Here is a 56,881-nt window from a genome sequence, read left to right as displayed (position 1 = left end):
CGCTGCAAATGTACAAACTGCCGTTTTGGATCGGTATTTTTCTTCTTTGCATTGTGACCGTCGGTTTATTCTTTTGGGATATAAAAGGAATATTATCTCTGAATAGTATTTTGATACCGATTCTTGTAGCGGGGCTGTTATATGCATTGGTCTTTTTTCAGACAACCCATCATTACACGTGGACGATAGATTTGACCCGCCAGTATAATTGGCCGGCAAGCATTACCTTCACGTCCTTAAACATCCTTTCTGTTGTCGCTGTTCTTTCTTCAATCGGAAAAGATATGAAGGGACTGGGAGAAGCGAAAATCGCAAGCGTTGCAAGCGGGCTGATTTTCGGTATGATTTCATTTGTTTACAATGAAACGCTTGTACAGCTTTCAGGCAGTCTTACACAATATGAGATTCCTCTTTTCGCCGTCCTTGAAGGCGCTCCTTATCCGTTATTTCTTTGTATGGCCGCCGTGCTTTTTTTAGCCATCTATACGACAACCGTGACCGGTCTGTTCGGGCTGTCCAGCCGCATGCTTGCATTTGTGAAATTGCCGAGATGGACGCTCGTATCTCTTCTTTTAGCTGTGATGGTGCCTTTTACGACAATCGGTTTTTCAGATTTGATCGCCATTTTATATCCCATTTACGGGCTTTTAAGTCTTTATTTGCTGGTATGTCTTCTTCTTTACCCTATTTTAGGGAGATGGAAAAAAGTATAATGCTCATTTTGAGTGCGGCCGTTGCTCTTATCCTGTTTTTTTTTGTACAATAAATAAAGCAGTCTATGGAGAGAGGTGAAGGGTCTTGGCGGATAAAGACTTTGGCCTGAATGATATTGTTGAAATGAAGAAACCGCATCCTTGCGGTGAAAACAGGTGGAAAATCATTCGGATGGGAATGGATATTCGGATTAAATGCACGGGTTGTTCCCACAGTGTCATGATTCCGAGAAGAGATTTTGAGAGAAAGCTGAAAAAAGTACTCGTCAAGCATGAGGAGCCTGCATCATAAGGGCTGGCGCTCATGCTTTTTCATATAGAGGAGAGGAAGAGGCCCGATGAGCAAAGTGCATCAGTCAGCGTGCCCGCTGAATTGCTGGGACAGCTGCGGCTTTTTGGTGACAGTTGAGGATGGAAAGGTGACGAAAGTAGACGGAGACCCGAATCATCCCATTACGGAAGGGAAAATTTGCGGCCGTGGCAGAATGCTGGAGGCGAAAACGAATGCGCCGGAACGGCTTCGTTTTCCTTTAAAAAAGATAGACGGCGAATTTGTCCGCATTTCCTGGGAGCAGGCGTTAGATGAAATTGCTGAAAAAATGGCGGTGATTAAGGAGACGTTGGGCACTGCCGCAGTGCTGCACAGTCATGATTACGCCAATAACGGTCTTTTGAAGGCGCTCGACCAGCGTTTTTTCAATGGATACGGCGGTGTGACGGAGATTGCGGGCAGCATTTGCTGGGGTTCCGGCATTGAAGCGCAGCGCTGGGATTTCGGGCGTTCTTACGGGCATGGACCGCTTGATATTTATCACAGCAAGCATGTGATCGTATGGGGCAGAAACGTGTCCCGGACGAATATGCACCTCTATCATCATCTGCAGCAGGTGAAGAAAAAAGGAGCGACACTGACGGTCATTGATCCTATTTTCAACCCGACTGCCAAGCTTGCCGATCGGTATATATCCGTTAAACCCGGCATGGATGGCTGGCTTGCGGCGGGTGTTTTAAAAATATTATGCCAAACCGGCAGAACCGATTCCGATTTCATTCAAAGGCATTCGGTCGGTTTTGAAGAAATAGAAAAGCTTCTGCAGACGATTTCTATTGAGGAGATCATTGAGAAAACAGAAACGTCTTTAGAAGTGATTGAATATCTTGCTGATTTATATGCTGACGGTCCCGCCTCCACTTTTATGGGTCTTGGGATGCAGAGATATAAAAACGGGGGCGGGACGATACGGTGGATTGACGCTTTAGCTGCGGCGAGCGGAAATGTCGGTATCAAAGGCGGCGGCGCAAACTTCGGAAATGTGCAAGTCGGTGAAAGCTTTGCAAAGGCCGAGCTCACCCGTCCTGATCTGAAGAAAAGTTCGAGAACGTTTTCGATGATGACTCAAGCCGAAGAGGCGCTGAATGCAGCCGATCCGCCGATTGAAATGATCATCGTGACGTGCGGCAATCCGCTGACACAGGTGCCGAATACAAAAAAAGTGAAGGAAGCATTTGAAAAAACACCGGTCACAGTGGCCATTGATTCGGTCATGACCGATACGGCGAAGCTCTGTGACTATGTGCTGCCGACAGCCGTTGTTTTCGAAGAGGAAGATATTTATTATTCCAGCATGTATCATCACTATGTTCAATATGGCAAGAAGCTTGCGGAACCGCAGGGAGAGGCAAAATCAGACCGCTGGATCTGGACGGAACTCGCAAAGCGTCTCGGATACGGGGAGCTCTTTGATTACAGTACGGAAGATTTCTTAAAAATGGGGCTCTCTTCTTTGGAGAAAGAAGGAATCACCCTTGAGCAATTAAAGGAAAAAGGACATATGCCGCTTCCGGTCAAACAGGTTCCGTGGAGTGATTTTCAATTTTTAACCCCGAGCGGAAAATTTGAATTCGTCTCGTCACTGGCAGAAGAGAAAGGATACAGCGGCCTCCCTCAATTGGAAGTGCCGGAGGAGTCTGTTTATCATGACGCCGGACTGGCCGGGAAATATCCGTATACGCTGCTGTCCATTCACCCGCAGCGCTCCAATCATTCACAGCACGTGCCGTTTATTGAAAAGCTTCAGCAGATTCAGGTGGACCTGTCGCCGGATATCGCCGAGGAGCTTTCACTTCAAGACGGAGATACGGCAGAGGTATACAATGACCGCGGCCGTCTGCGCGGCAGGGTGAAAATCATGAAGCAGGCTCACCCGAAGACGGTGAATATAGATGAAGGCATGTGGGCGGCATTCGGAGGCTCCGTCAACATGCTCACAAAGGATTCAAATTCCGATAATGGAATGGGAAGTACGCTTTTTGACTGTCTGGTAGCGGTTAAAAAAGGATAATCTAAGGAGAGAGAGGGCGGGAAATGCTTTTTTCTCAGCTTGTCTTTTCCTATGAACCTCCTTATAATTGCTCTAGGTTTACAATACGTTTATACGATGATGGTTTGATATAGAGGAGATGAAAGAATGGCTTTAACTGCTGGAATTGTCGGTTTGCCGAATGTCGGAAAATCGACGTTATTTAATGCAATTACCCAGGCTGGTGCCGAATCAGCCAACTACCCGTTCTGTACAATTGATCCGAACGTGGGAATCGTGGAAGTGCCGGATGAACGTCTGCAAAAGCTGACTGAATTGGTGAACCCGAAAAAAACGGTGCCGACTGCGTTTGAATTCACTGATATCGCGGGGATCGTAAAAGGCGCATCAAAAGGTGAAGGACTCGGAAATAAGTTTCTTTCTCATATCCGTCAGGTAGATGCGATCTGCCACGTTGTACGCGCATTCGCTGATGACAATATTACGCACGTGTCAGGGAAAGTCGATCCGATTGACGATATTGAAACGATCAATCTTGAATTGATTCTTGCCGACATGGAGACAGTCGAAAAACGCATCACGCGTGTAAGCAAGCTTGCTAAGCAAAAAGACAAAGAAGCGGTTTTTGAATTTGACATTCTGTCTAAATTAAAAGAAGCTTTCGAACAAGAAAAGCCTGCCCGTTCCGTTGAATTTACGGAAGAACAGCAAAAGCTTGTGAAGCAGCTTCATTTGCTTACGTCAAAACCCGTGCTTTATGTAGCAAATGTAAGCGAGGATGAAGTGGCTGATCCTTCAGATAATGAATATGTTGCGAAAATCCGGGAGTACGCCGCGGGTGAAAACGCCGAAGTTATCGTCGTCTGCGCGAAAATTGAGTCTGAAATTGCTGAATTGGAAGGCGAAGAAAAACAAATGTTCCTTGAGGAGCTCGGCATCGAAGAATCAGGTCTTGATCAGCTGATTAAAGCGTCATACTCTCTTCTCGGCCTTGCGACATACTTTACGGCGGGCGAACAGGAAGTGCGCGCATGGACATTCAGAAAAGGCATGAAAGCTCCTGAGTGTGCGGGTATCATCCACACTGACTTTGAACGCGGCTTTATCCGCGCTGAAACGGTTGCTTATGAAGACCTTTTGGCAGGCGACGGAATGTCCGGAGCGAAAGAAGCCGGAAAAGTGCGTCTGGAAGGTAAGGAATATGTAGTCCAAGACGGAGATGTCATTCATTTCCGATTTAATGTATAGGACACAGTTGTAAAGGGACAAGAGCTTTGGTATAATATAAACTTGTGAGTAATAGAATTATTGCTCCTTGCCCATTATAGGGCCGCTTAGACCAAAAGGAGGTGCAAACAGATGAAAAAGTACGAAGTTATGTACATTATCCGTCCGAACATTGACGAAGAGTCAAAGAAGGCAGTTATCGAGCGTTTCAACAACGTATTGACTTCTAACGGAGCGGAGATCACTGGAACAAAAGATTGGGGTAAACGTCGTCTTGCTTACGAAATCAACGATTTCCGTGACGGTTTCTACCAAATCTTAAACGTTCAGTCTGAAGCTGCAGCGGTTGCTGAATTCGACCGTTTAGCTAAGATCAGTGACGATATCATTCGCCACATCGTTGTTAAAGAAGAAGAATAAGCAATTTGAAATATATAATGTTAAAAGGTGGTCTTTCATATGCTTAACCGAGTTGTATTAGTCGGAAGACTGACAAAAGACCCAGAGCTTCGTTATACGCCAAGCGGTGCGGCTGTCGCCACGTTTACTCTTGCTGTGAATCGTACATTCACGAACCAGTCCGGAGAACGTGAAGCCGATTTCATTAATTGTGTCACTTGGAGAAGACAAGCCGAAAACGTTGCAAACTTTCTTAAAAAAGGAAGCCTTGCCGGCGTAGACGGCCGACTCCAGACAAGAAATTATGAAAACCAGCAGGGACAGCGTGTCTTCGTGACAGAAGTCCAAGCTGAAAGTGTTCAATTTCTTGAGCCTAAAAACAGCGGCGGTTCTGGATCAGGCGGATACAACGAAGGAAACAGCGGCGGAGGCCAATACTTTGGCGGAGGCCAAAATGATAATCCGTTCGGCGGAAATCAGAACAACCAGAGACGAAATCAAGGGAACAGCTTTAATGATGATCCATTTGCCAACGACGGCAAGCCGATTGACATCTCGGATGATGATCTTCCGTTCTAATAGATTATCGCTATATTCATAACGAGAAAGGTGGGAAATGACAATGGCAGGAGGACGCAGAGGCGGTCGTGCGAAACGCCGTAAGGTTTGTTACTTCACTTCTAACGGCATTACGCACATCGATTACAAAGATGTAGATCTTCTTAGAAAGTTTGTTTCTGAGCGTGGTAAAATCTTACCTCGCCGTGTAACTGGAACAAACGCGAAATACCAACGTAAATTGACTATCGCGATCAAACGCGCACGTCAAATGGCTTTACTTCCATACGTAACTGGCGAGTAAGCCGAAAGAAAAGAGCAAGAGCCTGCGGGCTCCTGCTCTTTTTTTATATCAGTCCCTCTCCATCTTGCCGAAATGTTTCACATGAAACATGGAAGTGCTCCTGACACCTATCTTTGTTATCTTGCTCCTCTATTCAAAAACGCGTACTTATCCAATGAATTTGTTTATACTGAAAAACAGGGGGTGGCTGAGATGGAGACAGACAGAAATATCCTGACTGATGAAAAGTGGAGCGCAATCATACACAATGATGCTTCTTATGACGGGGCATTTTATTATGCAGTAAAAACGACAGGGATTTTCTGCCGGCCTTCTTGTAAATCGAGAGTTCCGAATAAAGAAAACGTGCTGGTGTTTGACACGGCTGATGCAGCGCTCGAGAAACAATTTCGTCCCTGTAAAAGGTGCCGGCCGAACGGTCTTCGTCTTCCTGATGAAGAATGGATTGCTCAAATCATTGAATACATTGAACGCCATTATCACGAATCCCTGACTCTGAGTGTACTGGCCGAAATGTGTCACGGCAGCCCCTATCATTTACAGCGGACATTTAAAAAAATCAGGGGAATATCCCCGATTGCGTATATACAGAAAATAAGATTGTCGAAGGCGGAACACCTTTTAAAGCATACTGATATGACAGTCATGGAGATCGCTCTGACTGTCGGAATTCCAAACACAGCGCATTTCGCGACCCTTTTTAAAAAGGGAACCGGGAGTTCGCCCACAGAATACAGAAAAACGGCCAAAATGGGACAGGGAGGTTCAATATGAGTAAAGAGCCTATGATCTATTGGACACTCTTCACACGGAATGATTGGAGCCTGTATACAGCCGCCACATCTAAGGGGCTTTGCTTTATAGGCTCAAATTATGGAAGCTTTGAAGAGCTTGAGCAGTGGGCAAAAAAATCACTGCCGCAATACCGATTGGCACGTGATGATGAAAAGCTGGCTCCTTACACGGCAGAGCTGTCCGAGTACATTGAAAATGGCAGATCAGCTTTTTCCGTGCCGTTGGATCTTTACGGGACAGAATTTCAGCTTGCTGTATGGAAAGCGCTTATGGACATACCGTACGGCGAGATATACTCCTATTCGGATATAGCAAAAATGATTCAGAAACCGGCAGCCGTAAGAGCCGTGGGCGCCGCGATTGGAAAAAATCCGGTACTGATTACGGTTCCGTGCCATCGCGTCATCGGAAAAAACGGGAAACTGACCGGATTCAGAGGCGGTTTAGAAATGAAAAAGCAGCTGCTGGCATTAGAGGGCGGAAACATTGAAACACTGGAATACCGGATGAGCCGGACAGGAGGGATCACATGAAACTGATGTCTTGGAATGTAAACGGCTTGCGTGCCGTGATGAAAAAGATAGATATCAATACTTACGTTCAAGAAACGGAAGCCGATATTCTATGTCTGCAAGAAACAAAAGTACAGGACGGACAAGTATCATTACAACCTGAAGGATATCACGCCTATTGGAACTATGCGGTGAAAAAAGGCTACTCAGGCACGGCTGTTTTTTCGAAAGAAAAGCCGCTGCACGTGTTCTATGGACTGGGGATTGACGAACATGATCAAGAAGGACGGGTGATCACGCTTGAATTTGAGAACGTGTTTGTCGTCAACTGTTATACGCCGAATGCCAAACGCGGATTAGAGCGAATTGATTACCGTCTTCAATGGGAAGCCGATTTTAAGGATTATCTGCAGAAGCTTGACCGGAAGAAGCCTGTGATCTTATGCGGCGATCTGAATGTCGCACACAGGGAGATAGACTTAAAAAATCCGAAAGCCAACCGGAAGAACGCCGGTTTCTCGGAGCAGGAGCGGGAAGCGTTCAGCGTCCTGCTGAGCGCCGGATTTACCGACTCATTCCGCTATTTATATCCTGACCAGGAAGGCGCCTATTCCTGGTGGTCTTACAGGACGAACACACGTGAGAAAAACATCGGCTGGCGGCTTGATTACGTCATTGTTTCAGACAGACTGAAGCAGCGGATCAGCCAAGCGGCCATTTGTGCCGATATCATGGGTTCTGACCATTGCCCTGTTGAAATGACAGTGGATTTATGATGAGATAGCAGTAAGAGAAATCCACTCTTGCTGCTTTTTTATCACCGAAAATGGAGGAGCACATGGCAAATATAAAAGAGATTGCGAAACTGGCGAATGTGTCGGTGGCCACCGTATCACGCGTATTAAACCGACATCCGTACGTATCTGAGGAGAAAAGGCGTCTTGTGAATCAAGTGATGAAGGAGCTGGATTATACCCCTAATCGAACCGCCATTGATCTGATTCGCGGAAAGACTAATACAATCGGTGTGATTTTGCCGTACAGCGACCATCCCTGCTTTGACAAAATTGTAAACGGTATCACGAAGGAAGCGTTTGCCCATGATTACGTGACAACCCTTCTCCCCACCAATTATGACCCCGCTATAGAGATGACCTATTTCGAACTGCTGAAAATGAAAAAGATTGACGGACTGATTGTCACGTCCCGCGCGAATGAATGGGAGACCGCCGTGCCTTACCTGGAATACGGTCCCATTGTCGCTTGTGAATATACACAGCATCAAGAGATTCCCTGCGCTTATAATGACAGGCAGGCAGCATACAGAGAAAGCTTTTTGTATTTGAAAAACCGCGGACATCAAGACGTTGCTTTTACATGTGTGCGGGAAGCGGAAAAAAGCCCGAGTACGGCCGACAAGGTAACCGCATATAAGGCGGTCTTCGGCTCTCTTGATGAAACCCGCATTCTGGTCGGATGCCATGATATGGACGACGGAAAGCGTGCGGGTGAGCACTTCTGGGGTTTCGACAAGGCGCCGACGGCCATCTATGCGCACAGTGATGACATGGCTGCCGGCTTGTACCAGTTTGCGAAAGAACAGAAATGGGACGCGGAGATCATCGGCGAGGGAAATCTGAGCGTCAGCCGGGCATTGAATATTCCATCCCTGGAACTTCATTTGGAACGGGTCGGAAAGGAAGCATTTTTATTGTTTTTTCACGAAGAAACAGCTAAAAAACAAATTATGCATCAATTTCAGCGGAAAAAGTCTTGAGCTGAAATGGGTTTCATGCTTTATAAATAGATTGAGAAAAAAAGGGAGGCGGACATATGCGAATTGAACATGCAGCGATATGGGTGAAAGATTTGGAACGGATGAAAGAGTTTTATGAGACATACTTCGGCGCCAAGGCCAATGACCTTTATCATAATGAGAAAAAAGATTTCAAATCGTATTTTCTTTCATTTGACTCTGGATGCAGGCTGGAACTTATGAAAAAAGGCGGCATTGATGAAGTTCCGTCACAGAATATGACCGGATGGGCGCATCTCGCATTTTCTACAGGCAGCAAGGAGCGGGTGAATGAATTGACGGAAACGTTTAAAAATGATGGATTTCAGGTTGTAAGCGGCCCGCGCGTGACGGGTGACGGATATTATGAGAGCGTGATAGAGGATGGGGAAGGCAATTTGATAGAAATCACAGTGTAACAGTGCGGAGTGATTCCGCACTGTTTTTTTGATTAAATTTGCTGTGCATTTGTTTTCGGGCCGAAGAGGATTAACAAAACGGAACACAGAAGCCAGCAGCCGCCGATGAACAAAAAGACGCTGATGTAGCCGAGCTTAACGGCAATAAATCCGACGAGCAGGGAGCCGAATATATTGGAAAAACGGCCGAGCCCGTACGCCAGCCCGCTCCCGGCCGAGCGATATTCCGTAGGATACGGCTCCGATGTGTAGGCGTATAGATTTGAGGTGAAGATCCGTTCCGTGACGTTAACGACAAATCCAAACACAATAATCATGACGGGAATAAACGTCATGCCGTATAACAGTCCGGCAATGGCAGTCAGAAAGGCGCTTGCGGCCAGAATCCATTTCCTTTGGAACGTCTCGGATATCATGGAACCGAGCAATGCGCCAAGCGGCGCGCCGACAGAGTGAAGCACATTGTACCACAGCGTTTTTTCCATGGTGATGCCGTTGCTTTTCAGCAGGCTGGGCACCCATGAAGCAAAGCCGTAAAAGCCAAAGGTTTCAAGAATCCATACCGCTGACAGGATGATGGTGATCTTTAAATTCCTGCCCTGAAACAGCCCTAAGTAGCCTGCGTGCTTCACTGTATGTACTTCTGCCGCCTCTTTTGGCACGGGAAGCGGGCCTTTTTCTTTCTCTATACGTGCTTCAAGACGGTTCATAATGGCGTTTGCCTGATCATATGCGCCCCGATTTTCGTGCCAGCGCGGCGATTCCTCAAGCCGGCGGATAAAAAAGAAATAAATGAGACCGGCCGCCCCCCATATGAATACGAGCCGCCACCCCCATGAGCCTAAAGGAATGACAAAAGCGGAAACAACGTTTGTGACGGGAACGCCGATTAGTCCGATCATGGCGCAAAGGGAGATGTATTTTCCCCGTACGGAGGATGGAAAAAATTCCGCCAAATAGCTGTTCGTCACAATCATGGCGGCCGCGACGCCGAGACCGGTCAAGAAGCGGAAAATCATTAAGGACGGAATGTCCCATGCCAGCGCATTCAGAAAAGATGAGATCGAAAAGACAAGGACAAAACAATTCAGCGCTTTTTTCCTGCCGATCCGATCGGACAGCCTTCCGCCGATGGACGCGCCTAAAAACATGCCCAGGAATGATGCGGCGGTGATGTCGGCAATGGTGGACAGCTTCACGCCCCAATGCTCAATCAGCGCCGGAGCCACGTTGCTGAGCGTAAACAGATCAGCGAGATCAAAAAAATAGATGATTCCGAGAGCGGTTAATACTTGATAGTGCACACGTGAAATGGGGAGACGGTCTAATCGGTTCGCTACATTTGAGAATGTCTGATGTTTCATAAAAAACCCCCTGACTTTGCAATTGTAATCAGAAAATACTGTGAATTTATCTGACGACTACATTATAAAGGTCTTTTTTTGGCAAAAACAGAGTGTAAATAACCAGAGCCAAAGGAAACGGCATAGCGCTTTCTTCTTAAAACATATAACATTTCCTATATCTGTTTCTGTTTATATTGTAAAATGTTGAAGGAAAGGAAGTTGATGCATAAATATGAATACGTTTGTACGGCCCACAGAGGGAAAAAATAGTGTATCGAGATATATTCTTTCTCTGTTGGTCATTGTGGGTTTGTTCTTTTTCGGAAGCATACTGACCGTGTTTTATATGTTTCTCACGTCCGCTTTCAATCCTTCACTGACGATAAATTGGGATGAGGGGGCATTAAGTGACCCGCTGGCGGATATTTATTTACAGCATATCGTCTATTTCATAGCGATTCCGGGCATTTGGATAGCAGTTCGTTTCATTATGAAACGGCGGTTTTTATCCATCATCACACCGAATCAGTCGCTGAACTGGAAGAGGATTTTCTTTGGATTCGGCACATATGTTGTGCTGATGTTTGTCGCGGGGCTGATTGATTTTACAATTCATCCGGATCGTTTCATGCTTCAGGAATTCCATGCTTCACGTTTTCTGCTGCTGTTAGCGGCGGCCGTCTTGTTGGTGCCGATTCAAACCTCTGCGGAGGAATTTCTCTTTCGCGGTTTTCTGCTTCAGTTCGCCGGAAAATTGACGGCAAACGCGGTGGTTCTGACAGTCATTATCGGCGGATTATTCGGCGCACTTCATTTCGGAAATCCGGAAATGGAAAATGGAGCTCTCTGGGCGGGAATCGGATATGTCACCATTGGCATGATCTGGACCTTTATCACGATTAAAACGGGCAGTCTGGAGATGTCTCTTGGCGGTCACGCTGCCAATAATATGTTTTTATTTATCTTTCTCACAGAGGATCATTCGGTGTACGGCGGCATTCCGTCGATATTTACAACAGCAGCCGGCGGCTATGAAATATATGATTGCATATCGACTCTGGTGATCAATATCATCTTCGCATGGCTCGCATTCCGTTTTGTGAAAAAAGAAAAGCAGCAGGCCGCCTAGGCTCTGCTGCTGATTTGTAAGGTGTTCATCGCTTCATCAATATCCGTCGTCGGCCTCCGGCAGGCGAAATTCTCGCAAATGTAGACCGTTGTCTTCCCGTCGATCATTTGATAACCCGCGGCAAAGTCAGAAATGCCGGCAAGCTCATCCGGATGTTCTGCGGCGAGAATCGTATAGGCGGGAGTGAAATGCTCCTGAAGCGCCTCAATGAAACGTTTTCTGTCCGGGTCATCTTTCCTTCCGAAAACAACGATTTCCTTTTGGGGCATTGTATGTGCCAGTACGCTTTGCATGAAGAAAGCGTTGCTGCTCGGATAGGCCTCTATTTCCCGTTTGAATACGGAAAACATCGCTTCGGCTTTTTCAATCAGTGATATATCACCCGTCAGGCGGCCGAGACGAAGCAGCTGTACGGCAGCCGCGCTGTTTCCTGAAGGCACGGCCCCGTCATAAACCTCTTTTTCCCTGACAAGAAGGGTCTCAGCATCATTCCCCGTAAAGAAGAAACCTCCGTGCCGTTCATCCCAGAACAGCTCCAGCATGCTTGTACATAACGTTTTCGCTTTCTGCAGATAAGACGGATTAAAACCCGCTTCATACAGTTCAAGGTAAGCCCAGATGAGAAAAGCGTAATCATCGATAAACCCTTTATTTTTCACTTCGCCCTCGCGATAGCGGACCATGACGCGCCCGTCCGGCATGAGGTGTCGTTCGAGAAAGCGGATCGCTGTTTCCGCCATGCTGAGAAAGTCAGGCTCGTGAAATACCTTTGCGGCTTTTGCCAGCCCGGCAATCATGAGCGCGTTCCATGAGGTCAGCACTTTGTCATCTGTATGCGGATAGCTTCTGTTTTCACGGGCCTCCAGCAATTTTGTTCTTGCCTCTTCAAGGCGTTCGGCCAGCTCCTGTCCGGTAAGGCCGGTCTCTTCGAGGATGGCCTCACGCCGCGTGAAAATGAGGTGCGGGATGTTTTCGCCTTCAAAATTGCCTTGATCTGTGATGTTATACACCTTGCAGTAAAGCGGGCCGAGTTCATCACCGAGAAGGTTCATGATTTCTTTTTTGGACCATATGTAATATTTCCCCTCACGGCCTTCGGTATCAGCGTCTAAAGCTGAGAAAAAGCTGCCGTTTTCATGCATCATTTCCCGCTGAATAAACGTTACGATCTGCATCGCAATCTGTTTGTAGCGCTCATTACCCGTGACTTGGCAGGCTTCTGTATATGCGGTCAGGAGAAGGGCGTTGTCATACAGCATTTTCTCAAAATGCGGCACGAGCCATTCATTATCAGTCGAGTAGCGGGCAAAACCGAACCCGATGTGGTCAAAAATTCCGCCGTTCGCCATGCCGTCGAGTGTCTTGGTTACGCCGGCCAAAGCCTGTTCCTTGCCCGTATAGCTGTAGTAGCGAAGCAGAAACATGAGCATATGCGGCATCGGAAATTTCGGAGCCTGGCCGAACCCGCCGTACACTGTGTCAAACCCGCCGGCCAGCTGGCGATACGTGTCATGAACCGCCTGTTCGCCAAGCATGCCCTCGGCCGGGTGAACCTTGACTTCAAGATGAGCGGCGGCGTTTTCGGCGATATCCTCGACATGCTGCCGGTCATTCGCAAACGTTTCGGACAGATGTTCAAGCACATCGATAAAGCCCGGGCGGTTAAATTTGCTCGTCTTCGGAAAATACGTCCCCGCATAAAACGGCTTCTGATCTGGTGTGACGAATACGTTCAGCGGCCACCCGCCCTGCCCCGTCATCAGCTGGCAGATTCTCATATACACGGAATCCACATCAGGCCGCTCCTCACGATCAACCTTGATGGCTATGAATTTATCGTTTAACATACCGGCGATCTCTTCGTCCTCAAAGGATTCGTGGGCCATTACGTGACACCAGTGACACGTCGAATAGCCGATGCTGACAAGAACCGGCTTGTTTTCGCGTTTCGCTTTTTCGAAGGCTTCTTCTCCCCAAGGGAACCAATTCACAGGGTTATGAGCATGTTGAAGTAAATATGGAGACTTCTCAGCGATTAATCTATTGGGTTTGCTATTGTTTGGCATGGGCTCACCTCTTTCTATTAATATTTGTATGTTTAACATACCACAATCCTCTAAAAAAATTCATACACTCAACTTTGTGAACCAAACCCAAGTCATTAAAAAGGAGAACTGCTTATGACTCGATTTTCAGGGTTAAACTTCATCCACCTTATTGCTTTTTAGATAAGAAGTAAGGATTTAAAATCTTTATCGTTTTATTTACTGTTAGATAGGTGAAACACACCCCGGCGACTGTAACCATCCCGCCTGTCAGTGCAATAAACGCAGGTACCTCACCTAACCACACCCAAGAAATGGCCAAGGCTACGGCTGGTGTTAAATAAAGTGAAATGGCTGCTTCTGAAGCACCGACGAGTGAAGTTACATACGCAAGTGCAAAGTAAGGCACAACCGTTGGTAATAAACCTAAGTAAACGATAGACAATGTTGAGTTCATTGAAGCGTTCAAAAACTCTTCCCCTAAGCCAGGCAGAAATACAAGCATAGGTATTGTCCCGCCCCAAATAGTGAATGTAACGAATGGAATAAATCCATATTTTTTTATATAGCGAGCTTGAAAAACGAAATAAATACTCTCAGAAAAAGCTGCCAGCAGGATTAACAAAATGCCGTTCACTGAATTTGTATAGTTTCCTGCCCCAAATGAAATGATCGACACACCCAATAGACTTATGATAGAGCCAATCCATTTATAAAGCCCAAAATGTTCACCAAAAAACAGACGAGATAACATTGCAGAAAAAATAGGTGTCATGGTCACGAGTAAGCTTGCTGTCCCTGCGCTAACTGTTTTTTCTCCGATATTCAGCAAAATGTGATATAGTGCAAAACCTAAAAATCCTAACGATAAAATAGCAGGGATATCCTTCATGTCAGGCAAACGCATATGAGTCAAAACAGCAAAAACCACCAATGCCATTGACCCAATCAACAAGCGAAACAAAGCGAGGTGTTCCGGCGTGTAACTCTCCAAACCCGCTCGAATTCCCGGGAAAGCTGATGCCCACAACCCAATCATCAGACTGTAAGATATACCGATTCGAACTGTTTTCTTTCTCATCTTTCTCACTCCTCTTTACAAAAACCAACCAGTTATTTAATGTGTTTCTATATTAATAAAGATTTGATGATATGACTTCAACCAGTTAAATAGATTTTGACCCAACCACTCTAAGGAGGATCCTTTTTATGAGCGCTCCAGAAGAAAAAAAGATGAAAAAGCTTCCTAAGTACATACAAATCATTCAATTTATAAAAGAGAAAATAGGAAATGGAGAATGGCCGATTGGAAGTAAGATTCCAAGCCAGCGCACGCTTGCTAAACACTTTGAGGTGAACAGGAGCACAGTCATTACAGCTTTAGAGGAATTGACGGCGGATGGATTAATCGAAGGCAGAATGGGCAAAGGGACAGTTGTTACGAACAATACATGGACACTTTTGGCTAAGAATTCCGCCCCCGATTGGGATCAGTATGTAATCTCCGGAATCCAGCAGCCAAGCCAAAAAATCGTTCAAGAGATCAATAAATCAGAATCAAATTCTGATCTTATACAGCTCAGTAAAGGAGAACTTTCACATGAGATTTTTCCTTTAGCTGTTATGAAAGAGATCATGGGAAAGGTATCTCAAAACATAGAGGCATTCGGATATGAGGAACCAAAAGGATATTTACCTTTGAGAGAGGCATTAAGCGGCTATTTAAGAACAATCGGCATTCAAGCGTCTCCTTCTTCCATTCTTATTGTTTCGGGCGCACTGCAAGCCTTGCAGCTTATATCAATGGGGCTTTTACAAAGGGGATCGACCGTATTTCTCGATCAGCCTTCCTATCTTTATTCATTACACGTATTTCAATCAGCCGGTATGAAGCTGACTGGAGTTCCTATGGATAATAATGGACTTTTGCCGGAACACATCCACATGGCAAGGGGGGAACGGGGGAGGTCTATCTTATATACAAATCCTTGTTTTCATAATCCGACAGGTATTTTAATGTCAAAAAAGAGACGGGAAGAAATCCTTGCGGCAAGTGAGAATGTACAGCTTCCCATTATTGAAGATGACATTTATCGGGAGTTATGGATAGATGAGATTCCTCCAGATCCTATTAAAACAATAGATAAAAATGGGCATGTGCTTTACATAGGCAGTTTATCGAAAACGTTAAGTCCGGGCTTGAGGATTGGATGGATCGTCGGTCCGGAACCAGTGATTGAACGTTTATCCGACATAAAAATGCAAACAGATTACGGCTCCAGTTCGTTATCCCAGAGAGTAGCGGCAGAGTGGTTTACATCCGGTGAATACCAGCAGCATCTAGAACAGGTGAGAAGTCAATTAAAGGTGAGAAGGCAATTGGTCATGAGTCTCTTAGAAACCAATTTGAAGAATGTCGCTGCATGGAATATGCCGAAGGGAGGATTCTTTGTCTGGGTAAAAATATTGCCTTCACTATCTATGAAATTACTTTATACAAAAGCTTTGACAAAAGGGATACTTCTCAATCTCGGCAGTATCTATGCTCAAGAAAAAGGGAATTATATTCGCTTATCATATGCTTATGCATCTCTTGAAGACCTTCAAAAGGGAATTTATCAATTGGGTTTGATGATTAAGGAATTGGCAAGCAGATAAATATATAAGAGACATGCTATCAATGACAAGAATCGGCTTGTTTTCGCGTTTCGCTTTTTCAAATGCTTCTTTCCCCCCTCATGAAAACCAGTAAAAAAGCCGCCAACAAAGCGGCTTTTCTTAAGTTAATATACCAAATATATATCAAACTTCAATCTGTATAGCTATGTCTTTCCTAAAAAACCATCGGCTTGGTTCTTGAAGAGTAAATCATTTAATCCAAAGCGCTATGACTCCTGCAGATGAAATTCAGATTATTGGGCCGTATAACCGCCGTCCATTACGACTGCCTGTCCTGTAACTCCTTTCGCTTTGTCACTGGCGAGGAATACTGCGTAATCAGCGATTTCTTGCACGGCTAACAAACGTTTTTGAGGAACCAAGGGGTAAATGACTTCTTCAAACACCTTTTCTTTAGAAATGCCTCTAGTCTCTGCAATATCGTTTAACTGGTTTTGCACCAATGGAGTGTCGATATATCCCGGACACAAGGCGTTGACGGTAATTCCGTATTCCGCCCCTTCCAATGCTGATACTTTAGTTAAACCGATCAAACCGTGTTTAGCGCTGCAATAAGCTGCTTTCCCTGCAAAACCGATTAAACCATTTATGGAAGCCATATTGATGATGCGGCCAAATTTTTGTTTTTTCATCAAAGGGAATACTCTTTTTGTCGCACTAAAAGGAGCAGTAAGCATTAATTTCAGCATAAATTCAAACTTATCAGTCGGGAAGTTTTCTATATCCGACACATGCTGAATCCCCGCATTGTTTACCAGAATATCCAATCGTCCAAAGGTTTCAAGTGTCTTAGAGACACTTTTTTCTACTTGTTCTTCGTTTGTTACATCACAAACCGCAGAGAGGACTTCGTATCCTTGTTCCGTAAGTTCCTCAGCTGCATGTTGCACGGCTTTTTCGTTCAAATCGGAAATCACAACTTTTGCGCCTTCTTTAGCGAATTCACGTGCAATTTCTAAACCAATTCCACTCGCCGCGCCTGTAACAAGAGCAACTTTACTTTCCAATAATTTACTCATAGTAACCCCTCCAGGATTCATTTTGGTCTCCTAAAAGTTTACACCCAGCAGTTGTATAAGTAAAATGAATAAAAAGAATGTAATGTATTCGTTAAACTTATGGAATGGAGGTCATACGATGGATATACGCCAAATCACTTACTTTCTTGAAGTTGCTAAATCCAACAGTTTTACTAAGGCATCAGAAAATCTGCATTTGTCACAGCCTGCCTTAAGTAAGATGGTGAAAAGTTTGGAAGAGGAATTAAAGGTTGAGCTCATTGATCGATCCGCTAGACAGATCGCATTGACAGATGCGGGCGAAATTGTATTTGAACAAGGTCAAATGATTATGAAGTCAATAGATGACTTGTCGACGAACTTATACGATCTTTTACATTTAAAAAAAGGAAAAGTGAAAATTGGAATACCGCCGCTTATCGGTGTCTTGTTTTTTCCTAAAATCATTAGAGGATTTAAACAATTGTATCCTGATGTGAACATCAAGCTGATAGAACATGGGGGAAACAAGGTGAAACAGGAGGTTGAAGATGGGGTACTGGATCTTGGAGTGGTTATTGAACCAGTGGACGAAGAGCAGTTTGATATCATTCCATTGCTTAATGAAGAACTGATGCTCTTCGTTCATTCCGCTCACCCGCTTGTTCATAAAGAGATTGTGGAAATGCAAGACTTGAAAAATGAACCTTTCATCCTGTTTAGTGAAGACTTTTCTCTTCACGATCGGATTATTCAAGAGTGTATTAGAGCCGGTTTTCGTCCAAATATCGTTTATGAAAGTTCTCAATGGGATTTTATCAGCGAAATGATTGGAGAAGAACTAGGTATTTCCATTTTCCCTCAGTCTATAGTGAAAAAGACTGATCAAAGTTTAGTTAAGGCAATTTCCATTGTCAATCCATCCATTCCTTGGAAAGTGGCGATTATTTTAAAAAAAGGTAAATATGTTTCACACGCAGTACGCGAATTTATCCGGTATATTTCATTTTTTTGTAAGAGTAATTACGCAGATCAAGATAACTCATGAAAAAAATGAATGGATTTTATAGTTTTTATGTATTTTACGGTTAGAGAGGGCTGCGATATATTATCTTATGTCAGAAAATAAGTACTTTTCAGGAGGAAATTCAAATGGATCAAAGCCGTTACCAACAAGGTTTAGACAAATTAATGGAGTACACTTTAACAAGCGATGATAAAATCTCTACGCATTTAAAGATTTCTGAAGACTTGAAAGATATCGCCCCAGATGTAAGTAGGTACATGATAGAATTTGCTTATGGAGATATATATTCGCGACCGGGATTAACCAATCAACAACGTGCGCTTGTTACCATTTCATCCCTTGTAACGCAAGGAACCGAGCCGCAGCTTGAACTTCATATCAATACAGGGCTTACATCCGGATTAACACCGACTGAGATTGTAGAGAGTATCACCCAATTGGTTCCTTATACAGGATTCCCGCGTGTACTTAATGCTCTTTCAGTGGCTAAGAAGGTGTTTGCACAACGACATGTAGAAAACCATTGAGAAATAAAGAGCTTGGGGAATGCGGGATGAATTAGTATAAACTCATCAATAGAATATACACAAAACGACAGCCTATAAGGCTGTTTTTTAATAGTCTCGCTTATCATAAAAAAAGTCTGTGCCAGGCCTATATATGGTCTCTTTTTTGTTTTCGGTTGATCATATGTAAAAGCGATTATTTTAATCGCTTTTTGATACTTCAAAACATGCTAAGCTTTGACCTCTTTATCAGTAAGCACTTTTAAAGCATCTCTCACTTTTAAGGCGAAGTTGACAGGTTTATCAATCGATTCGAAATGAATATACATCAGTCTCGGTTTATCAAACAGCCAGTGATTGTGAAGTGACGTTACAGTCAGATCATGTTTCCGAAGGACGCTGATAAATGGATTGATTTCTTTTTGCAGAATGACAGTTTCTCCGCTGCAAAGAGCACGGCCGTCTTTTGTCATTGATTCAAATGAAAACATTTGCGGAATGAGCAAGAATGATCTTCCGGGCCGTCCAAGCACTACAGGTTTTATATTCGTTCGTGATCTCATTACTGTACAAATTCCATTTTCAAACGTATGCATGGTTCCGCCTAGAATATCGTTGAACTCGTCACAAAGACCATGCCGTTCAATCATTTCCCCGTCAGTTTTTGGTACCGCACGCACAGTTTTAGTAGTTAGAACCCTCAGGGCCTCTCTCACTTTTCTTGCAAAATTGAGAGGTTTATCAATTGATTCAAAATGCATAAACATCAGGCGCGGTTTATCAAACAGCCAATGGTTATGAACGGCAGTTACGATGATACCGAATTTGCGCAGCTCACTCATTAACGGGTTCACTTCTTCTTGCAGTAAAACAGTCTCACCTAAACATAAAGCTCTGCCTTCCCGATCCATGCTTTCAAATGAAAAGGCCTGAGGAATAAAAGGAAATGCCTCGGCTCTTCTTCCGAGTACCACCGGATGAATGTTGCTTCGAAATCTTGTCGCCGTACATACGCCATTTACGACACTGGGCGTTGAATTGAGAATTCTAGCAAATTCTTTGCAGAGCCGTGATGGCTCCATACTCGTTTCTTCCACTTCATATCTCCTCCTGGAATCTATTTATAACGTACGTAGTATTAAAGATATGTGAAGATAGAAAAAATGTAACGCGTCAGCAGTCCATATTAGAGAGAATCAGCCTTCCTAGTATAATTTGAGATTTTCTTCCCTTTTTATAATCTCTTTAACTGTTAATTTTTAATAGATTAAAAGCTTAAATTGGTAGTTTTATTCCAGCTTTGATTTTTTTGTGGCGGTCATTTGTGACAAGCACCGGCTGAGCACACATACCTTTTAGTTGTGAGTTTCAGAATATGAAAAAAAGCCTTTATACAAGGCTTTCGGTAAATAATTCATACAGCCGTTTGGCTGCTCATTAGTGACAGCTCACAGCTCTTTTGTCATCAAGACGTGCGGGATGCCGTCTTCCATAAATTCCGGTGAATCTGTCTGATAGCCCAGTTTGTGATAAAAGCCTTCCGCATGTGTTTGTCCATGCAGTTTACATTGGGTGATGCCTTTTTCTTTTACCATGTTTTCTAATTCGCTTATGATTACTTTGCCCAACCCGTATTTACGGTAAGGCTTCAGGATGCAGATTCGTTCGAGTTTGCCTGTATGGTTTACAATGCGGACGCGTCCTGTGCCGGCAGGCTGATTTTCATGATAAACCAAGACATGCCCGCACTGATCCTCAAGCGTATCGAACTGATCAAATTCATCGGATTCAGGTACTTGCTGTTCCTCAATGAATACTGCTTTTCTAATCTCAAGCGCTGCTTGCAAATCAATTTCCGTTGTTATTCTTTTTATCATCATAATCAACCAATCCTTTTCACATGTTAGTCTGGACTGCACGGCTTGCTTGTGGTCTTATAGAAGTAACGATAAAATAATTATATTGCAAATGCAATAAAAAATGAAGGGTTTGAAAAGATATGACTGATATTTTGCGGGAAATCGGCATGATCGCACGGGCACTGGATTCCATCAGCAATATTGAATTTAAGGAATTAGACTTAACAAAAGGGCAGTATCTCTATCTTGTGCGTATATGTGAAAACCCGGGAGTGATACAGGAAAAAGTGGCGGAAATGATTAAAGTTGACCGCACAACAGCGGCGAGAGCAATCAAAAAATTGGAAATACAGGGGTTTATTGAAAAGCGTCCTGATGATCAAAATAAAAAAATAAAAAAACTGTTTCCGACTGAAAAAGGGAGAAAGGTTTATCCGTTATTGCAAAGAGAAGGAGAGCATTCTGCGGAGGTAGCCCTGTCCGGATTTACATCTGAGGAAAAAGAAACCATTTTCAGTCTTCTTCAGCGGGTGAGAAAAAATATAGAATATGATTGGGAATTTGTGAAGAAGGGAAACAAAAGAGATTATTAATGGTCATTAATTCCTTTTAGTGAATGATTACATTGTGAATGATTAAAGTCATAAATGGATACGTTATCTGTGACATCTCCTTCCTCGGTTCCTGCTTCAACATAGCCGATAGGCTTATTTTTAACGAAAAGTATCAATTATGGTATATTTAAATAAGAAAAAATAATTGAAGCGGGGAATGATATGAGTACAATCGAAAAACAAAGACGTAAGAAAATCAGAGCGAAATCAATCGTACGGGCCATCATGGTCATCATCGGCGGAATTATTGCCGCGTATGGACTGGAAACCGTATTGATTCCGAATAGTGTATCTGACGGCGGTGTAACCGGACTCAGCATTGTCTGTTCACAGCTGTTTCATTTGCCTCTTGGGATCTTAATTGCGGTGATCAATATACCGTTTGTCTGGTTGGGATATAAGCAAATCGGGAAAGGTTTTGCGTTTCTATCCATTATCGGCATTATCTCACTTGCCGCAGGCACGAGTTTTTTCCATCACACTCCTGCTATCATCGAGGGAGACACCCTGTTAATCACCGTTGTCGGCGGGATTATTATCGGCTTTGGAATGGGATTGGCATTGCGCAACGGCGGCGCATTAGACGGAATTGATATGCTGGCTGTGCTTCTGTCACGGAAATTGCCGTTTGGCACGAGCGACCTCATTTTATTTTTAAACATGTTTGTGTTTATTTTTGTTTCTTTTGTATTCGGGCTGCAAGGCGCATTGCTTTCCGTCATTGCTTACTACATTGCGTCTAAGGTCATTCATGTGGTTGAGGAAGGTTTAAGCGGTTCTAAAACATTTCAGATTATCACCAATGAGCCTGCATTAATGGTAGAGACCATTCGTGAGGAATTAGGCCGGAGTGCCACTTATAAAGAAGCATACGGCGGTTTTTCCCATGAAAAATTCAAAGAAATCACATGTGTCATCAACCGTTTAGAAGAAACCAAACTGAAAGAAATTATTAATGACATTGATAAACAAGCCTTTGTGACGGTATATGATGTCGCAGAAGTAAAAGGCAGTAATTTCAGAAAAGTCCATAATCATTAAGTAGAGAGCTGCCGTTAATCGGCAGCTTTTTTTAAAAAAGGAGAAAAAACTTGCAAAAATAGAATGACGGCTGTATATTATTGATATATCAAACATTGACTAGTCAAGTAATTGCGCAAAAGAAAGTGGGGATGGGTTTTGACAGCATGTTGTTCAGAGGAAGGCGAGATTTTATATCAGCTCCAATCACTGCATAAAGTGATCGGCACCAAGTTTGAAGCGTGCACCGGAATCAGCCAATCCCGCCTTGAGCTTCTCGCCGTGCTTTTTTACGTCGATGAGATCAGCCAAAGCGATCTTCAGAAAAAGGTGAATATTGATGGCGCAGCCGTGACAAGACACTTGAAACAGCTTGAAGCCAAAGAAATGGTCACAAGAAGGCGGAAGCCCGAGGACAACCGAATTATACTTGTCCGGCTTACTGAACAGGGGCGGGAGAGAATTGAGGCTTCCAAAAAGGAGAAGGAGCGTTTCATAAAGGAAATGCTTGCCGGTGTCAGCGAGGAAGAACGCAGTATGTTAAAAAACGTATTGTCGCAGATGCAGAATAATATAGAAAATATGAAAGCATAGGAGTGTTTTACACATGAAAACAGAACTGAAAACAAACGATTTTATGGACATTATGAAAGGCCGCCGTTCCATTCGGAATTACGATCCGGCTGTGAAAATCAGCAAAGAAGAAATGACTCAAATCCTGGAAGAAGCAACGACAGCGCCGTCTTCAGTCAACGCGCAGCCGTGGCGTTTTCTCGTCATTGACAGCCCTGAAGGAAAAGAAAAACTCGCGCCGCTTGCCAGCTTTAACCAAACACAAGTCAGCACATCATCTGCGGTGATCGCGGTTTTCGCAGATATGAACAGTGATGACTATTTAGAAGAAATTTATTCAAAAGCGGTCGAACTGGGCTACATGCCGCAGGAAGTAAAAGACAGACAAATCGCTGCGTTGACGGCGCATTTTGAAAAACTGCCGGAGCAAGTGAACCGTGAAACGATTCTGATTGACGGAGGACTCGTTTCCATGCAGCTGATGCTTACGGCACGCGCGCACGGCTATGACACAAACCCGATCGGCGGCTACGATAAAGAAAAGATTGCCGAGGTTTTCGGAATGGATAAAGAGCGTTATGTACCGGTCATGCTGCTATCAATCGGAAAAGCGGCAGACGAAGGATATGCTTCCTACCGTCTTCCTATCGAAACAATCGCACAATGGAAATAAGGTTGAAGTGAAGCTGAGGGGAGAGGGACAGTGGAGATTATTGCAGCTGTTTTCGTCGGAGTTGTAGCTTTAGAACATGTATTTATCATGATACTTGAAATGTTTTTTATCAATTCGAAGGCAGCTAAGCGGTCCTTCAAATTGCCGAAGCATTTAGAAGGTGATCGGAATGTAGCGGTCATGTTTGCAAATCAGGGTCTGTATAATGGATTTCTGGCTGCCGGCCTCATTTGGGGGCTGATCCTCGGAGCTGATCCGATTGGCCATATGATTCAAATGTTTTTCGTCATCTGCGTGGTCATCGCGGCCATTTTCGGAGGCTTTACTTCAAACAAATCAATTATCGTAAAACAAGGACTTCCGGCTGTTTTAGCGCTTATTTTTCTTTTATTGGCGTAGCAGACGGAAAGAGGGCTTCCGGAAAGGAAGCCCTCTTTTTTATTCTGTTTTGAAAATCATTCCTTAGGCGGATCTTTTTTGAATTACAGATAAATGCTTACCGCAGAATAGATGAGCAGCAGACACATCACGATGCGAAACGCTTTATCGTGTTTCTCAAAGAGATGTTTAAAAACAGAGCCGAACGCCGACCACAGCAGTAAAGCCGCCCAGCCCAGGAGAATAGCCGACGCGAGCCAGAACGCAATCAATGGATACGTGTGCTGAAATGGCAATATAAAAGCGCTCATTAAGGTTAAAAAGAATAAAATACTCTTTATATTGATCATTTGAAACAGAAATCCCGATAGAAAAGACGATCGGGTTTTTTCAGAATCGCCTTTTGATGTTTTGGGCAGCGAGATCTGCCAAGCCAAATAGAGCAAATAGACGGCTCCGGCAATTTTAAAGTAAGGTTCCACGACGGGAATCCAATGATAAACACTCATGGTAAACAGACCGCTGAGAATGCCGAGCACTGCAAATCCCGTCAGGATTCCGCCGTTAAAACGCCATGAACCGATAAAGCCGGCTCTGCGCGCTTCATTCATCATTAAAATATTGCTCGGCCCGGGCGTAATAGATGTCATCAGGACATAAGAAAGAAAAGCTATGATACTCATTAAATCACCTTCATTTGCTAATGTGATGGAACCGTTTTTTATTGTATGATAAGAATAGTTATAAATAAAATTGAAAAATAAAATCGCATTATTGATTTTTTCGATACATCTTAGAGGTGAATTCATATGGAGATCAGACATCTTATTACATTTCAGGCCATTGTAGATAAGGGAAGCTATACAGGGGCCGCGGCGAAGCTGGGATATACGCAGTCGACGATTACGACTCATATTCAGGCGCTTGAACAGGAGATCGGCGGCGCATTATTTACGTACGAAAAAAGGCGTCTGAAACTGACGCCTTTAGGGAGAGAGCTGATACCGTTAGCCGAGGATTTACTTTCTGCCCATGACAAGATCAAAAATATGCAAAGCATTCACGAGGTGAAGGGCGTTTTAAAAATTGCGGCCCCGGAGTCTTTGACCATTTCCAGACTGGGGCCGATTATCAGAGAATATTCCATGAAGTATCCGAACGTCAATATCATATTGAGCAACGGAACATGCGGGCAGAATCAGGTGGAATTAGTAAGCGGCCGTGTGGATATTGCATTTATGGTATATCCGGAGATACAAATGGAAAAATGCATACATCATTCTTTATTGGAGGAACGCATCGTCCTCGTGGCAGGCAGTGACGCACCGGATCATTTTGACGACTATCAACAAAGCGGCAAGCACTTTTTTATTACAAATGAAGAAGGGTGCAGCTATCGGACTATGTTTGAACGATTTCTCGTCAAGCATGATATCAGTCATTTACAAACAATGGAACTTTGGAGTATAGAGGCCATTAAGCAGACGGTGATGAGCGGACTCGGTTTCTCCGTTTTACCTTATATTACGGTAAAAGAAGAGGTAAAAGCGGGGAAGCTGAAAATTCTTCAGCAGTCTGAGCCGTTCGAGCGGCTTTATTCTCATATGCTGGTCAAAAAGAAAAAATGGCAGCTTCCGGCCGCTGAAGCTTTTGTGTCGCTTGTTCTTGAGATGATAGGTTAATTTGAAAGCCGATGCCTGCGCGCATCGGCTTTTGTTTTTGTCCGGAATCTTAATGACATTTTCGATGTCAGCCAGCTGTTTTTTGACTCCATACCTACCTTCTTTAAAAAAAAGAGAGCTGATCGGCAAATATGGTATGATTTACATAATCAGGGAGTGAGAAGATGAATATGAAGAGAACGTATTATGCTATTTTATACAGCCAGACCGCTATCAACTTGGGGTTCTCACTTTATACGATGGCTGTCATCTTGTTTTTGTTTACAAAAACCGGTTCGACGGCGATGGCCTCTCTTATGACGTTCGTCAGCATTGTATGTCGCGTATTGGGCAGCGCCGTTTTGCCGCTGGTCACCGGCCGGTTCACGCTTCGGTCTTTGTTAATCGGTTCTCAATTGATACAGATCACACTGTTAGTCTGTTTGTTTTTTGTCATCCAAACCGGTTCATCCGCATTCTTTTTTCTGCTGTTTTGTCTGATCGGAGGCATTTCTTTTTGCAACGGATGGTTTGCTCCGATAAAAAGCGCGCTGATTGGGGAAATCATTCCTCCTGATCGAAGGGCGAAAGCGAACGGTTTATTATCTGCGGCGGATCAGACCATTCAGTTTGCGGGGTGGTCTCTCGGCGGCGTCATCATAGCGTTCTTGGGAGAGAGCGATACAATGATCGTCACTGTCATGTTATTGGTTTCTTCGGTTTTGGGCATCATTCTGTTTCTTCAAGTACGCATGTGTGCGCCGGCAGCAGTCAGGGAACGTTCCCTTTTTTCTGATGCGGCAAGCGGCTGGGTGTATTTATTTCAGCAAAAACAGCTCAGGGTTCTCATTGTGATGGATGTGATCGAATCGTGGGCAGGCATGATATGGATCGGGTCTGTGTCCTTGACTTATGTGCATGACGTCCTTCATAAAGGAGAGGCTTGGTGGGGGTATGTCAACGGAGTCTATTATGCAGGGACGATGATCGGCGGACTGATCATCTATAAGTTGTCCGGTAAGTTTCAGCATCATCTCATTCCGCTTATGCTGACGGGAGCCTTGGCATATGGAATGTTCACGTTTATTTATGGGTTGATCACAAGCGCCGTTACGGCCCTTTTTCTGGTGCTGTGTATGGGGCCGGCTTGTGTATTACGAGATCTCACGCAGGAAACATTGCTTCAAAACATCACGACCGAAAAGACACGGGTCAATATATTAGCGGCGAGATCAGCTTTAGTTCAGTTCATTTTTATGTTTTCCATTATCGGAACGGGGGTCATCTCGGATGTATTCGGCGTGCGGTTTATTTATATTGGCGCAGGCCTCCTCTTATTAATTTCGGCTTTTTTCGGATTTTCTCAGCTACGAATGAAGAAGTTGGTACAAAGCCGCATGTAGTGTAGTATAATGAGGAACGTACGTTCTATATCGAGAGAGGAGAGGGTAATGTGGGACATCTGGCACTGCAATTGTATGATTATCATCTTTGGGCAAATCAGCAAATATTCACCCGGCTTAAAGAGCTTCCGGAGGATGTGTACCGTAAGGAGATTCAAAGTGTCTTTCCGTCGATAGCCGGTGTATTGACTCATGTGTATCTGTCGGATAAGGGGTGGTTTGATGTGTTCTCCGGAGAGCGTCTGGAGGATACGCTGAAATCAGCTGAACAGCAAAAAGAGGACATCTTGTCTAAAGAGATAGAAGAGCTGGAAGATATGTTTTTGGAAATATCACACCGATATCAATTATTTTTGCAAAAGGAAGAAAATATCAGTCTCCCCCTTGAAATAGAGCATCCGTCAGGAGACATCATGAAAACCGCAGCGGCCGATATGATCCTCCATGTTGTGAACCACGGAACGTATCATCGCGGGAATATAACAGCCATGCTCAGACAGATGGGGTATGCTTCTGTGCCGACGGATTACGGTATGTATTTATATATAAACAAAAAGTAAACAAGACAGCCAACGCGGCTGTCTTGTGATATCCGTAAAAAAGCCAAATCATATGAGTGATTTGGCTTTTTCGTTTGCTATGCCATGTTCTGCAGCCGTTCTAAACTGTTTTTCCAATTCGCTTCAAGCGCTGTAAAAGCAGCGGCGGCATCTTGCTGTTCTAATGCGTGAATGATATCAGAGTGTTCATTATATGATCTGTTTAAAGCGCCGTTTTCACTGAAATAGCGGATTTCCAGTCTCTGAATTTTGACTTTCAGGCTTACTAGCAATTTGTGAAGTTCAGCGTTGTCCGCAAGCAGAATGATGCGATGGTGAAATGCATTGTCCGCTTCCAGGATGGCCAGTTTATCGCCGTCTTTCATCGTTTGAAGAAGATTTTCATTCAGCTGTTTCAATTCCTGAATCACGGTATCGTCCACATGCGGGAGAGCTTGCTGCAATGCGAGTTTTTCAAGCGTCCAGACGATGGAATACAAGTTTTCCGCTTCTTTTAACTCAATCGGAGCGACAAGCGTCCATCTGTTCGCTTTTGTTATCACCAAGCCGTCATCTTCCAGCCGCAATAAGGCTTCCCGTATCGGGGTGCGGCTGATTCCCAATGTTTCCGACAAATCCTTGTCCTTTAACTTTGTTTCCGGTTTGAGCTTGCCCGTTATGATCCAGTTTCTGAGTGTGCGATACACTTCGTCCCGCATGATGGTTCTTTTCAGCACAGGTTCTTTGTTTTGATTATCCAATGGAACACCTCATGAATCGTAGTATACATATTTGCATTTTACCACAGTCCGGGCGCTGGTTAGAAATGAAGAGGGACGTCTAAGAATGAATCGAACCGAGATGCTTCATCTCAATATGCTGAAAGTCAGCGGAGCCGCCTTCAGAAAAGAGCGTGATTCCCTGATCTTCGTGTTTTGGGAACACTTCATTTGTCAAAACGGTTTTTCCGTCGTCTGCAAATACTTCAATACTTGTTTTATCCACGAGAATTTTCAGATGGACGCGCCCTTTGTTTCCGTCAAATGGGGCTTTGCTTTCGGCGTATGCACCGGTTTTATCAGGCTGGTCTGTAAACGATCTGTTCACATAGGCGTAGCCGTCTTCTGCCGAAATACCGACATCAATATGCCGGCTTTGGTCTGCTGATTCTCTGAGTCTGACGCCTGCATTTTTGATATCTGACCAAGCGATATCCATATCAAGCTGATATGTGTCACCTTTGATCGGCAGTGTCTCTGAACCGTTCACCTGTTTGTGTTCTATGCTGTCAGTTGAAGAGGTTAATTGGTTCAATGCTTCAACCGGCTCTGACACTAGGCTGTATGTGCCGCCTTCCTGCTGCTGAAGGCGGATTTCACGGACGATAGAATCCGTACCGTTAAAGCCGTTTTTTAGTGTCGGTGTTTCATTCGGATAATCCCAATTGTTCATCCATGCCAGCGCATAGCGTTTTGTCAGCGGATCTTCGCTATTACCGTCCTCAAATGTGACGCCGCCGTACCAGTCAAAGCCGTAATCGAGCCATTGCGGTTCTTCTTGATCGGGGGTAAATTCCTTCCCGTCAAAGTTTCCGGTCCAATACGCGTACGTATTCGGTTTGCCTGCGGGTTTGCCGTTTGCGCTTGCGCCCAGAACCCACTTGGCTGTTCCGTCATCTGCACGCATCATATAAAGGTCGGGGCATTCGATGAGGCCGATCTGCTGAGTGATAAAACCGCCCGTGTATGTCCAATTTTTTAAATCGGGTGATTCATAAAAACCGATTTTTTCTCCTTCGGCCATGGCCATCACCCATTTGTCATCCTGTTCATCCCAGATCACTTTCGGGTCCCGGAAATCCTTAGTTCCCGGGTTTTTCATCACGGGCTGATCACTATAGGAAGTAAACGTTTTTCCTTTATCCGTGCTGTACCATAAATATTGTTCCTGGGCTTTTGTTTTGGCTGTCGGCTGCGTTGTGACGGCGACCAGCGCGTTTTTGCCGAAGCCCGCGGTGTTGTGTTTATCAATGACGACAGAACCGGACCATATATCGCCGTTTTCGTTGGTGTATTTCGGAATAGCCGTGCCTTCGTCCGTCCAGTGCACCAAGTCCTCTGATACGGCGTGCCGCCATTCTGTGCCGTTGCCGTTCGGGTAATCCCGATTATAAAGATAGTAGTAATGATATTTCCCCTCGAAAAAAATGGGCTTTTGAGGGTCGTTTTTCCATTTGTCCGGGGTCGTAAAATGATACGCCGCCCGGTAATCCTTCTTATGCTCCGTGTTTGTGTCAGAGGAATTGTGGCTTTTGTTCGGCAGTAAGCCGACAAACAGGAACGCACCCAAAAAGATCAATATTACAACGGGCCATTTTCGTGCCATGATTGAGTTCACCATCTTGTTGAGAAATAAAAGAAAATGCCAATGAAGTATCGGCATTTTCTTTTTGTTGTTATTAGTTGTTAACCGTAAGCTGTCCTTGTTCAAGGATGCTGTTTTTAACAACGGATGTTTTCTTGCCTTTGATGTTCATTAAGAAGCTTGGCGCAAATGTTGCCTTTTTATCCTCAAAGAAGCCTCTGTTTGTCATGTAGCTTGTGATCACGACATTGTTGCCTTTGGCTTGCGGCACTGCGAAGTGAGAGTAAGTGAACGTTACATCGTTAGGATCAAGACCCATTTGCAGTACAAGACCAGTTTTGTTCAGCGGCTTGTAAGGACCTGTTAAAGAGTTTGATACATAACCAAGCATGTAAATATCGTTTGAGTTAATACCGTCGATCGTCATTTTTGAACCGCGTGAATCAGTGAACAGGTACCATTTGCCGTTCATTTTGAAAACATTCGCGCGCTCGATTTCATCTGTTACCGTATTTGAAGTAATCAGCGGCTTCATGACTTTTTTCAATGTGTAGTCATTGTTTAATTCTACGATACCGAGGGCGCCGTTCGCTAATTCAGCATCGCGTTTTTTAGCACTTTGCTGAAGCTTCTGACTTTCTTTACGGAAGAAGTTTGTGCTGCCGCCGTAGTACGCTTTGTTAAATAAAGATTCTTCGCCTTGGTATCCGTTATCTGTTCCAGTGTTGGCTTCGAATACAAGGTATTTATGGCCTTTGTCTTCAACGTAGTGAGGGTCTCTCAGCGTATGGTTGTCGCCGGATGTATAGTTCCCTTCATCGATAAACTGCTGAACGTTTTGATATGTTTTTCCGTCACCGTCAAAAATCGTTTTATGATCTTCCACTCCGTTGATCTTGAGCGTGTCATCAGATTTTGACACATTTACCTGCGCCGTTGTCAGGCTTTGTTTGCCGTAATGTGTACCGGAAAAGTCAGTGTAGAATAAACGGATTTTTCCGTCAGATGTAAAGGTTGCAGAACCGGACCATTCTTGTGTCTGTTCTTTCAGGATTTCATCGTTGGCGTCGAACTTATCGCTGTCTTTAAAGACACGGCCCGCGTTTTTCCAGCTGTCGATCGAGTTGTCGCCGACTTTTTGATAAAACATGTAGATGGATGTGTCATCAGCGTCTTTCGGGCTTCCGGCAAGAGCAAACACGACGTGATAGCCGTTGTATTCAGCTACTGTTCCGTCAGCGTTTTGGAGCGGCCAGCTGTCCCACACATCCAGTCCTTTTGCGGACTCGATATTTTTAATTGTTGATTGGTCGAATTGAGGCACTTGGTATTTTTCACTTTGCTGCTGTTTAGGGATCTGCAGCATATCATGGCGTGTGATGTGAGAGACGCCGTACGTTTCTTTGTAAGGTTTTTGGGTATGTTCTTTCGCGAAGGCTTGAGTCGCTCCCCCTGCCAGAAGTGCAGTCGTAAAAGTTAGAACTGTGGCTTGTTTTGCAAATTTTTTGATGTTCATGTTCATGTCTCCTTTTGTATGTACCTTTTTTTGCGATCTGCCGATTCGATCCTCCTGCATTCATGGATGGCAGGTTTGTTACAGAAAAAAAGACCTAAAATATGTATGGGGTGACGCCAAAGAATACACTTTGCCCTTAACACATTTTAGGTCTTGCCTGCTTTATCAGTAACAATCCTGCATGATTTACTTGTCGACATCATTCTATTAGACTCTGATTCTATTGACAACTGGTCTATTTTCCTCTTTTGGATGATAGTAAAATGAAAAAAGGCCTTTTAATATATGGGTAATTGAGACTAAGGGGTGCTCTGGGCCTAGGAAAAAACCTCTCTAAAAAAGAGAGGTTATTTTTGCTTGATAGATAATAAAGCGATGGTGGCTAAAATCAGCAAAGTACCCAGCCATTCTGATATTCCGAAGGGAACATGCAGCCAGATCACAGCTAAAAAAGCTGCCGACAGCGGCTCTGCACAGGCGAGCAGGCTGGTTTCAGAGGCACTCAAATATTTCAGGCTTTCCAAGTAGCAATAAAAAGCGATGAGCGTTCCGAAAATGATGATAAACACGATCGCGGCATATGCAGGAAAGGACCACTCGCCTTCAAATGTCCAGGGCGGGCGGATCAAGCTGAGGGCGGCTCCGCCGATCAGCATGCCCCATCCGACAATTATGGCGGATCCCCATTTCTTCAGCAGACGATGCGGCTGAAGGGTGTAAAACGCCAGTGCAAACGCCGAACTGATGCCCCAAAAGACGGCCAGACCGGATATGGACAGGCTTCCGACATTCCCGTGCGTGACCAAAATGAATGTGCCGGCAACCGCCAATAAGACGGCGAGCAGCTCTTTTGCTGAAGGAATTCTCTTTGCGCGAATCGCTAAAGAGCATGTAATGATCGCCGGCCCTAAATACTGAAGAACGGTAGCAGCGGCCGCGTTGCCGTACTCAATTGCCGCGAAGTAGGTGTATTGAACGCCTAACATTCCGAAAATCCCGAATAAAAGAAGGGGAATTCTGTCCCGTCTGTCTTTCCAAACAGCCCATATCCGTCCTTTTTCTTTGCGGTACGCGATGCCGAGCAGAAGCGCCCCTGACACCAGAAGGCGCACTGAAGTCAGCCATTCTGTATTAAAATGGCGGTGCTGGAACAGATACTGGGCAACCGTTCCCGAGACCCCCCATAAGATAGCTCCTGTCAGCACAAGCCAAATGCCTGTTGTTCGTGAATAAGAAAGAGCAGCGTGTTTTTCCAGGATAGACACCCCCGATTCTGACGTTGTGATAGTAACTAACAATAATTAGGAAATGAACGTCCTCCATGTGATATATTATATATTGTATATTAAATTCCGTCAAAATGATTTTCGGGGGAAAGCGCTTACGAAACGGCCGTCTGATGAATGAGCAATAAAAAACACCCCGGCTGGTTTCCGGGGTGTGTTGGTTATTCTGCAATCGCGTCTGTTAAAACAGGAACGACTTGTTTCTTTCTGGATACGACGCCTTTTAAAAGAGCCGTGTTGTTTTCTAAAGTCACGTTGAATGCTTTTTCCACTTTTGACGCTTGATCACCGATGGCAAGCGCAAGGGAATCGTTTTCCAGAATATCCGTAATCACGAGAAGGAACAGGTCAAGGTTCTTCTCAGCAATTACTTTTGAAAGAGCCGCTTCTAATTCCGGCTGCCGCTTTTTAACATCTTCAATATCAACTGTGTTGACTTGGGCGATTTCGACTTTTTTGCTGCCGAGCGTGAACTCTTTCGCATCAAGAGAAATCAGTTCTTCCACAGTTTTTTTGCTTAAGTCGGCGCCCGCTTTCAGCATGTTTAAGCCGTACTCTTCCGCATCTACGCCGGCAATTTCAGCAAGCTCTTTTGCCGCTGCGATATCTTGCTCCGTGCAAGTCGGAGATTTAAATAACAGAGAGTCGGAAATGATTGCTGACAGCATGAGGCCCGCAATTTCTTTCTCGATTTTCACGTTATTTTCTTTGTACATTTTGTTTAAGATCGTAGCCGTACAGCCGACCGGCTCAGCACGGTAGTAAAGAGGTTCCGCTGTTTCGAAGTTGGCGATACGGTGGTGGTCGATAACTTCAAGAACCTGAACGTCTTCGATATCCTTGATGCTTTGCTGGCGTTCATTGTGGTCAACAAGGATGACGCCGTTTACTTCGTTTGCGGCTGTTTCCACCAAACGCGGGCTTTCCTGCTTAAAATAATCAAGCGCGTATTGTGTTTCGCCGTTGACTTGTCCGAGGCGGACGGGCTCAGCATTGAAGCCGAGTTTATTTTTTAGATCAGCGTAGGCAATGGCAGAGCAAATGGTATCTGTGTCTGGGTTTTGATGTCCGAAAATAAGAATTTTTTCCATAATAACTCCTTGTCCTTTTTTGTAGTGTAAACAATCTTTTTATAGTTTAACACGTCTTGAGGAGGGTGTAATCTTCAAAACCTTAAAAATTGATGTGAAAAAGAAGCATTTTTGTTGAGAGGTGGGGAGGGTTGCGAGTAAAATACTGGGTAAGTCAGATGCTAATCAGCATATAGTATCAAAAAAGGTACTATGGAGGATGAAAAATGAACATATATCCGAATAAAGAAGGTTGTCCGGTTGAACTGACGCTTTCCGTTATCGGCGGAAAGTGGAAGGGTATTTTGTTTTATCATATGATCGGCGGAAAAAAGCGGTTTAATGAGTTTCGGCGCATTTGCCCCAGCATTACGCAGCGTATGCTGACGCTTCAGCTTCGCGAGCTTGAGGCGGACGGCATCGTGCATCGCGAGGTATATCAGCAGGTGCCTCCAAAGGTGGAGTATTCTCTTACCGAATTCGGCAGGTCGCTGGAACCGATCGTTTTGCAAATGAAGAAATGGGGAGATGCCAACCGGGAGTTTCTCGAGGCATACCGGGAAAAAACGTCTCCTCAAGATCAGTCCGCTCAAAAATAAGAAGCAGCAAAGGATTAAATTCCTTGCTGCTTTTTTTTATTTCATCGCGATGGCTTTTCTGGCGTTGCGTACATCATTTTTCAGCAATTCGCTCAGGTTGTAAGCCGGATATTGACCCCGTTCTTCCATATACTCAAAGACCATTTGGTGCCACTTGATGGCCGCGTTTAAGTGCTTGACGAAGACGTGTCTTAATTGAGGTGTGGCCGTCTCTGTAATGGCTCCGGCATAATTGCGGACAGATGTTTTGGCCAGAATGAGCAGGCCGCCGCTGTAAAAGGAGGAATCAGCGCGCTCTTCTGTTTCATCCTCACGAAAAGCGGGAGCTTCAGGGAAGAAAGGAAGCAGTTCACGCAGATTTTGTTCCAGCGAATGGATGGAAAATCTGTAAAGCTGTTTTAATCTGGCATCGCTTACGTCCCGCTCTGTTCTTTTTAATTTCACAAGTCCGTTTGCCTGGAAAGCTACTAACTCATGCAGTTCTAACGTTTCATGCCATGCTAATGTTCTCCGCTCAGTCATGGTGTAAGAATCTCCTTTATCCTTCATTTTCACTTTCAGCATATGCCCCGGTCCCGATGTTGTTCCTCATGTTTTGAAGTTTCCAGAAAGGGAAACTCAATGTAAAGGAAATACGAAATAGAGGTGAAACTATATGTGGGACATGATAAAGAACTTCTTCCTTTTCAGCAGCGGGGTTTTGCAGGCGACCACTCTCTTACTTATCGTTATCGTCTTGTTATATGTACGAAAAACCAAAAAGAAAAACAGAGATACTTCTGGTTTCATGGATGATCAGGATCACTGATACAACGGGCATTCTTTCACTAGGATGTCCGTTTGTCTGTTTTCATGTTTCACATGGAACATTGCGGCTGTCCGCGCTCATTTTACTTGCGATTTCGACTTATGTTAAAATATATACGTGTATTTTGGAGAGTTTATGGAAAATTCAGGTCTTGAAAGAGACATTGCGGCGTCAAAAGAGCAGTCGTCTAAGCTGCTCTTTTCTATTCGTATGTTCGAATGATACAAGGTTTGAGGTGAGTAAGTGAAAAATACAAGGGCTCTAATAGAAGGCGCCATTTTGATCAGTATTTTTGCAATCATTTCCCTTTTGGTCGTGTACCTCCCTTTACTGGGGGCAATTCTTCTCTTTGCTTTGCCGCTGCCGATCATTCTTTACACCATTCGGCACGGTCTGAAGCCCGGGGTATGGATGGGGCTTGCCAGCCTTCCTGTCAGCTTTATTGTAAGTTCGTTTACCGGGCTTACAGGCGCTTTTACGGCGGCCTGTACGGGAATCGCCATGGGATATTATTTTAAAAAGAAACAGCCCGGCTATGCGGTTGCTGCCGGAGCTATGGCGTATGTGCTGTGCGGCGTCGTTTTTTTTGTGGTCAGCATCGTGTTTCTTAATATGAATGTGGTTGATACCACCATGTCCCAGCTTCGGGAGTCGCTGTCTGTGGCTGATACCATGTCAAAACAGCTCGGTTACGGAGACCAGTTCGGGAAGCAGATCAAGCTGATGGAAAGTCAGCTGAGCACGGTTCAATATCTTTTTCCGACAGTGCTCGTATTGACCGGCATCGTTTTTTCTTTCCTCAGTTATGCTATGGCAAGGCCGCTTTTACGGCGATTTTCCCCTGATCTTCCGAAGATGAAGCCTTTTAGAGAGCTCAAACTCCCGCAAAGCGTTGTCATTCTGTATTTTATTGTGACGATATTAGGGTTTCTGCCTTTAGAAAAAGGGCATATGCTGTATTCGGTTTCATTGAATGGGGGATTTATTCTCAGCTTGCTGATTTGTATTCAAGGATTAGCGTTTATTTTTTTCTATTGCCGCGAAATGGAGATGCCGAAAGCCGTTCCTGTATTAGCAATTGTGCTGGGGGTGCTTTTTCCGCTCATCTTGTCCGTGTATCTCCTCTTAGGCATCATTGACATAGGCTTTAACATAAGAAATAAGGTGACGCGAAATTGAGTGTGACTTACAGGTGGGGAGTTGATAGAAATGCCTAGTTTTTATGAAAAACCGTTGTTTCGGTATCCCATCTATGCATTGATTGCATTGTCAATCATCATAATTCTCATCAGCATTTACTTTAACTGGCTGATAGGAGCCATCGGCGTTGTGCTGCTCGCCGTGATCTTGTTTTTCATTAAGCGTGCGGATTCTCTGATCAGAAAAGAAATTGACGATTATATCTCCACGTTATCGTATAGATTGAAAAAAGTAGGCGAAGAGGCATTAATGGAAATGCCTATCGGGATTATGCTGTTTAATGATCAATATTACATTGAGTGGGCGAATCCGTTTTTGTCTTCCTGTTTTAATGAAAGCACGCTCGTCGGACGCTCGCTGTATGACACATGCGAGGCCGTCGTGCCGCTGATCAAGCAGGAGGTCGATTCGGAAACGATCACCTTGAATGAGCGGAAGTTTAAAGTAGTGATTAAAAGAGATGAGCGCCTGCTTTATTTCTTTGATGTGACAGAACAGATTCAGATTGAAAAGCAGTACGAAAATGAGAGAACCGTGCTGGCATATATCTTCTTAGATAACTATGATGACGTCACACAGGGGCTGGACGACCAAACGAGAAGCACGATGAACAGCCAGGTCACCTCATTATTAAATGCGTGGGCGCAGGAGTACGGCATTTTCCTGAAACGGACGTCCTCGGAGCGGTTTATCGCGGTGTTAAATGAACACATTTTAACGGAGCTTGAAAACGCGAAATTTTCGATTTTGGATGAAATCCGAGAAAAAACATCCGTTCACACTGTATCTTTGACCCTCAGCATCGGGATCGGCGCATCGGTTTCTTCCTTGAAGGAGCTTGGAGATCTGGCGCAGTCCAGCCTCGATTTGGCTCTCGGCCGCGGAGGCGACCAAGTGGCGATCAAAATGCCGAACGGCAAGGTGAAATTTTACGGCGGCAAAACGAATCCGATGGAGAAGCGCACAAGGGTGCGCGCCCGGGTGATTTCTCACGCGCTCAAGGAAATTGTCTCAGAAAGCAGCAATGTCATTATCATGGGGCACAAATTTCCTGATATGGACGCAGTCGGAGCCGCAATCGGAATATTGAAGGTGGCGCAGGCCAACGGCAAAGAAGGCTACATCGTCATTGATCCGAACCAGATCGGATCAAGTGTTCAGCGTCTGATTGAAGAAATTAAAAAATATGAAGAGCTGTGGTCGCGGTTCATCACGCCGGAAGAGGCGATGGAAATTTCAAATGACGACACGTTGCTTGTCGTCGTTGATACACATAAACCATCCCTTGTGATGGAAGAGCGTCTCGTGAACAAAATCGAGCACATCGTTGTGATTGACCACCACCGCAGAGGCGAGGAATTTATTAAAGACCCGCTGCTCGTTTATATGGAGCCATATGCTTCATCCACCGCAGAACTCGTGACGGAGCTGCTTGAATACCAGCCGAAGCGGCTCAAAATCAATATGATTGAAGCGACGGCCCTGTTAGCTGGTATAATAGTGGATACGAAGAGCTTTTCCCTTCGCACGGGCTCGCGGACGTTCGACGCCGCTTCTTATTTGAGAGCGAAAGGCGCAGATACGGTTCTGGTGCAGAAAGTTCTCAAAGAATCGGTCGGTTCTTATATCAAGCGGGCGAAGCTGATCCAGCATACGTCTCTTTATAAAGAACATATCGCGATTGCTTCTCTTCCTGAGAACGAAGAGGAGTACTTTGACCAGGTGCTGATTGCGCAGGCGGCTGATTCCCTCTTATCGATGAGTGAAGTGGAAGCTTCATTTGCGGTAGCCAGACGGGATGAGCATACGGTGTGCATCAGTGCGAGATCGCTGGGCGAGGTCAATGTGCAGATTATTATGGAGGCGCTGGATGGCGGAGGGCATTTAACCAATGCGGCAACCCAGTTATCGGGCATTTCTGTCTCAGAAGCGCTCGTCCGGCTGAAGGAAGCCATTGATGAATATTTTGAGGGAGGCGTTCAGAGATGAAGGTTATTTTCTTACAAGATGTAAAAGGTAAAGGAAAAAAAGGCGAAGTGAAAAACGTAGCAGACGGTTATGCACATAACTTTCTCATTAAAAAAGGCCTCGCTGTCGAAGCAAATGCGACAAACATCAGCGCATTGAAAGGACAGAAAGAAAAAGAGAAAAAAGAAGCGATTGCCGAGCTTGAAAGAGCCAAAGATTTGAAAGAAACGCTTGAACAGCTGACTGTTGAGCTGAGTGCCAAATCCGGTGAAGGCGGCCGTCTATTCGGATCTGTCACAAGCAAACAGATTGCAGAAGCGCTGCAAAAAACGCATAAGATTAAAGTGGATAAACGGAAATTGGAGCTCCAAGACGGTATCCGCACACTGGGATATACAAACGTTCCTGTAAAGCTGCACCCTGAAGTTCAGGCTGTGCTGAAGGTTCACGTAAAAGAAGAAGCGTAATATACAATGAAAAACCCGCCGATCCGGCGGGTTTTTTTCATGTCAGCAGACGGCGCAGCGCAAGAAAATGATGAGATTGTTTCATTTCCGATCGTTACCAGATTGCATATTATATTACATCATAACGAAGGATGTGTCGGTATGAAACGATTTTTTTCTGAAACATATTTTAATAATCCGGAGAATAAAAAGGCGCTGGAGCACTATCCGCTGATCGGAGACGGAAAAGACGGGGAAGTCTACCGCTTAACACACAACAAATGCGTAAAATACTTCTTTGAAAAAGGGACATGCAAGAAGGAATTGGCGGCTTTAAAGACCGGACAAGGTTCCCCGGTGATTCCAAGACTGTATGAATACGGAGATCGTTATATTGTGATGGAATATGTCCAAGGCACCTCTCTTGCCCGCCATATCAGAAAAGAAAAATCCCTGTCCGTCAAACTGACTGCTGATATTTTAAATATGCTGGATGAATTAAAAAGAATCGGTTTTACCAGATGGGATGCCGAAATCAGGCACATTCTGATCAATGAACACGGAAATCTTAAAGTCATCGACCATAAAAGAGCTTTTTCCACCATTACCCGGTTTCCCGTAAAACTATTAAAAGGACTGGACAAATACGGCTTGGCGGATGAGTTTTTGAACACTATAAAAAAATTAAATCCGTCACGTTACCGGGAATGGCAGCCGCACATGTAAGTTTCTGAAAATCCGCATATGTAAGTTTCCTTTTTTTAGGGTCGTCATATGATATTTGTAACATTTGTTTGGTGGAGTGTGGAAAAAATGGCAGAATACATTATGGTTATCGGCGCTCATCCCGATGATGAACTATTGGGATCAGCGGGCACCATAAAACGGCTGATCAATGAAGGATATAAAGTGATTTCCGTTATTACGGCATTAGGAAGAAAAGAAGAAGCTCATCATATTAAACAATTAGGCGAACGCGCGAATCAAGAGCTTGGAATTGAGAAAGTCATCTTTTTGGAGCACACGAATTTAGAGCTGGAATGTATCCCTCTTCATAAGCTTGTCAAAGAATTAGAGCAGCTCATTCGCGTCTATCAGCCTGAAAAAATCTTTACACATCATTACGGCGATGTCAATATGGACCACCAGAGAACATTCCAAGCAGTTTTAACAGCCGCCAGACCGCTTCCGAATCAAAAGCCTATCGAACTGCTTACGTTTGAAACGCTATCTTCAAGCGAGTGGGAGAGGAATACGGCTGATAAACTCTTCAAGCCTAATTACTTCGTTAACATCACAGACACAATGGATGCCAAACTCGCGGCGCTTCACCACTATGACGTAGAAATGAGGGATTACCCTCATCCCCGTTCATATGAAGGCGTTACACATTTAGGAAGAGTCAGAGGAATGACGGCGGGTGTGGAATACGCCGAAGCTTTTGAAGTCGTGCGGAGGATCTGGAAATGATCAAGACATTTTCCGTCCCGTATCCGTATATGATTCAGACGCTTGACCGCTACTACGGGGTCAAAGCGCGCCCGCAAAAAAAGACGGCGGTAAAGACTCAGATGAAACATGCACATCATATTCCGCGATTATACGGAAAAAAACAGAAGTTATCCATTTTGATTGCCACGTTTTGGGACTACCCGCACACGGGCGGTTTATCAAACTATATTAAAACGCTTAGTGAAGGACTGAAAAAAAGAGGTCATAAGGTGGATGTCATATCCCCCAATCAGTTTCCTTCCGCACAGGTAAAAGAACTGCGGGCGGATGTTGTTCCGAAATTAAAAGATTTCTTTAGTGACAGATACGGGGATTACAGTGATCATATTTTGAAGAATAATCGGCTGATGTTTATATACGAGCAAATGCTTCAAAAGATTCATCTGGAAAAATATGATGTGCTTCATGCACAAGATTTATTTACAGCCAATATATTGGGCAGGTTCAACCGTATTTATAAAAAACCTTTGTTTTTTACACCGCATGGCATGTTTACTTTCAACAGACTTAAATTTCACATCTTTAAAAAAGGATCGGTAGAAGAGTTTTATTATAAAAAACTAGAGATGAAAGCCATTGAATACGCAGATCGCCTGATTATTATCAGCGATACGTTCCGCAGCCCGCTCATGAAGCTCGGAGCCGAACAGAAAGACATGACAACGGTGATCACAGGAATCGATTACGATGCAAAAACAGGCGGGAAAAGAAAAACCCCGGTACCGAAAAATAAGATCATCATCTCGTGTATTGCAAGATTAGGCCCGAGAAAAGGACATAATCATTTGCTTGACGCACTTTCACGAATTCCGTCTGATCTACTTGAACATGTTGAAGTGCTGATCGCGGGCGACGGAGAGATGAGGAGCGCCTTAGAGGAACAGGCTCGAAAACTGAATCTATCTATGGTCTCCTTTTTAGGAAAAAGAGATGATGTTCCCGCTATTTTGAATATGACGGACATATTCGTACTGCCGACCATTAATGATAGTCTGCCTATTTCGATTATTGAAGCGATGTTCAGCGGCTCGGCTATCATCGCGACCGATTGCGGGGGTATTCCGGATCTGATCCGCCATAACAAAACGGGGCTTATTGTCGAGCCGGGAAATGCAAAGGTTCTTGCCCGGGCTTTAGCGTTTTTTATCTCTAACAAATCTGCGCGGGAGAAGGCTGCTTCAAACGCAAAGGCCTACGCGGAGAAATATTTAAGCAGTGAGACGATGATAAAAAATATCGAATCGATTTATCAAAATACCAACAGCTCGGAGGGAGATCATGAAACATGAACATGCAGCCGTTGTACTTGATTTCAGTGCAAACGGGATTGGGATCATTCGCAGCCTGGCCCGAAGAGGAATCGATGTTTACGCGTTTGACACGGAGGGACCTTATCGTATCGGAAAATCAAGATTGGCAGATTGCGGGATATGTCCCAGCCCTTTAACACAAGAGGAAGAACTGCTGACATTTCTGACTGATTTCGGGAAGCGGTTCCAAGCAAAGCCGGTTCTGTACGCAGGATCTGATGATTATGCGGGATTTATATCTAAATTCCGCGAGACATTAGCCGTTTTTTTTTTATTTTTGCTCCCGAGCCGCTCTCTGTTAGAAACGGTTTTAGATAAAAGCAAAGCATATGAATTAGCGGTCAAGCATCACATCCCCTGCCCGAAAACCTTTTTTCCGAACAACCGGGATGAGCTGGAAGAGGCCATCGCTAATATTGACTTCCCGTGTATTTTAAAACCGGTGGCCGGCCATGAATACAGAAAAAAAGTAAACAAAAAAGCAATTGTAATGAAGGATGCCGCACAATTGCGCAAGGAGTTCAGCTCCTACAGAGAAAATGGAGAACTGCTCGTGCAGGAGATCATCCCCGGAGACAACCAGTGTTTTTATAAAGTCGCCACTTTTTATGATGACCAAATGAAATTAATGGGCCTATTCTCTCTGCAAAAGAACCATCAATTCCCTGCTGATTTTGGCGCGGGGGCCCACGTCGTCAGCAAACGGCTTCCTGATTTAATCGAGAAGACCCTGCCGTTTTTTGAAGCGATTCAGCTGAAGGGAGTAGGCATGGCGGAATTTAAAAAGGATCCCCGGGACAATGTTTACAAGTTTATCGAAATTAATCCGCGCTTTTGGCTCAGCCATAGCCTGACAGAACCGGCAGGCGTTCATTTCGTTTACATGTACTATCTGTATTTGACCGGACAACATGTGAAGCCCCAGCTCGAACAAAAAGACGGAATCAACTGGATTTATGAGGTGCGTTATTTCTTAACATTTTTGAAGAAACGAAAAAGAGGAGAAATGACGTTCCGGGATTTTTGGAAAGGGTGTAAAGGAAAAAAAGAGTATGCTCTTTTTGCTTGGAATGACCCGATGCCATTTATCAGAAACACTTGGTCTCATCTCAAAAACAGCTGGAAACGGAAGCGGAAGGAAGATCGGCATGTATGAAAAGGAGATTTTGTATGGCGCATTTCAAAAACTGAGAATTGACGAAAAACTGTCGTATTCGTTCGGTGAAAGGGCTGCGGTGAATCCGGATGACATCACATGCCTGAAATCGACGGACAGAAGCGCCATTTATAAACTGTTTGTAAAGAAAAAATCCAGAACTGTTCCGCTGATATTGAAGGTATATAAATCTTCCCGTGAAAAAAATAAGGTCGAGATTAATATATACGGGAAAGCCCGTTCCGTTTTAGGGGATTTGCTGCCGGACATCTATCTTATAGAAGAAAGTGACCATGAAACGTGGATATTTATGGAGTTTGTCAGCCAGATCAGGGGACAGCTTACATTTCACCCGAAGCATTTCAAGTATATTATTCCGTCTGTCGCAGAATTGCACAGCCGCACCTTTGAAAACAAGAATATTTCTGACGGTAAATGGCGGTCGTGGCTGCCGGTATATGAATCGGAAACCATGAGAAAAGGGCGTAAAAAGCAGATCAAAAAGACAGCGGAATTATTGGATAGGGCTCTTAAAGATGAGCGCACAAAAGATATCGTGAAGCCTCATTATCGACAAATCACAAACTTGCTTGAGCAGGAGGAGCCGGATTTTTTCCCTGAATTGATACAAAACGGCTCAGCCATCACACACGGTGATCTTCATATGCAGAATATCTGCACCCACGATGCGTCCGGGCATGAACCGTGGGATATTCAATTCATCGATTGGGAATCCGCAAAATACGCGCCGGTTTGGTTTGATATGACGGTGCTGGTTGAAATTCTGCTTGGCTTCAGAAAAGATTGGAGCCGGCACGCAGAAGATATTCGGACGTATTGCGTAAAAGTGTATACGAAAGAAATGAAAAAGCGGGGCATTCATTTTCAGACCCCTCCTATGACGCTTTATAAAATGGCTTATTTGCAGAGAACACTTGAAAAAGGGCTTCATACCCAATTGCGGAGAATCTTCGACAATCGGGGAGGGGAACTGCTGCCGTATCATGTTGACAAAGTGTCAAAATGGGGACGGGAATTAGGATTATAAGTTTGAGAGAGGGGGAGCGGATGTGAAAGAAGAGATCGGCAAGCCGAACGGTCTGGTGCCTCTAGCCTTATTGCGCGTCATGGATCAATTTTACGGGATCGAACATCAAGGTGAGCCAGAGATGCTGTATTCGTTCTGTGCGGAAGGAAAAAGCTCCCCCAAACGAAAAAAGCCATTGCGTATTCTGTACGCAACCTTTCTCCGTTACCCGAATGTCGGAGGGTTGGCGAGTTATATCACATCAATTAAGACGGGTTTTGAGCGCATCGGTCATCAAGCGGATGTCATCTCGCCGCTCCAAATGCCGCCATCTTTTTTTCAGGAAGATATCCCGCGGGCCGCTGACGAGATCAGAGCGTTTCTTGTTGGCAGATACGGCGCCGCAAACGAAAAGTTTGTGAAGAATCTCAGCTATTTACATGTCTTTCAAAGATTTTTGAAGGAGAAAGACTTAGAACAATATGACCTGTTTCACGCGCAGGATTTATTTGCGGTATTTTTGCTGGGATACCTTAATCAAACGTACCAGCGTCCTCTTTTTTTCACGCCGCACGGACATTTTACGAAAAGCCGGATGAAGTTTCATAAAATCCAAAAGGGTTCAATAGAAGAGGCATATTTCAGTGAAATAGAAAGGCAGGGTATTCGGGCTTCGGATAAAATCATTACAATCAGCGACTCCTTTCACGAGCCCTTGCTGGAGTACGGAGCGAAGGAGGCTCAGCTGACGACTGTTCATACCGGCATTGACATTCAGGATGCCCCTGAGTCAAAACGTGCTGAAAAGCTCGTGATTGCGTGCGTTTCCCGTCTGACCGAGCGAAAAGGACATGATGTGCTGCTGGACGCTCTCGCCCGCATCCGGCACCATTTATCCGGAGTTGATATATGGATCATCGGAGACGGAAACATGAGAGGGTTTCTGGAAGAGAAGAGACGGAAACTGGGCCTCTCAAATGTGTTTTTCCTCGGAAAACGACGTGATGTGCCGGCGCTTTTGGCTGAATCATCTATATTTGTCCTGCCGACATTGAATGATAATTTCCCTATAGCGATCATCGAAGCGATGTTCTCAGGTCAAGCCATTGTCGCAACTGACTGCGGAGGAATCCCTGAGATGATCCGGCATGAGGCCACAGGGCTTATTTGTCAGCCCGGCAACAGCCGCGAACTTGCTGATGCTCTCGTAATGCTGATTACGGATCAGTCTCTCAGGGAACGGCTTGGAAAAGAAGCGCGCTCCTATGCCGGCCGGCATCTGCGTCAGGAACTGATGGTTTCAAAAATAGAAAGTATTTATCAATCATTTTTCTGAATGATACCGGCGCCGCATGGCAGGTGCTTCAAGAGCAAAATAAAGAGGCCGGCGTTTAACTATCCAGCCTCTTTCCGAACTATTTTTTCATCTCATACAGAGTCTGCTGACTTTGTCCGCCCGGGCCGCCTGTCATTCCTTGCCGGGCTGAGCTTGTTTTTCCGGTGCTGTATTGGTCAGCTGAGATTTTTGTGCCGTTCTTTTTCCTCCATGAGACAAGCTTCGTATTGCCTGAATTGTTTCCGGATAATAAGAAATATTTCACTTTTCCTTCGTCAACAAGTTTTTTCAGCTGTGAGACGGTTAAAATCGGATCGGTTCCGTTCAAAGAATGTTTTACCAAAATTTTCTTCGCGAAAAAAAGAGGCGGAAAGCCATCGCTTCCGCCTCCCGCACATATATATGAGAGAGCAGCCTTTATTTGTGATCGTTCTCTTTTTGGACTTCAGCTAATTTGGCAAGCAGAATGTGCTGAGGCATGTGCATGATTCTCTCAAGCGGCATATTCAGTGATTCTGCGAGCTTTTGCGCCGTTTCGGCGGAAATTTGCAGCGGTTTCATGTGATCACTCCTTCCGTTTCTTTATTGTACTAAAATCAGAAATCTATCGTAAGAGGATATGACAAAGGAATGGAGGTTTGAAAAGCGGGGCTTTATAACAGAATGGGGGAGGTTTTTTATGCAATCACCATTGATGTTATTACAGCTGAAGCTGGCTGATTATCAGAAAAAAGCCGCAGAACTGCGGACAATTGACGAATTTATTATACTGAAACAGACATTGCAGGACATGATGAAAGTATTCGCCGCCTGTGAAGAATGGGAGCTGTATCAAAAAACGGCCGATCTCATGTCGCAGACGGTGCTGCACATCCGTTTCATCGAATAAGAAAAGCCCTCGCTCGGGCGAAGGCTTTTCTTAAAAGGACCGTTCTTCTTCAATGTTTTTATGCTGATCATAAATGACAAGCTTAGACGGGCTGTTCTCTTTAGCCGTCTGCTCCGCTTTCTCGATCGCCGCGTCCTTTGATGTATAAAGAGCTGTCGGCGCCACATTTTCCACCTTCACAAACCATCCGTCCGCATCAACACTGGGTGTTACTGCATATGTTTTCATCCTTCTTACCTCCTGGTTTCGATTTATTTATTTGTTTCCCGGCATTCGGAATGGCGAAACACGCAGCCGCTGTTTGACAAATACAGGGAAAGAGATGTTTTTCTATTCTTTTTCTTGAGAAATGGTAAAATGGAGTTTGGATATTTTTTAAGGAGAGGACGGTGCTTAGCATGACAGACCTTCTGAATGATCGGCTGCCGCCGCAAAACATAGAAGCTGAGCAGGCCGTGTTAGGTGCTGTTTTTTTACAGCCGTCTGCGTTAACACTGGCTTCTGAAGTGTTGATTCCGGATGATTTCTACAGAATGTCACACCAAAAAATTTACAATGCCATGCTCGTGCTCGGAGACCGCGGTGAACCGGTTGATTTGGTCACGGTAACGTCAGAGCTTGCGAATACCGATTTGTTAGAAGAGGTGGGAGGCGTCTCTTACCTGACGGACATCGCGAATTCCGTTCCGACAGCGGCTAATATAGAATATTACGCGAAAATCGTTGAGGAAAAATCCATTCTCCGCCGTTTAATCAGAACGGCGACCTCAATCGCTCAAGACGGGTATACGCGCGAGGATGAAGTTGAAGATTTATTAAGCGATGCGGAAAAAACGATTATGGAGGTCGCGCAGCGAAAAAATTCGGGCGCCTTCCAAAATATCAAAGACGTGCTTGTGCAAACATACGACAACATTGAGCAGCTTCACAACCGGAAAGGCGATATTACCGGGATTCCGACTGGTTTTATTGAGCTTGACCGGATGACGGCGGGGTTTCAGCGGAATGATTTGATCATTGTCGCGGCCCGTCCGTCTGTGGGGAAAACGGCGTTTGCCTTAAATATTGCACAAAACGTGGCCACCAAAACGGATGAGAGCGTCGCGATATTCAGTCTTGAGATGGGTGCCGAGCAGCTTGTCATGCGTATGCTCTGCGCTGAAGGGAATATTAACGCCCAAAATCTCAGAACGGGAAATCTGACGGAAGAAGATTGGGGCAAGCTGACGATGGCGATGGGAAGTCTGTCAAACAGCGGTATCTTTATAGATGACACCCCCGGCATCCGCGTCAGCGAAATCCGTTCAAAATGCCGCAGGCTGAAGCAGGAAAACGGATTGGGCATGATTTTAATTGACTACTTGCAGCTCATTCAGGGAAGCGGCCGTTCAAGCGACAACCGCCAGCAAGAGGTATCGGAAATTTCACGGGCGCTAAAAGCGCTGGCGCGGGAGCTTGAAGTTCCGGTCATCGCCCTGTCTCAGCTTTCCCGGGGTGTTGAGCAGCGGCAGGATAAACGTCCGATGATGTCAGATATCCGTGAGTCGGGAAGTATTGAGCAGGATGCCGACATCGTCGCTTTCCTGTATCGTGATGATTACTATGATAAAGAATCCGAAAACAAAAACATCATCGAAATCATTATTGCCAAACAGCGTAACGGCCCGGTGGGCACCGTCTCACTGGCTTTTGTGAAAGAATACAATAAGTTCGTAAACCTGGAAAGGCGCTTTGATGACGGCGGTGTTCCAGCAGGTGCGTAAAGCCTCAAGCAATGTCTTGAGGCTTTTTTTCATCCGAAAGAATGAGAGAATGCCGTCCGTTCGGCAGACGAAAAAAAGAAAGCGCTTTTATATAATGGCATTAAGGGAGGGATGATGATGACAATTGAATTTCCGCAATTTCAAGCGGCGCAAATCCGGATTGCCCGGCCGACCGGACAGCTCAAAGAAATCATCAGGTTTTATGAAGAGGGCCTCGGGCTGAAGAGGGTCGGCAGTTTTTCCGGACATGAGGGCTACAGCGGCGTCATGTTCGGCCTGCCCCATACGCAATATCACTTAGAATTCACCGAAGAAACCGGCGCGTCTCAGCCGGCGCCCGTTCCGCACGGCGACAGCCTGCTTGTCTTTTACATCCAGAATCAGCAGGAGGTCATCCGCATCAGCACGAAATTAAAGCAGATGGGATATGAGGAGAAAGCACCCGAAAACCCGTACTGGGAAGAAAAAGGCGTGACCATCGAAGATCCTGACGGCTGGCGGGTCGTCCTGATGAATACAAGCGGCATATAAGTGACTGTCTGAAAAACCCTGATTACGGGTTCTTTTTCTTGTTAAAGCATGAAAGTTTCGGGAGTAATAGATAGCAAATGAAAGAGAAAACGCTTTTAATCATGTTTAAGGCGAACAAACATAGATTGATAAGATTTAAATGTTCGGATTTACGATTGACTTTCTGTTTCGGCACTGATACACTTAATTTGTTTGAATGAGATATCGTTTTGAAAGGTTAACGGAGGTGCACGGATATATGTCTTCAGTAGTCGTAGTAGGTACGCAGTGGGGCGATGAAGGAAAAGGTAAAATTACAGATTTCCTATCAGAAAATGCAGAAGTGATCGCACGTTATCAAGGCGGAAACAATGCAGGACATACCATCAAGTTTGATGGCGTCACGTACAAGCTTCATTTAATCCCATCAGGAATTTTTTATAAAGAAAAAGCGTGTGTCATCGGGAACGGAATGGTTGTTGATCCGAAAGCGCTCATAACGGAGCTTGCGTATCTTCATGAACGCAATGTGAGCACGGATAACTTGAGAATCAGCAACAGAGCCCACGTCATTCTTCCATACCATCTGAAACTGGATGAAGTAGAGGAAGAACGCAAAGGGGCCAATAAGATCGGCACAACGAAAAAAGGCATCGGACCTGCTTATATGGACAAAGCGGCGCGGATCGGCATCCGGATCGCAGACCTGCTAGATCGTGACGTGTTTGCAGAAAAGCTTGAACGGAACCTTGAAGAGAAAAACCGTCTGCTTGAAAAAATGTATGAAACGGAAGGCTTCAAAATTGAAGATATTCTGGATGAGTATTATGAATACGGCCAGCAGATTAAAAAGTATGTATGCGATACATCCGTCGTCTTAAATGACGCGCTGGATGAAGGCCGCCGCGTTTTATTTGAAGGCGCTCAAGGGGTTATGCTTGATATCGACCAAGGGACATACCCGTTTGTCACTTCATCCAACCCGGTCGCCGGAGGGGTGACGATCGGTTCAGGCGTAGGCCCGACAAAAATCCAGCACGTCGTCGGTGTATCTAAAGCGTACACAACCCGTGTCGGTGACGGTCCTTTCCCGACTGAGCTGAAAGATGAAATCGGGGATCAAATCCGTGAAGTCGGACGCGAATACGGCACAACGACAGGCCGTCCGCGCCGTGTCGGCTGGTTTGACAGCGTTGTTGTCCGCCACGCCCGCCGCGTCAGCGGAATCACAGATCTTTCTCTGAACTCAATCGATGTGCTGACTGGCATTGAAACATTGAAAATCTGTGTCGCTTACCGCTACAAAGGTGAAGTGATTGAAGAATTCCCGGCAAGTCTGAAAGCTCTCGCAGAGTGTGAACCGGTATATGAAGAAATGCCTGGCTGGACGGAAGATATCACAGGCGCAAAAACATTAAGCGATCTTCCTGAAAATGCGCGCCATTATCTGGAACGCGTGTCTCAGCTGACAGGTATTCCGCTTTCTATTTTCTCTGTCGGTCCCGACCGTTCACAAACGAACGTCATCCGCAGTGTATACCGCGCTAACTAAGAATTTGCAGCAAACAAGCCTCCGGTCACGGAGGCTTGTTTTTTTATGTAGGAAAAAAATAATAGATTTTTTTTCAAAAAAGTAGTTGCCACTTTCGAATGTTCTATGATATTATAAATCTCGTTGTTACGGAACAGCTTCAATAGAGTACTGCAAGAAAGCTTTTGTCTGAATGCTCTATGATACATAATCCGACACATCAGGAGCCATTAGCTCAGTTGGTAGAGCATCTGACTTTTAATCAGAGGGTCGAAGGTTCGAGTCCTTCATGGCTCACCACTTTTTATGGCCCGTTGGTCAAGCGGTTAAGACACCGCCCTTTCACGGCGGTAACACGGGTTCGAATCCCGTACGGGTCATTGATTTACTTTAGCGTTATTGCTAACTCCTTATTTGTCCTCGGAGGGCCGCCACGATACGGCTCTCCGGACAAATTACTGTAAGGTCCGGTAGTTCAGTTGGTTAGAATGCCTGCCTGTCACGCAGGAGGTCGCGGGTTCGAGTCCCGTCCGGACCGCCATTTTACTTTACTTTATAGTATAGAAAAGAAACATCTGGCTCGGTAGCTCAGTTGGTAGAGCAACGGACTGAAAATCCGTGTGTCGGCGGTTCGATTCCGTCCCGAGCCACTTACCCAAACGCATCTGCAATAGTAGGTGCGTTTTTTCTTTTGTTATAAAAAAGGGAGAGCCGGCTTTTCAGCCGGCCCAGAAGAAGACGTCAAACACTAGACGGCATTTTTTTTCGTGAGGTTTCAAAAAAATATTATTTTTTAAAAGAAAATAAAAAACATGACAAAAGGATGGCAGTTCAATACGTTTTTGCGCTGTTCTCTTTAATTTTTTTATCTTTTGACCTGAAACCGTTATAATAGACGGGGAACGTTTTTCACGATCCGAATTGTGATCATCATGAAACATCAATAGATGAAATGAAGTCATTCTGGCAGGAGGAAAATCAAGATGATGGATAAGAAAATCCTTGTAGTCGATGATGAAAAACCGATTGCAGATATATTAGAGTTTAATTTAAGAAAAGAAGGCTATGACGTGCATTGTGCGTACGACGGAAACGAAGCCGTGGAAATGGTGGAGGAGCTTCAGCCTGATTTAATTCTTTTAGATATTATGCTTCCGAATAAAGACGGAGTTGAAGTGTGCCGGGAAGTCCGGAAAAAATATGATATGCCGATTATTATGCTGACGGCAAAAGACTCGGAGATTGACAAGGTCATCGGGCTTGAAATCGGAGCGGATGACTATGTCACGAAGCCTTTCAGCACGCGTGAGCTTCTGGCCCGCGTCAAAGCGAACCTGCGCCGCCAGCTTACGGTTGCGCCGGCTGAGGAAGAATCAGCTTCTAATGACATTCATATCGGTTCTCTCGTCATCTTCCCTGACGCTTATGTCGTATCAAAAAGAGAAGAAACGATCGAGCTGACTCATCGTGAGTTTGAATTGCTTCATTACTTAGCCAAACATATCGGACAGGTTATGACGCGTGAGCATCTGCTGCAGACTGTGTGGGGCTATGACTATTTCGGTGATGTGAGAACGGTGGATGTAACAGTGCGCCGTCTCCGTGAGAAAATCGAGGATAATCCGAGCCATCCGAACTGGATCGTCACAAGACGGGGTGTCGGTTATTACTTGAGAAACCCTGAACAGGACTAACCGGCGATGAATAAGGTTGGTTTTTTTCGGTCGATTCAGTTTAAGATCACGCTGATCTATGTGCTTCTCATTATCATCGCCATGCAGATTATCGGCGTGTACTTTGTGAAACAGGTGGAGAATTCTCTTCTCAAGTCCTATGAATTATCGTTAAATCAGCGGATTGACAATCTATCCTATTATATTGAGCAGGAATATAAAGGAGATAATGACAGCACCGTCATTAAAGATGACGTCAAACGGATTTTGAATGATTTTACGAAGAATAATGAAATACGGGAAATTACATTTGTTGATAAAAGCTATGAGGTCGTCGGTTCCTCGAGGCCTTATGGCGAGGAAATAGCGGGGAAACAGACGACTGACCCGATTTTTAAACGGATTTTCTCAACAAAACAGGCCTATTCAAAAAAATATTATGATCCTAAAAGCAAAAACAGAGTGCTGATTTCAGCAAAACCTGTCGTCACAGAGAATCAGGAAGTTGTCGGCGCGATATATGTCGTGGCCAGTATGGAAGATACCTTTAACCAGATGAAAACCGTCAACTCGATTCTTGCTTCAGGAACAGGCTTAGCCCTTGTTCTGACGGCTCTTCTCGGTATATTTCTCGCCCGCACCATTACCCATCCGCTGTCGGATATGCGTAAGCAGGCGATGGAACTGGCAAAAGGGAATTTCTCCAGAAAGGTGCGGAAATACGGGCATGATGAAATCGGTCAGCTCGCAACGACGTTCAACCATCTGACGAGAGAGCTTGAAGATGCCCAAGCCATGACGGAAGGGGAGAGAAGAAAGCTTTCTTCCGTTATCGCGTATATGACGGACGGCGTCATCGCAACGAATCGCAATGGAGCTATTATTCTTTTAAACAGCCCTGCGCTTGAGCTGCTGAATGTTTCACGTGAAACGGCTTTAGAGATGCCGATTACGTCTTTATTGGGCATAAAAGAGAACTTTACATTTGAGGATTTAGTAGAACAGCAGGATTCAATGCTGCTGGAGATCGAACGTGACGATGAAACGACTGTACTGCGGGTGAATTTTTCCGTTATTCAGAGAGAGCACGGAAAAATCGACGGTTTAATCGCGGTTCTTTATGATGTCACCGAACAGGAAAAACTCGATCGGGAACGCAGAGAGTTCGTTGCCAACGTGTCTCATGAGCTGCGGACACCGCTGACGACCATGCGAAGCTATTTAGAGGCGCTTGCAGAAGGCGCGTGGGAAAATAAAGATATCGCTCCGCGTTTCCTAATGGTGACCCAAAATGAGACTGAGCGCATGATCAGATTGGTGAACGACCTGCTTCAGCTTTCTAAATTCGACAGCAAAGATTATCAGTTTAATCGGGAGTGGATTCATATGATCCGCTTTATGTCACTGATTATCGATCGTTTTGAAATGACAAAAGAACAGCATGTCGAATTTATCCGCGAGCTGCCGGACAGAAATCTGTACGTGGAGATTGATCAGGATAAAGTGACGCAGGTTCTCGATAATATCATTTCTAACGCACTGAAATACTCACCGGAAGGCGGACATGTCACTTTCTCAGTCGATGTGAATGAGAAAGAAGAGCTGCTTTATATCAGCGTAAAAGATGAAGGTATCGGCATTCCGAAAAAAGATGTGGAAAAAGTCTTTGACCGTTTCTACAGAGTGGATAAAGCGCGCACGAGAAAACTCGGCGGCACCGGACTCGGCCTTGCGATTGCAAAAGAGATGGTTCAGGCGCACGGCGGAGACATTTGGGCCGACAGTGTAGAAGGCAAAGGAACGAAGATTACATTTACTCTTCCATATAAAGAAGAGCAAGAGGATGATTGGGATGAGGCGTGAAAATATAAAAACAGTCATACTGTCAGTGCTGGTCGTCATTAGTCTTGTTTTAACATGGGGAATTTGGACATTCCAGCCCAATTTTTCAGAAGGCACGGCCTCAACCAAATCGACTGTCCGGGAAAAGCATAAAATTGATAAAACGAGCCAAAAAGTGTCGCAAACGGTAAAACCCCGGGATATGTTTATTCATACAAACGGCTCTCATTACAAAGTGGATGATGAGACGCTCTTTAATGACCTGTGGGCGGATTTGCCGCAATGGGAAGTAAAAGGGATGAAGGATATTTCCGATCAATACGACAAGCTCGGTTTTAAAAATTGGCTTTACGGCAGAAACGGCAATTCGGCAAAGCTCGATCTGCAATTCAATGACACCATTCCGATTGATTTCTTCCAAACGATGTTTAAATGGTCGAATCCGTCAATGGAATACAGCTCATTTGACCATATTGTCATTCCGTTTAATGAGAATAAGACGAATAAGAAGATTTACATGGTCTCGTACAGTAAGCAGCTGATTTTGGAAGTGACTGTGGAATCGGCGAATTACCGCAATCTGATGAATGAGCTGTACAGCAAAAAGTCGAGTATGCCGTTATACCACCTCTATTCGGTCGGAAAAAGCAAAGAATTTCTCATGCCGAATGCGCGGTTTAATATGAAGGAAAAAGAATTTATCACTGAAACCATTAAGACGAACCTGTTTAAGCAGACGCTTTTTAATGATCCGAGCACGGTCAGAGAAGACCCGAATTACAATCGGAATGTGCTGACTGACGGAATCAGCCGTCTGGAAATCAATTCGACACAGCGGCAGATTCAATTCCAGCATCGGAACCTGGCACAAAGCGCTTCTTACCAAACGGGTGAGCTGATTAAGAAAAGCTATAAATATTTAGAGGATACGGGAAGCTGGACGGATCATTATCAATTTTTCAATGTGAGTGATAACCAGCAGCTGAGTTTCTACATGTTTAAAGACCAAATGCCCGTGATCAACAGCACGTCTAAGCCTTTCGGATCCGGACCTGTTTTGACCCTGCAATGGGCCAATGACGAGGTTCTCAGCTACAAGCGGCCGAACTATGTTCTCGGACCGAATCCGATTAAAACAAAAGACGTAAAAATGATGAACGGCAATGAGGTTGTGTCTCTGCTGGAGCAGCAGGATAAATACGACGTGAATAAAATCGACCAGATCTTCCTGGCCTATCAAATGGTCTCTTCATCAACGAATGATCTCGTTGAACTGGAACCCGTCTGGAGTATGAAAATCAACGGGAAGATCGTTCCGATTACGAAAGATCTGCTGGGGAAGGAGGAGGACGATAATGGAGTGGAATAAGACAAAAACGATCTTCATCATTGCCTTCCTCATCCTTGATATTTTTCTCGGCTATCAGTTTTTTGAAAAACGCTCGAGCAGTGAATACGAAGTGATTAAAAATTCAAATGTGGAAAAAGACATGGAGATGGATCATATCACTTTCGGCAACCTGTCTTCTGATTCCGCGACGGGCTACCGGCTGACGGCGGGCCAAAAGGTATTTACCGCCGAAGATATTGATGCTTTGAAAGATCAAAAGCCTTTAATGGAGATGCCGGCGGATGATCACAAGGTTACCACACTGAAAATGAAATTTACCGATCCGGTCGGTTTATCGAAGCAAAAACCGCAGGAGGATGCGGAATCGCTCGTCAGCTCTAAAATAACCGGCGGTGAAAAATATAAACTGTGGAAAGTCGACAAGGATAAAAAACAGATCATTTTTTACCAGATGTATGACGGCCAGTTTATTTATCAGGATTTTGACTCGTCCACAGATGCGATCGGACAGGTGATTCTGCATTTGAACGATAAAAACGAGGTCGTATCTTACGAGCAGACCATGCTGGAGTCATTCAAGCGAATCCAGACGGAGAGCCTGATTCCTGAGCTTGATGCGGTCGAATTATTGTATTCTCAAAATTACTTAAAAGCGAATTGCGCCGTTAAAAGCGTTAAGTTCGGCTATATTGCCCAATATCCGCTGACAAGTACGCAGGTGCTGGCGCCGGTATGGAGAATTACAATTGAAGATAAGTCAAAAGGGACGAAGAAAAAGACACAGCAAACGTACACTGTGAATGCATTGGAAAGCACAGTCATTGATAACAATCAAAATAAATAATGGAGTGAGACATAATGGGCTTGCAATTTAGCGTGCTTGCGAGCGGGAGTACCGGAAACGCGTTTTATCTGGAGACAGAGGAGCACTCTTTTCTGGTGGATGCCGGCCTGAGCGGTAAAGCGATGGACGGGCTGATGGAGAAAATCGGCCGCAAGATAGACGACGTCGACGGCATCTTTGTCACTCACGAGCACAGCGACCATATTAAAGGGCTCGGCGTCATTGCGAGAAAGTACGGACTTCCCGTCTACGCCAATGAAAAGACGTGGAAAGCGATGGAGAATCAGATCGGCAAGCTGGATACCGGACAAAAGTTTCTGTTCCCGATGGAAAGCGTAAAATCCTTCGGCGGGCTTGATGTTGAGTCATTCGGCGTCTCTCATGACGCGGCCGAGCCGATGTTTTATGTTTTCCACTACCAGGGCAGAAAGCTCGCGCTGATGACGGACACCGGGTATGTGAGCGACAGAATGAAAGGCATTATCCGTTCGGCCAATGTGTTTGTGTTTGAAAGCAACCATGATGTCGGCATGCTGCAAATGGGCAGATACCCATGGAGCATTAAGCGGCGGATTTTAAGCGATGTCGGCCACGTCTCCAATGAAGACGCGGCGCTCGCCATGACTGATGTCATCGGCGACGGCACATCGCGCATCTATTTGGCGCATCTGAGCCAAGACAACAATATGAAGGAACTGGCGAGAATGTCCGTGCAGCAGACATTGGCTGCGAAAGGATTTGTCGCCGGGGAAACGTTTCAGTTATTTGATACCGATCCGAAAATCCCGACGCCGCTGTGCGCCGTGTAATTTTTCCAAATGAATCATGATTATTAATCCGCGATCTGACCCACACTATAAGCAAATCGAGTACTCTTGAAAGGATTTGAGATAGGGTGGATTATAATCGCGATGATGAACAGTACGCCTCCGAACAGCCCCGCCGCAGCAAGAGAGGGTACTTTCTATCAAGTCTGATCGGCGTCATCGTCGGGGCCGCGCTCATGGCTTTCCTGCTGCCGTACTGGACAGGCGGAGACCATGGAGAAAGCAGCAAAAGCACCAGCCAGCGTCTCGGCAGCGAACAGGTGAAAACAGTCAACGTAAATGTCAATGACGCTGTCACGAATATGGTCAGCCGTGTATCAGATTCGGTAGTCGGCGTTCTCAATATCCAAAAGACCGATATTTGGGGAGAGGGCGGCGAAGCGGGAAGCGGGTCGGGCGTCATTTACAAAAAGAACGGAAACACTTCCTATATCGTAACCAATCACCATGTCATTGAAGGTGCGACTGAGATTGAGATCAGCCTGAAGGATGGCTCACGCGTGCCTGCTGAGCTGATCGGGAGCGACCGTTTGATGGATCTCGCCGTGCTGAAGGTGAAG

At 44.9% G+C, this 56,881-nt stretch carries 59 protein-coding genes, 4 tRNA genes and 2 pseudogenes (2 of these 65 cut by a window edge); 49 read left to right on the top strand and 16 right to left on the bottom strand.

Annotated features, from left to right (window positions below; genetic code table 11):
* The 12 genes from NYE36_RS20700 to NYE36_RS20645 form a co-directional block, all read left to right on the top strand.
* Window positions 1-713, top strand: partial view of a hypothetical protein gene (locus tag NYE36_RS20700; protein ID WP_088005468.1) — the 3' portion only. Its footprint begins 313 nt before the window's first position; 713 of the gene's 1,026 nt are visible here — the last part of the coding sequence; its start codon lies beyond the left edge, outside the window; its stop codon occupies window positions 711-713.
* 85 nt (window positions 714-798) lie between these two features.
* Window positions 799-1,005: a DUF951 domain-containing protein gene (locus NYE36_RS20695; RefSeq protein ID WP_012118942.1), complete on the top strand. Its 207-nt coding sequence runs from the start codon at window positions 799-801 to the stop codon at window positions 1,003-1,005.
* Between the two features lie 46 nt (window positions 1,006-1,051).
* The gene (locus NYE36_RS20690) at window positions 1,052-3,055 is read left to right on the top strand and encodes a molybdopterin-dependent oxidoreductase (RefSeq protein ID WP_199022283.1); all 2,004 of its coding nucleotides are present in this window, start codon (window positions 1,052-1,054) and stop codon (window positions 3,053-3,055) included.
* A gap of 126 nt (window positions 3,056-3,181) precedes the next feature.
* Window positions 3,182-4,282, top strand: coding sequence for a redox-regulated ATPase YchF (ychF, locus tag NYE36_RS20685; RefSeq protein WP_342496869.1), 1,101 nt, complete (start codon window positions 3,182-3,184; stop codon window positions 4,280-4,282).
* A 111-nt stretch (window positions 4,283-4,393) separates the two neighbouring features.
* Window positions 4,394-4,681 carry a 30S ribosomal protein S6 gene (gene rpsF / locus NYE36_RS20680; protein WP_004392977.1) on the top strand — a complete coding sequence of 96 codons (288 nt, stop codon included), beginning with the start codon at window positions 4,394-4,396 and terminating at the stop codon, window positions 4,679-4,681.
* Window positions 4,682-4,720: 39 nt separating this feature from the next.
* Window positions 4,721-5,239: a single-stranded DNA-binding protein SsbA gene (ssbA, locus tag NYE36_RS20675; protein WP_004392979.1), complete on the top strand. Its 519-nt coding sequence runs from the start codon at window positions 4,721-4,723 to the stop codon at window positions 5,237-5,239.
* A gap of 43 nt (window positions 5,240-5,282) precedes the next feature.
* Window positions 5,283-5,522, top strand: coding sequence for a 30S ribosomal protein S18 (gene rpsR / locus NYE36_RS20670; RefSeq protein ID WP_004392983.1), 240 nt, complete (start codon window positions 5,283-5,285; stop codon window positions 5,520-5,522).
* A gap of 192 nt (window positions 5,523-5,714) precedes the next feature.
* Window positions 5,715-6,296 carry a bifunctional transcriptional activator/DNA repair enzyme AdaA gene (locus NYE36_RS20665; protein ID WP_039253109.1) on the top strand — a complete coding sequence of 194 codons (582 nt, stop codon included), beginning with the start codon at window positions 5,715-5,717 and terminating at the stop codon, window positions 6,294-6,296.
* Window positions 6,293-6,850: a methylated-DNA--[protein]-cysteine S-methyltransferase gene (locus NYE36_RS20660; RefSeq protein ID WP_113766391.1), complete on the top strand. Its 558-nt coding sequence runs from the start codon at window positions 6,293-6,295 to the stop codon at window positions 6,848-6,850. The genes NYE36_RS20665 and NYE36_RS20660 overlap by 4 nt, the downstream gene beginning before the upstream one ends.
* Window positions 6,847-7,605: an exodeoxyribonuclease III gene (gene xth / locus NYE36_RS20655; RefSeq protein WP_064115179.1), complete on the top strand. Its 759-nt coding sequence runs from the start codon at window positions 6,847-6,849 to the stop codon at window positions 7,603-7,605. Before NYE36_RS20660 ends, xth begins: the two co-directional genes overlap by 4 nt.
* 62 nt (window positions 7,606-7,667) lie before the next feature.
* On the top strand, window positions 7,668-8,606 hold the full coding sequence (locus NYE36_RS20650; RefSeq protein ID WP_113766392.1) for a LacI family DNA-binding transcriptional regulator: 939 nt from the start codon (window positions 7,668-7,670) through the stop codon (window positions 8,604-8,606).
* 56 nt (window positions 8,607-8,662) lie between these two features.
* A complete protein-coding gene (locus tag NYE36_RS20645) occupies window positions 8,663-9,043 on the top strand; it encodes a VOC family protein (protein ID WP_015418645.1) in 381 nt (126 codons plus the stop codon).
* 32 nt (window positions 9,044-9,075) lie between these two features.
* On the opposite strand, the gene NYE36_RS20640 is transcribed toward NYE36_RS20645, so the two are convergent.
* On the bottom strand, window positions 9,076-10,407 hold the full coding sequence (locus NYE36_RS20640) for an MFS transporter (RefSeq protein WP_053573842.1): 1,332 nt from the start codon (window positions 10,405-10,407) through the stop codon (window positions 9,076-9,078).
* Between the two features lie 214 nt (window positions 10,408-10,621).
* On the opposite strand from NYE36_RS20640, the gene NYE36_RS20635 reads away from it, so the two are divergent.
* A complete protein-coding gene (locus NYE36_RS20635) occupies window positions 10,622-11,518 on the top strand; it encodes a CPBP family intramembrane glutamic endopeptidase (protein WP_053573843.1) in 897 nt (298 codons plus the stop codon).
* Here the strand turns inward: NYE36_RS20635 and NYE36_RS20630 are convergent.
* On the bottom strand, window positions 11,515-13,584 hold the full coding sequence (locus NYE36_RS20630; protein WP_244805618.1) for a thioredoxin domain-containing protein: 2,070 nt from the start codon (window positions 13,582-13,584) through the stop codon (window positions 11,515-11,517). The genes NYE36_RS20635 and NYE36_RS20630 overlap by 4 nt on opposite strands.
* Before the next feature lie 148 nt (window positions 13,585-13,732).
* Window positions 13,733-14,644, bottom strand: a complete 912-nt coding sequence (locus NYE36_RS20625) for an EamA family transporter (protein WP_113766410.1) — start codon at window positions 14,642-14,644, stop codon at window positions 13,733-13,735.
* 128 nt (window positions 14,645-14,772) lie between these two features.
* On the opposite strand from NYE36_RS20625, the gene NYE36_RS20620 reads away from it, so the two are divergent.
* Window positions 14,773-16,221 (top strand): PLP-dependent aminotransferase family protein, encoded by a 1,449-nt coding sequence (locus NYE36_RS20620; RefSeq protein ID WP_064115182.1) that lies wholly within the window; start codon window positions 14,773-14,775, stop codon window positions 16,219-16,221.
* Window positions 16,222-16,475: 254 nt separating this feature from the next.
* Here NYE36_RS20620 and NYE36_RS20615 read toward each other — a convergent pair whose 3' ends face one another.
* Complete coding sequence (locus NYE36_RS20615) at window positions 16,476-17,261, bottom strand: 3-hydroxybutyrate dehydrogenase (protein WP_007409884.1); 786 nt, start codon at window positions 17,259-17,261, stop codon at window positions 16,476-16,478.
* Between the two features lie 118 nt (window positions 17,262-17,379).
* Between NYE36_RS20615 and NYE36_RS20610 the strand changes: the two genes are divergently transcribed.
* Both NYE36_RS20610 and NYE36_RS20605 read left to right on the top strand, forming a co-directional pair.
* Window positions 17,380-18,288 (top strand): LysR family transcriptional regulator, encoded by a 909-nt coding sequence (locus NYE36_RS20610; protein WP_007409883.1) that lies wholly within the window; start codon window positions 17,380-17,382, stop codon window positions 18,286-18,288.
* Between the two features lie 104 nt (window positions 18,289-18,392).
* On the top strand, window positions 18,393-18,794 hold the full coding sequence (locus NYE36_RS20605) for a carboxymuconolactone decarboxylase family protein (protein WP_012118924.1): 402 nt from the start codon (window positions 18,393-18,395) through the stop codon (window positions 18,792-18,794).
* Window positions 18,795-19,003: 209 nt separating this feature from the next.
* On the opposite strand, the gene NYE36_RS20600 is transcribed toward NYE36_RS20605, so the two are convergent.
* On the bottom strand, window positions 19,004-19,870 hold the full coding sequence (locus NYE36_RS20600; protein WP_047936365.1) for a DUF1259 domain-containing protein: 867 nt from the start codon (window positions 19,868-19,870) through the stop codon (window positions 19,004-19,006).
* A gap of 351 nt (window positions 19,871-20,221) precedes the next feature.
* Window positions 20,222-20,653: a GNAT family N-acetyltransferase gene (locus NYE36_RS20595; RefSeq protein ID WP_040238669.1), complete on the bottom strand. Its 432-nt coding sequence runs from the start codon at window positions 20,651-20,653 to the stop codon at window positions 20,222-20,224.
* A gap of 119 nt (window positions 20,654-20,772) precedes the next feature.
* On the opposite strand from NYE36_RS20595, the gene NYE36_RS20590 reads away from it, so the two are divergent.
* The 5 genes and pseudogenes from NYE36_RS20590 to NYE36_RS20570 all read left to right on the top strand — a co-directional run bounded on the left by NYE36_RS20590 (window position 20,773) and on the right by NYE36_RS20570 (window position 23,911).
* On the top strand, window positions 20,773-21,225 hold the full coding sequence (locus NYE36_RS20590; RefSeq protein ID WP_144464686.1) for a MarR family transcriptional regulator: 453 nt from the start codon (window positions 20,773-20,775) through the stop codon (window positions 21,223-21,225).
* 183 nt (window positions 21,226-21,408) lie between these two features.
* The gene (locus NYE36_RS20585; protein ID WP_040238671.1) at window positions 21,409-22,287 is read left to right on the top strand and encodes a YitT family protein; all 879 of its coding nucleotides are present in this window, start codon (window positions 21,409-21,411) and stop codon (window positions 22,285-22,287) included.
* A gap of 74 nt (window positions 22,288-22,361) precedes the next feature.
* Window positions 22,362-22,860: pseudogene (locus NYE36_RS20580) on the top strand (MarR family transcriptional regulator).
* A 13-nt stretch (window positions 22,861-22,873) separates the two neighbouring features.
* Window positions 22,874-23,512, top strand: a complete 639-nt coding sequence (locus NYE36_RS20575) for a nitroreductase family protein (protein WP_004393039.1) — start codon at window positions 22,874-22,876, stop codon at window positions 23,510-23,512.
* Between the two features lie 30 nt (window positions 23,513-23,542).
* Window positions 23,543-23,911, top strand: coding sequence for a DUF1304 domain-containing protein (locus NYE36_RS20570; RefSeq protein ID WP_241457807.1), 369 nt, complete (start codon window positions 23,543-23,545; stop codon window positions 23,909-23,911).
* A gap of 83 nt (window positions 23,912-23,994) precedes the next feature.
* Here the strand turns inward: NYE36_RS20570 and NYE36_RS20565 are convergent, their stop codons facing one another.
* The gene (locus NYE36_RS20565; protein ID WP_012118916.1) at window positions 23,995-24,573 is read right to left on the bottom strand and encodes a LysE family transporter; all 579 of its coding nucleotides are present in this window, start codon (window positions 24,571-24,573) and stop codon (window positions 23,995-23,997) included.
* 126 nt (window positions 24,574-24,699) lie between these two features.
* Here NYE36_RS20565 and NYE36_RS20560 point away from each other — a divergent pair, with 126 nt between their 5' ends.
* The 3 genes from NYE36_RS20560 (at window position 24,700) to NYE36_RS20550 (ending at window position 27,514) form a co-directional block, all read left to right on the top strand.
* Window positions 24,700-25,572 (top strand): LysR family transcriptional regulator, encoded by an 873-nt coding sequence (locus NYE36_RS20560; protein ID WP_033574273.1) that lies wholly within the window; start codon window positions 24,700-24,702, stop codon window positions 25,570-25,572.
* Between the two features lie 164 nt (window positions 25,573-25,736).
* A complete protein-coding gene (locus NYE36_RS20555) occupies window positions 25,737-26,954 on the top strand; it encodes an MFS transporter (protein WP_241457803.1) in 1,218 nt (405 codons plus the stop codon).
* 50 nt (window positions 26,955-27,004) lie between these two features.
* Window positions 27,005-27,514, top strand: a complete 510-nt coding sequence (locus NYE36_RS20550) for a DinB family protein (protein WP_113766413.1) — start codon at window positions 27,005-27,007, stop codon at window positions 27,512-27,514.
* A gap of 77 nt (window positions 27,515-27,591) precedes the next feature.
* Here the strand turns inward: NYE36_RS20550 and NYE36_RS20545 are convergent, their stop codons facing one another.
* From NYE36_RS20545 to NYE36_RS20525, 5 genes are all read right to left on the bottom strand, one after another.
* Window positions 27,592-28,254, bottom strand: a complete 663-nt coding sequence (locus NYE36_RS20545; protein WP_113766414.1) for a GntR family transcriptional regulator — start codon at window positions 28,252-28,254, stop codon at window positions 27,592-27,594.
* Between the two features lie 79 nt (window positions 28,255-28,333).
* Window positions 28,334-29,878 (bottom strand): glycoside hydrolase family 32 protein, encoded by a 1,545-nt coding sequence (locus tag NYE36_RS20540; protein WP_113766415.1) that lies wholly within the window; start codon window positions 29,876-29,878, stop codon window positions 28,334-28,336.
* Between the two features lie 73 nt (window positions 29,879-29,951).
* On the bottom strand, window positions 29,952-31,373 hold the full coding sequence (locus NYE36_RS20535; protein ID WP_053573852.1) for a glycoside hydrolase family 68 protein: 1,422 nt from the start codon (window positions 31,371-31,373) through the stop codon (window positions 29,952-29,954).
* 347 nt (window positions 31,374-31,720) lie between these two features.
* Complete coding sequence (locus NYE36_RS20530; protein WP_280530440.1) at window positions 31,721-32,638, bottom strand: EamA family transporter; 918 nt, start codon at window positions 32,636-32,638, stop codon at window positions 31,721-31,723.
* 182 nt (window positions 32,639-32,820) lie between these two features.
* Window positions 32,821-33,750 carry a manganese-dependent inorganic pyrophosphatase gene (locus tag NYE36_RS20525; RefSeq protein WP_004393053.1) on the bottom strand — a complete coding sequence of 310 codons (930 nt, stop codon included), beginning with the start codon at window positions 33,748-33,750 and terminating at the stop codon, window positions 32,821-32,823.
* 206 nt (window positions 33,751-33,956) lie between these two features.
* On the opposite strand from NYE36_RS20525, the gene NYE36_RS20520 reads away from it, so the two are divergent.
* Window positions 33,957-34,328, top strand: a complete 372-nt coding sequence (locus tag NYE36_RS20520) for a winged helix-turn-helix transcriptional regulator (protein ID WP_007615010.1) — start codon at window positions 33,957-33,959, stop codon at window positions 34,326-34,328.
* 36 nt (window positions 34,329-34,364) lie between these two features.
* On the opposite strand, the gene NYE36_RS20515 is transcribed toward NYE36_RS20520, so the two are convergent.
* Window positions 34,365-34,850, bottom strand: a complete 486-nt coding sequence (locus NYE36_RS20515; RefSeq protein ID WP_007407913.1) for a spore coat protein — start codon at window positions 34,848-34,850, stop codon at window positions 34,365-34,367.
* A 133-nt stretch (window positions 34,851-34,983) separates the two neighbouring features.
* On the opposite strand from NYE36_RS20515, the gene NYE36_RS20510 reads away from it, so the two are divergent.
* The 10 genes from NYE36_RS20510 (at window position 34,984) to NYE36_RS20465 (ending at window position 45,091) form a co-directional block, all read left to right on the top strand.
* The gene (locus NYE36_RS20510; protein ID WP_004393059.1) at window positions 34,984-35,136 is read left to right on the top strand and encodes a hypothetical protein; all 153 of its coding nucleotides are present in this window, start codon (window positions 34,984-34,986) and stop codon (window positions 35,134-35,136) included.
* Window positions 35,137-35,379: 243 nt separating this feature from the next.
* Window positions 35,380-36,315 carry a DUF2232 domain-containing protein gene (locus NYE36_RS20505; protein WP_007615002.1) on the top strand — a complete coding sequence of 312 codons (936 nt, stop codon included), beginning with the start codon at window positions 35,380-35,382 and terminating at the stop codon, window positions 36,313-36,315.
* Window positions 36,316-36,345: 30 nt separating this feature from the next.
* Entirely contained in the window at window positions 36,346-38,325 is a 1,980-nt protein-coding gene (locus NYE36_RS20500) for a DHH family phosphoesterase (protein WP_007407911.1), read from the top strand.
* Window positions 38,322-38,771 carry a 50S ribosomal protein L9 gene (gene rplI / locus NYE36_RS20495; RefSeq protein WP_007407910.1) on the top strand — a complete coding sequence of 150 codons (450 nt, stop codon included), beginning with the start codon at window positions 38,322-38,324 and terminating at the stop codon, window positions 38,769-38,771. Before NYE36_RS20500 ends, rplI begins: the two co-directional genes overlap by 4 nt.
* A gap of 6 nt (window positions 38,772-38,777) precedes the next feature.
* On the top strand, window positions 38,778-39,476 hold the full coding sequence (locus tag NYE36_RS20490; RefSeq protein ID WP_327997715.1) for a kinase: 699 nt from the start codon (window positions 38,778-38,780) through the stop codon (window positions 39,474-39,476).
* 87 nt (window positions 39,477-39,563) lie between these two features.
* Window positions 39,564-40,220, top strand: coding sequence for a PIG-L deacetylase family protein (locus tag NYE36_RS20485; protein ID WP_144664787.1), 657 nt, complete (start codon window positions 39,564-39,566; stop codon window positions 40,218-40,220).
* Entirely contained in the window at window positions 40,217-41,551 is a 1,335-nt protein-coding gene (locus NYE36_RS20480) for a glycosyltransferase family 4 protein (RefSeq protein WP_265451003.1), read from the top strand. The genes NYE36_RS20485 and NYE36_RS20480 overlap by 4 nt, the downstream gene beginning before the upstream one ends.
* The gene (locus tag NYE36_RS20475; RefSeq protein ID WP_342496868.1) at window positions 41,541-42,728 is read left to right on the top strand and encodes a carbamoyl-phosphate synthase; all 1,188 of its coding nucleotides are present in this window, start codon (window positions 41,541-41,543) and stop codon (window positions 42,726-42,728) included. The genes NYE36_RS20480 and NYE36_RS20475 overlap by 11 nt, the downstream gene beginning before the upstream one ends.
* A complete protein-coding gene (locus NYE36_RS20470) occupies window positions 42,721-43,776 on the top strand; it encodes a phosphotransferase (protein ID WP_265451001.1) in 1,056 nt (351 codons plus the stop codon). Before NYE36_RS20475 ends, NYE36_RS20470 begins: the two co-directional genes overlap by 8 nt.
* 22 nt (window positions 43,777-43,798) lie before the next feature.
* Window positions 43,799-45,091: a glycosyltransferase family 4 protein gene (locus NYE36_RS20465; RefSeq protein ID WP_106080293.1), complete on the top strand. Its 1,293-nt coding sequence runs from the start codon at window positions 43,799-43,801 to the stop codon at window positions 45,089-45,091.
* 79 nt (window positions 45,092-45,170) lie between these two features.
* Here the strand turns inward: NYE36_RS20465 and NYE36_RS20460 are convergent.
* Window positions 45,171-45,416 (bottom strand): annotated as a pseudogene (locus tag NYE36_RS20460) (hypothetical protein); the annotation flags it as partial.
* A gap of 92 nt (window positions 45,417-45,508) precedes the next feature.
* A complete protein-coding gene (locus NYE36_RS20455; protein WP_007407902.1) occupies window positions 45,509-45,652 on the bottom strand; it encodes a YycC family protein in 144 nt (47 codons plus the stop codon).
* 118 nt (window positions 45,653-45,770) lie between these two features.
* Here NYE36_RS20455 and NYE36_RS20450 point away from each other — a divergent pair, with 118 nt between their 5' ends.
* Window positions 45,771-45,980, top strand: coding sequence for a hypothetical protein (locus NYE36_RS20450; RefSeq protein WP_032866861.1), 210 nt, complete (start codon window positions 45,771-45,773; stop codon window positions 45,978-45,980).
* Window positions 45,981-46,010: 30 nt separating this feature from the next.
* Here NYE36_RS20450 and NYE36_RS20445 read toward each other — a convergent pair whose 3' ends face one another.
* On the bottom strand, window positions 46,011-46,208 hold the full coding sequence (locus NYE36_RS20445; RefSeq protein ID WP_007407900.1) for a DUF2188 domain-containing protein: 198 nt from the start codon (window positions 46,206-46,208) through the stop codon (window positions 46,011-46,013).
* A gap of 170 nt (window positions 46,209-46,378) precedes the next feature.
* On the opposite strand from NYE36_RS20445, the gene dnaB reads away from it, so the two are divergent.
* The 13 genes from dnaB to NYE36_RS20380 form a co-directional block, all read left to right on the top strand.
* On the top strand, window positions 46,379-47,743 hold the full coding sequence (dnaB, locus tag NYE36_RS20440; RefSeq protein ID WP_004393100.1) for a replicative DNA helicase: 1,365 nt from the start codon (window positions 46,379-46,381) through the stop codon (window positions 47,741-47,743).
* A gap of 117 nt (window positions 47,744-47,860) precedes the next feature.
* On the top strand, window positions 47,861-48,274 hold the full coding sequence (locus tag NYE36_RS20435) for a VOC family protein (protein ID WP_095284494.1): 414 nt from the start codon (window positions 47,861-47,863) through the stop codon (window positions 48,272-48,274).
* 238 nt (window positions 48,275-48,512) lie between these two features.
* Window positions 48,513-49,805 carry an adenylosuccinate synthase gene (gene purA / locus NYE36_RS20430; RefSeq protein ID WP_012118894.1) on the top strand — a complete coding sequence of 431 codons (1,293 nt, stop codon included), beginning with the start codon at window positions 48,513-48,515 and terminating at the stop codon, window positions 49,803-49,805.
* A gap of 203 nt (window positions 49,806-50,008) precedes the next feature.
* Window positions 50,009-50,084, top strand: a tRNA-Lys gene (locus NYE36_RS20425).
* A gap of 8 nt (window positions 50,085-50,092) precedes the next feature.
* Window positions 50,093-50,164: transfer RNA gene (locus NYE36_RS20420), tRNA-Glu, on the top strand.
* A gap of 84 nt (window positions 50,165-50,248) precedes the next feature.
* Window positions 50,249-50,325: transfer RNA gene (locus tag NYE36_RS20415), tRNA-Asp, on the top strand.
* Between the two features lie 36 nt (window positions 50,326-50,361).
* Window positions 50,362-50,434: transfer RNA gene (locus tag NYE36_RS20410), tRNA-Phe, on the top strand.
* Window positions 50,435-50,770: 336 nt separating this feature from the next.
* Window positions 50,771-51,478 carry a cell wall metabolism DNA-binding response regulator WalR gene (gene walR, locus NYE36_RS20405; RefSeq protein WP_004393104.1) on the top strand — a complete coding sequence of 236 codons (708 nt, stop codon included), beginning with the start codon at window positions 50,771-50,773 and terminating at the stop codon, window positions 51,476-51,478.
* A gap of 6 nt (window positions 51,479-51,484) precedes the next feature.
* Window positions 51,485-53,320, top strand: a complete 1,836-nt coding sequence (gene walK / locus NYE36_RS20400) for a cell wall metabolism sensor histidine kinase WalK (RefSeq protein WP_004393106.1) — start codon at window positions 51,485-51,487, stop codon at window positions 53,318-53,320.
* The gene (yycH, locus tag NYE36_RS20395; RefSeq protein WP_160242471.1) at window positions 53,310-54,668 is read left to right on the top strand and encodes a two-component system activity regulator YycH; all 1,359 of its coding nucleotides are present in this window, start codon (window positions 53,310-53,312) and stop codon (window positions 54,666-54,668) included. Before walK ends, yycH begins: the two co-directional genes overlap by 11 nt.
* The gene (gene yycI, locus NYE36_RS20390) at window positions 54,655-55,494 is read left to right on the top strand and encodes a two-component system regulatory protein YycI (protein ID WP_040238684.1); all 840 of its coding nucleotides are present in this window, start codon (window positions 54,655-54,657) and stop codon (window positions 55,492-55,494) included. Before yycH ends, yycI begins: the two co-directional genes overlap by 14 nt.
* 14 nt (window positions 55,495-55,508) lie before the next feature.
* Entirely contained in the window at window positions 55,509-56,303 is a 795-nt protein-coding gene (locus NYE36_RS20385; protein ID WP_007407895.1) for an MBL fold metallo-hydrolase, read from the top strand.
* Window positions 56,304-56,389: 86 nt separating this feature from the next.
* Window positions 56,390-56,881, top strand: the beginning of a protein-coding gene (locus tag NYE36_RS20380; RefSeq protein ID WP_007614967.1) for a S1C family serine protease. 705 nt of this gene lie beyond the right edge of the window; only the first 492 of its 1,197 coding nucleotides appear in the window; its start codon is at window positions 56,390-56,392; the stop codon falls past the right edge of the window.

Source organism: Bacillus sp. FSL R5-0593 (genome assembly GCF_038603755.1).
Taxonomy (GTDB): domain Bacteria; phylum Bacillota; class Bacilli; order Bacillales; family Bacillaceae; genus Bacillus; species Bacillus velezensis.
This window is presented reverse-complemented; position numbering and strand designations above follow the sequence as displayed.

Excerpts from the sequence above, each read along its gene's own strand:
- ssbA (WP_004392979.1), top strand. The coding sequence starts at position 4,721 with ATGCTTAACCGAGTTGTATTAGTCGGAAGACTGACAAAAGACCCAGAG.
- NYE36_RS20690 (WP_199022283.1), top strand. The coding sequence starts at position 1,052 with ATGAGCAAAGTGCATCAGTCAGCGTGCCCGCTGAATTGCTGGGACAGC.
- walR (WP_004393104.1), top strand. The coding sequence starts at position 50,771 with ATGGATAAGAAAATCCTTGTAGTCGATGATGAAAAACCGATTGCAGAT.
- purA (WP_012118894.1), top strand. The coding sequence starts at position 48,513 with ATGTCTTCAGTAGTCGTAGTAGGTACGCAGTGGGGCGATGAAGGAAAA.
- NYE36_RS20385 (WP_007407895.1), top strand. The coding sequence starts at position 55,509 with ATGGGCTTGCAATTTAGCGTGCTTGCGAGCGGGAGTACCGGAAACGCG.
- NYE36_RS20480 (WP_265451003.1), top strand. The coding sequence starts at position 40,217 with ATGATCAAGACATTTTCCGTCCCGTATCCGTATATGATTCAGACGCTT.
- NYE36_RS20470 (WP_265451001.1), top strand. The coding sequence starts at position 42,721 with ATGTATGAAAAGGAGATTTTGTATGGCGCATTTCAAAAACTGAGAATT.
- rpsR (WP_004392983.1), top strand. The coding sequence starts at position 5,283 with ATGGCAGGAGGACGCAGAGGCGGTCGTGCGAAACGCCGTAAGGTTTGT.
- NYE36_RS20650 (WP_113766392.1), top strand. The coding sequence starts at position 7,668 with ATGGCAAATATAAAAGAGATTGCGAAACTGGCGAATGTGTCGGTGGCC.
- NYE36_RS20625 (WP_113766410.1), bottom strand. The coding sequence starts at position 14,644 with ATGAGAAAGAAAACAGTTCGAATCGGTATATCTTACAGTCTGATGATT.
- NYE36_RS20515 (WP_007407913.1), bottom strand. The coding sequence starts at position 34,850 with ATGACTGAGCGGAGAACATTAGCATGGCATGAAACGTTAGAACTGCAT.
- NYE36_RS20615 (WP_007409884.1), bottom strand. The coding sequence starts at position 17,261 with ATGAGTAAATTATTGGAAAGTAAAGTTGCTCTTGTTACAGGCGCGGCG.
- NYE36_RS20595 (WP_040238669.1), bottom strand. The coding sequence starts at position 20,653 with ATGATGATAAAAAGAATAACAACGGAAATTGATTTGCAAGCAGCGCTT.
- rpsF (WP_004392977.1), top strand. The coding sequence starts at position 4,394 with ATGAAAAAGTACGAAGTTATGTACATTATCCGTCCGAACATTGACGAA.
- NYE36_RS20535 (WP_053573852.1), bottom strand. The coding sequence starts at position 31,373 with ATGAACATCAAAAAATTTGCAAAACAAGCCACAGTTCTAACTTTTACG.
- NYE36_RS20605 (WP_012118924.1), top strand. The coding sequence starts at position 18,393 with ATGGATCAAAGCCGTTACCAACAAGGTTTAGACAAATTAATGGAGTAC.
- NYE36_RS20445 (WP_007407900.1), bottom strand. The coding sequence starts at position 46,208 with ATGAAAACATATGCAGTAACACCCAGTGTTGATGCGGACGGATGGTTT.
- NYE36_RS20660 (WP_113766391.1), top strand. The coding sequence starts at position 6,293 with ATGAGTAAAGAGCCTATGATCTATTGGACACTCTTCACACGGAATGAT.
- NYE36_RS20555 (WP_241457803.1), top strand. The coding sequence starts at position 25,737 with ATGAATATGAAGAGAACGTATTATGCTATTTTATACAGCCAGACCGCT.
- NYE36_RS20635 (WP_053573843.1), top strand. The coding sequence starts at position 10,622 with ATGAATACGTTTGTACGGCCCACAGAGGGAAAAAATAGTGTATCGAGA.
- NYE36_RS20645 (WP_015418645.1), top strand. The coding sequence starts at position 8,663 with ATGCGAATTGAACATGCAGCGATATGGGTGAAAGATTTGGAACGGATG.
- walK (WP_004393106.1), top strand. The coding sequence starts at position 51,485 with ATGAATAAGGTTGGTTTTTTTCGGTCGATTCAGTTTAAGATCACGCTG.
- NYE36_RS20575 (WP_004393039.1), top strand. The coding sequence starts at position 22,874 with ATGAAAACAGAACTGAAAACAAACGATTTTATGGACATTATGAAAGGC.
- NYE36_RS20630 (WP_244805618.1), bottom strand. The coding sequence starts at position 13,584 with ATGCCAAACAATAGCAAACCCAATAGATTAATCGCTGAGAAGTCTCCA.
- NYE36_RS20475 (WP_342496868.1), top strand. The coding sequence starts at position 41,541 with ATGAAACATGAACATGCAGCCGTTGTACTTGATTTCAGTGCAAACGGG.
- NYE36_RS20560 (WP_033574273.1), top strand. The coding sequence starts at position 24,700 with ATGGAGATCAGACATCTTATTACATTTCAGGCCATTGTAGATAAGGGA.
- NYE36_RS20510 (WP_004393059.1), top strand. The coding sequence starts at position 34,984 with ATGTGGGACATGATAAAGAACTTCTTCCTTTTCAGCAGCGGGGTTTTG.
- yycI (WP_040238684.1), top strand. The coding sequence starts at position 54,655 with ATGGAGTGGAATAAGACAAAAACGATCTTCATCATTGCCTTCCTCATC.
- NYE36_RS20620 (WP_064115182.1), top strand. The coding sequence starts at position 14,773 with ATGAGCGCTCCAGAAGAAAAAAAGATGAAAAAGCTTCCTAAGTACATA.
- dnaB (WP_004393100.1), top strand. The coding sequence starts at position 46,379 with ATGACAGACCTTCTGAATGATCGGCTGCCGCCGCAAAACATAGAAGCT.
- NYE36_RS20435 (WP_095284494.1), top strand. The coding sequence starts at position 47,861 with ATGACAATTGAATTTCCGCAATTTCAAGCGGCGCAAATCCGGATTGCC.
- NYE36_RS20455 (WP_007407902.1), bottom strand. The coding sequence starts at position 45,652 with ATGAAACCGCTGCAAATTTCCGCCGAAACGGCGCAAAAGCTCGCAGAA.
- NYE36_RS20610 (WP_007409883.1), top strand. The coding sequence starts at position 17,380 with ATGGATATACGCCAAATCACTTACTTTCTTGAAGTTGCTAAATCCAAC.
- NYE36_RS20485 (WP_144664787.1), top strand. The coding sequence starts at position 39,564 with ATGGCAGAATACATTATGGTTATCGGCGCTCATCCCGATGATGAACTA.
- NYE36_RS20450 (WP_032866861.1), top strand. The coding sequence starts at position 45,771 with ATGCAATCACCATTGATGTTATTACAGCTGAAGCTGGCTGATTATCAG.
- NYE36_RS20590 (WP_144464686.1), top strand. The coding sequence starts at position 20,773 with ATGACTGATATTTTGCGGGAAATCGGCATGATCGCACGGGCACTGGAT.
- NYE36_RS20520 (WP_007615010.1), top strand. The coding sequence starts at position 33,957 with ATGAACATATATCCGAATAAAGAAGGTTGTCCGGTTGAACTGACGCTT.
- ychF (WP_342496869.1), top strand. The coding sequence starts at position 3,182 with ATGGCTTTAACTGCTGGAATTGTCGGTTTGCCGAATGTCGGAAAATCG.
- xth (WP_064115179.1), top strand. The coding sequence starts at position 6,847 with ATGAAACTGATGTCTTGGAATGTAAACGGCTTGCGTGCCGTGATGAAA.
- NYE36_RS20665 (WP_039253109.1), top strand. The coding sequence starts at position 5,715 with ATGGAGACAGACAGAAATATCCTGACTGATGAAAAGTGGAGCGCAATC.
- NYE36_RS20490 (WP_327997715.1), top strand. The coding sequence starts at position 38,778 with ATGAAAAACCCGCCGATCCGGCGGGTTTTTTTCATGTCAGCAGACGGC.
- NYE36_RS20540 (WP_113766415.1), bottom strand. The coding sequence starts at position 29,878 with ATGGCACGAAAATGGCCCGTTGTAATATTGATCTTTTTGGGTGCGTTC.
- NYE36_RS20640 (WP_053573842.1), bottom strand. The coding sequence starts at position 10,407 with ATGAAACATCAGACATTCTCAAATGTAGCGAACCGATTAGACCGTCTC.
- rplI (WP_007407910.1), top strand. The coding sequence starts at position 38,322 with ATGAAGGTTATTTTCTTACAAGATGTAAAAGGTAAAGGAAAAAAAGGC.
- NYE36_RS20585 (WP_040238671.1), top strand. The coding sequence starts at position 21,409 with ATGAGTACAATCGAAAAACAAAGACGTAAGAAAATCAGAGCGAAATCA.
- NYE36_RS20500 (WP_007407911.1), top strand. The coding sequence starts at position 36,346 with ATGCCTAGTTTTTATGAAAAACCGTTGTTTCGGTATCCCATCTATGCA.
- yycH (WP_160242471.1), top strand. The coding sequence starts at position 53,310 with ATGAGGCGTGAAAATATAAAAACAGTCATACTGTCAGTGCTGGTCGTC.
- NYE36_RS20565 (WP_012118916.1), bottom strand. The coding sequence starts at position 24,573 with ATGAGTATCATAGCTTTTCTTTCTTATGTCCTGATGACATCTATTACG.
- NYE36_RS20525 (WP_004393053.1), bottom strand. The coding sequence starts at position 33,750 with ATGGAAAAAATTCTTATTTTCGGACATCAAAACCCAGACACAGATACC.